Origin of the sequence: Pseudoalteromonas sp. bablab_jr011, from assembly GCF_016464045.1 — a bacterium.
In the GTDB taxonomy this organism is placed as follows: domain Bacteria; phylum Pseudomonadota; class Gammaproteobacteria; order Enterobacterales; family Alteromonadaceae; genus Pseudoalteromonas; species Pseudoalteromonas lipolytica.
The window spans coordinates 1-41,949 of the sequence record NZ_JACDWU010000290.1 but is presented as its reverse complement, the minus strand read 5'-3'; the positions used below and the strand labels follow the sequence as shown (position 1 = coordinate 41,949).

Here is a 41,949-nt window from a genome sequence, read left to right as displayed (position 1 = left end):
ACATCCTTAATTTTTCGAGTCAACACTTAATTTTAAACTTTCTTTCGAAGACTTAAAACCGAAGTTTTACTTAACTCTCTGCTACGTTGTTCAGCGTCTTTCGTTGCTGCCCGCCGTGTCAGTGGATGCGCATTATAGGGAGATGGATTTTTTACGCAAGCACTTTTTTGCAGAAAACTACTAAAAACTTACCTTTCGCGCAAAAAACAAGCTAAAGGCAGTAAAAAACACAGTTTGCTGTACAAAATACAGCCAACTTTTCTCGAGAGGATCTTAAGTATTATCGAAATTAGGTAATAAGCAAGTTTTAAAAATAAAAAAAGCGCCCTTATTTAAATGACGCTTTCTTTCATTTTCTAAATATTAATACAAGATACTGTAGAGTTTACGACGATACTTTGAAGCTAACGCATCACCATCTGGTAATGAAGCAATAATTTCTAGGTATGTTGGTTTTGCATCTGCAAAGTTTAGATCTTTCTTAAGTACATTAAACAATAACTCTAATGCTTCTTCTTTGCGCCCTGCTCCATTAAATGCATTACTTAATTCCAGCTTTATTTCTAAATCGTTTGGGTACTTTTCTACTTTTACTTGTAACGCTTTTATCTCTGGTGAGTCTGTTGCTGCCAATGCCTGCTCACATTTAGCTTTAATGTTTGTAAAATAAGCATCGCGCTCGCTTTCATCAACTGAATCTAATAAAGCTTGCGCATCATCTAATTTATGAATTTGAATACAAATATCCGCGAGCACTAATTTTACGCGCGTATGACTTGGGTCTAGCTCATACGCTTTCTTGGCATAATTAAAAGCATTGTTTAGATCTTGATTAATTAAGGCTTGTTTAGCTTGCTCAAGTAATAACTCATGTTGTGCAGGTAAATGCTTTGCAAGTGCATCACGAATTTGCTGCTCAGACTGTGCGCCTGGCAACATATCAACAGGAGCAGCATCTTTTAGCAATACTAATGTAGGCAAAGCTTGCAAGCCAATTTGTTGTGCCAATTGCGACGCCAGCGCTTGTTCTACATCACAGTCTAGTGTTGCTACTAATAAATGCTCACCATATTCACTGGCTATTTTCTCTAAAATTGCAGCTTGCTGATGACATTCTGGGTTTTGTGCAGAATAAAAACTAAGTAGCACTATTTTTTCTGAAGATGTTTCACCCAATGCTTGCTGCAGATTCTGCGGTGTAAGATTTATCATATTGTTCATGTGATCGATTGCACTATATATTCATTTAGGTTTTTATATGGTGACGAACATAACAATTACAAGCCCACTCAGTCGAGGTCATTATGAAATTATCGCGCATATGTGCTGCATTAGTACTCCTTAGTCCACTTGCTCACGCCGCATCATTGGATTTAAATCTAACTCAATCAATGCCAAATATCGAAAAGCTTTATTTAGATTTACATCAAACACCCGAATTGTCTTATCACGAAAAGCAAACAGGTCAAAAACTAGCAAAAGAACTTAAAAAGCTTGGTTTTACTGTGACTGATAATGTGGGTGGTTACGGGGTTGTTGGCCTTTATAAAAATGGTGAAGGCCCAACTATCATGATCCGCACAGATACTGACGGATTACCTATTGTTGAACAAACGGGAAAGCCTTACGCCTCTAAAGTCACTGTGAAAAATGACAGCGGTGCGACTGTTGGTGTGATGCATGGTTGTGGCCATGATATCCATATGAGCTCTTTTATTGGGACCGCAGAGCAATTAATATCTCACAAAGATCAATGGCAAGGCACGCTAATGATGGTAGCACAGCCCGCTGAAGAAGTTGGTGGCGGTGCAAAAGCCATGCTAAAAGAAGGACTTTTCTCTCAATATCCGACCCCAGATCATGTCATTGCGCTGCATGTTAGTGCGAGCGTCCCTGCGGGGAAAGTGAGTATGAAAAATGAATATACCATGGCCAGTGTTGACTCTGTAGATATCACTGTAAAAGGCAAAGGGGGCCATGGTGCTTACCCACATACAACAATTGACCCCGTTGTTATCGCTTCGCGCATTGTTTTAGCATTACAAACAATAACCAGTCGCGAGCTTTCTCCATTAGAACCCTCGGTCATTACTGTTGGCTCTATTCATGGTGGTTCTAAACATAATGTCATTTCTGATGAAGTGAAACTGCAATTAACACTTCGCAGCTATAATCCCGAAGTACGTTTGCAGCAAATTGCGGCGATTAAACGAATTAGTAAAGGTATTGCACTGAGTGCTGGTTTGGATGAAAGCTTAATCCCAGAGGTATACGTTCATGAAGATGAGTCTATTCCATCAACTTATAATAATCCCGCACAAACAAATGTTGTACGTAATGCGATTTCCAGTGCACTTGGTGAAGAAAATGTACTTGATGCAGATGCAGTAATGGCAGGTGAAGATTTTGGTTTGTATGGTCGTACAGAGCACCATGTCCCTATCACGCTATTTTGGTTAGGGGGTGTCGAACCTAACCAGTACAATGATGCAATAAAATCGGGTAGCACTTTACCTTCACTGCACTCCAGTAAATTTGCGCCAGATTATAAAAAAGCCCTACCTACAGGAATAACTGCGATGAGCAACGCCGCTGTCGCATTATTCAATCAATAACCGTTTTAAGGCTAAGCTGGCTTAGCCTTAGATTTTGCTTTTCTTTTAAAACGCCGCTTAGGTGGCGTTTTTGGTAGTTGCGCGAATACCTGGCTATCGCAGTGTTTGGCTTGTTCAACAAGTTGCTGCAATTCATCAAGTAGCGGTGTTAAAAATTGCTGATAACTCATTTGCTGTTCAGCAATGTTACTCAAAGAAGCTTCCCACTTCGCTGTTAAATCAGGACTCGCTAACGCAAGAGGTAAGGCACTTATAAGCGCTTGCCCTGTTTCTGTAGCAATAATACTTTTACCTTGGCGTTTTAGAAAACGTCGTTTAAAGAGTAACTCAATAATGCCCGCTCGCGTGGCCTCTGTTCCAAGTCCATCAGTTTCTTTCAGTATTTTTTTGATTTCTGAATCTTTTACATAACGACTAATGCCCGTCATAGCACTTAATAGAGTGGCGTCTGTGAAATGCGCGGGCGGTGACGTCATTTTGTCAACGAGCTGAGCTTCGTAACAATGCAGTTGCTGGCCTTTTTCCAATGGAGGAAGTGTTTGTTCGTCCTTTAATTCTGTTTTACCCATTAATGCTTTAAAGCCCAGACTAACATCTTGCTTAGCTGTTGTTTTAAAAAGCCCGCCCGCAATCATCACACTCACTTTGGTTTCATTAAAAATATAATCTGGATAAAACTGAGCTAAATATTGGCGACAAATAAGTCTATAAACCTTTTGCTCATCGGCATTTAAGGCTGCAGTACGTAATTGTTTAACTGTTGGCACTATCGCATGATGCGCAGCGACCTTGCTATCATTAAAACATTTACTTCGCTTACTGCTATCGGCTTTATTGCATGCTTCATTAGGTTGTCCATCATTATGCGCAATTGCAGCAATAATGCCCGCAGCCTCACGGTGATGATCTTTTGGTAAGTAACGATTATCTGAACGAGGATAAGTAATTAATTTATGGCGCTCGTATAAATTTTGGCAGATATCGAGCACACTTTGTGCTGGCATCGAAAACGCTTTTGCTGCATCTATTTGTAAAGCGGATAAGTTATAGGGCAAAGGTGCTTGTTGTTTTTTTTGCTTTTGCTCAAGTTCTGATACCGTTGCAGGCTGGTCAGTTATTCGCGATACAACATTTTCTGCAAGTCCTCGGTGCAACACGCGACCTTCGTCATCTTGATACGGCTCACACGCTTTACTCGGTTGCCACTTAGCTGTAAATGTTTGCTGGTTTTGGGTTTTTAGATGGGCCAATACTTCATAAAAAGGCTTGGCTGTAAAATTAGCAATTTCATTATCACGGTTGACGACTAAACCTAAAATAGGCGTTTGCACACGGCCAACAGATAACACATTACCAAATCCAGCTTTTTGACCGGCTAATGTATAAGCACGAGTCAAATTCATGCCAAATAACCAATCAGCGCGTGAACGAGCCAAAGCAGAGACACTTAAAGGAATAAACTCGCGATTAGACCGCAAATTATTGAGTGCTTTTTTTACTGCATTTAAGTTTAAATCGCTGATTAGTAAACGTTGTATTTGCTGTTTTTTTGCTTGGCTAAGTTTAACTTGATCGATCACTTGATCGACAAGTAATTGCCCTTCGCGGTCAGGATCGCCTGCGTGTACAATCTGAGTAGCCTGTTTGATTAACTTTTTTAAAACGGTAAGTTGTTTGCGCGTTTTTGGTTTTGGCTTTAGTTGCCATTGCTCTGGCACGATAGGTAAATGTTCGAAACGCCATTTTTTAAAGCGTTCATCGTACTCATCAGGTTCAGCTTGCTCAAGTAAATGACCTATACACCATGAAACACAATCACCATTGGCAAGTTCAATAAAACCATCCTGCTTTTTTTGAGGTTTTGGCAGCGCATCTGCTATAGCGCGTGCTAAAGAAGGTTTTTCGGCAATGTAAAGTTTCATAAAGCAACACTAGATACTGTTTATATGAACAGTAGTCTAGCATAGGGTTTTTAACTTAGGAATAAGTTAAGCGTGCTTTGCTCGCCGTGTTAGTAAGTAAATCAGTGGTAAATAACACACAATAACAGTAGCAATATTAATGAGAGGCAGCAGCGTCTTATACATATATGTGCTGTACGATAAGTCCCAAAGGTGACGATCGACTAAACGAAAGAGTTGTAAAATAGGGGCCATAATAACAACAAGTTGACCCAACACACTCTGCCACAAATAAACTTTATCTTTGATCCCTAAATACGCAATTACAGCCATCCAAGCAATATCATTGAAAGCCCACACTACATAGCGCCAGACATAAATATCATCAAAACCACGTAAATGGTCATGAATCAACGTGCCGTATAAAAAGAAGCAGGCTGTGATTAGTGCAAACCGAAAGGCAAACCAGTCTTTTTGTAGATAGAAAACGAAAATAGCTGGGCTCAACATGAATACCCAGCTATTATTTAATATTGATATGATGGAGCCAAACCAATCAGGCAAAATTACCTACCTTAATCAGTTTTATCATCATCATCACCACTACCATTACCTGGCATGTAGCAGTACTTATCTATTTTTTTCATTTGTATACTCCATTACATCTGTTAACGAAGTTTTACTGTAATGGATTTATGGTCTCACATCAATAGGGTCTGACTCGTGCGCTTTACCCTGCATTATAGAGATCTCGACACGTCGATTACGTCGGCGATCTTCATCGGTCACATTGGGAACAAGCGGCCGTGTTTCAGCATGCCCGACAACCACCATGCGCGACTTATCGAAACCTGAGGCTTTTTCCATTTCACTGGCAACCGCCACCGCTCTTTTCGAAGATAAATCCCAGTTATTGGTGTATAGCTCATTAGAAACCTGAAAATCATCGGTATGGCCAGACACCGTAATTTCACCAGGTACGTCTTTAAGTAAGGTCGCTATATCACGAATGATAGGTTTAAATTTAGGCTGTAAAAATGCGCTGCCCGATGGGAACGAGCCATTTTCACGAATACGGATAATAATTTGCTGACCAAGCGACTCAAGCTCAATCGCCCCATCCATAATCTGTTGCTCTAATTGCTGAGCAATTTTTTTCACAAGCTCATTAGTTTGCTCTTGATCAGCCGCTGAAATTGACTGCTCCATCGCTTGCTCTTGCGCAGTACTTTGCGATTCACCACCGCGCTTGTTACCTCGTTGCTCTTGGCGACCACCAGCAGAGCTTTCATCACCCGCTTGAAACTCTAACATTTGCTGAGTCATTTCGACGGTTTGTTGTTGAATCGTTTCAATCGGCGTGGGCTCAGGTTTACCTGGCGTGAACTCCATTGCAATCACCGAGGTTCCTTTGGGAATATCTTTTACTTCAATCTTATTTTGCACACCAAAAGCAAACTTCATCGAGCCTGCTATTTGCTTAAACTTAAGTACATCCATTTCTGAGAAAGCAAGTAAGAGTACAAAGAAGCACATTAATAACGACATTAAGTCAGCAAACGTGCCCATCCAAGCTGGCAGGCCAGGGGGCGGACATTTGCACTCTTGATCAGACATGCCTACTCCTCAGTATCTACTTTACGTTTAGATTCGGCTAAATAGTTTTTCAAAATCCCTTCAATTACTTTCGGGTTTTGACCATCTTGTATGCCTAAAACCGCATCCAAAATGAGGCGCTGGTTTAGTGCTTCTTCGTCTTTACGAAGCTCAAGCTTTACCTGAATAGGAATAGCAATAACATTCGCTAAAAATGCACCGTATAAGGTGGTAAGTAAGGCCACCGCCATAGCAGGACCAATCGCTTTAGGGTCATCCATGTTTGATAACATCGCAACCAACCCTATCAGCGTACCAATCATACCCATTGCCGGGGCGATATCAGCAAGCGATTTAAATAAAGTGGCACCATGTTCATGACGTGCAGATGTCAAAGAAATATCTTTTTGTAGCGTAGCCCTCACAACATCGGCATCATGACCATCAACCAGCATATCAACCCCTTTTCGCATGAACGCATTGGGGATATCAGCCTCTTCCAGCGCGAGAAAGCCACCTTTACGTGCAGAGTCAGCTAGTTCAACTGCTTTTTCAATTAACTCTTCTGGAGATTCAATTTTGAACATGAAGGCTTTAGCTGCAACCTTCCCTATCCCCAAAAACTGTCCCATGGTGAAGTTTGATAACACAATAAAAATCGAGCCACCGAATACAATGACCACCGAAGGTGTGTTGTAAAACATTGCAACTTGGCCGTCACTACTTAACACCATCGACATAGCAATTAAGCCTATGGCACCAAGAATACCTATTATGGTTGCTAAATCCACATACCCCTCCAGAGGAAAATAACACGACACCCTCAGGCATCAAATTTTTATTATTAACTGCTTATCGGCAAGCAATTGAATTACTTAAATCATTAAATGAATTAATTTTATTTTAATGTAAGATTTTTAAGCTACAAGTTTAAGCTGTATCTAAAAGCGTAAAAATAGCATATCGAAATCGCTTTATGCGTAAAAAAACACATCATTCTTTGACCTAGTTTAGCATTCCCCCTAAAATTGGCCTCACTTTCTAATAGCTATCGAGGCCACAATGGCGGCAAAGAAACCAGAAAACTTAAGCTTTGAAGAAGCGCTGGATGAATTATCTCAAATAGTTGTGCAAATGGAGCAAGGTGAACTGTCTTTAGAACAGTCACTTAAACAGTTTGAACGTGGTATTGTACTGGCAAATGCCTCATCAGGTAAATTACAGCAAGCAGAACAAAAAGTGGCCATTTTAATGGGCAACGATAGCCAAGCTCCTCTGAGCAACTTTGATTCAAACCTGGACTAATTCAGTGCAATTAAAAGAACAACTACAACGTGCTCAACACGATGTTGAAGCCATGTTAAATCGCTATTTTGATCAGCCACTTAATACCGAACAAACAATTAAAGACGCAACCCATTATGGTGTTTTAAATGGGGGGAAGCGTTTACGGCCGTACCTTGTTTACGCAACCGGTCGTATGATGGGAGCAAACAAAGCCGATTTAGATGTACTTGCAGCAGCCATTGAGTGTATCCATAGTTACTCACTTGTACACGATGATTTGCCAGCAATGGACGATGATGATTTACGCCGAGGCCGACCAACTTGCCACATTGTTTATGGCGAAGCACAGGCTATTTTAGCCGGCGATGCACTGCAAACGCTTGCATTTGATTTAATTGCTAATCATCAATTTACGGTGCCAGCGACACAACAGGTTAAAATGATAGCCTCATTAAGCAAAGCCTCAGGTATTGAAGGTATGGTTGGGGGACAAGCACTGGATATTGTCTCTACCGATCAAGTGATCAGTGTTGAGCAATTGGAACGTATCCACCAACTGAAAACCGGGGCGCTTTTAAATTGTGCAATTACACTGGGAGCTTTGTGCGCGACTCACTGTGATCAGCATACATTGCAGCAACTAAATCTATTTGGTCAAGCGATAGGTCTGGCTTTTCAGGTACAAGACGATATCCTAGACGTTGAAGCTGATACTGAAACATTAGGAAAGCCTCAAGGGTCAGATATTGCGGCTAATAAAGCAACCTACCCTGCTTTATTAGGCATGGCAGGTGCTAAACAAAAAGCGCAAGATTTACTTGCCCAAGCTCATCAGGCTCTAGAGGCAATAGATTACGACACAAATGAGTTGGCAAGCCTTGCCAGCTATATAGTTGAACGTAAATATTAGTGCCTACAAAAGAAAGACAAAATAACTAAAAAATCAGAGCCGCTATGGGCTATAATGCACTCTGGTTAGCGAAGGATGTATAAAAAACATGACACTTGATAGTAGCAAGTATCCATTATTAAGTTTGGTTGACGAACCAGCACAACTGCGTGATTTAGCGCAAGACAAATTACCTGCGTTTAGTAAAGAGTTACGTGAATACCTTTTGAACTCAGTTTCGCAAAGTAGTGGTCATTTAGCATCAGGATTAGGCACTGTTGAGTTAACTGTTGCGCTGCATTATGTCTATAACACCCCTGAAGATCGTTTAGTATGGGATGTGGGTCACCAAGCATACCCACACAAAATCTTAACGGGTCGTCGTGACCAAATGCATACGATTCGTCAAAAGGATGGCTTACACCCTTTCCCATTCCGTGAAGAAAGTAAATACGATACATTCAGTGTAGGTCACTCTAGCACCTCTATTTCTGCAGCCCTAGGCATGGCAATTGCGGCAGAAAAAGAAGGTAAAGATCGAAAAACAGTTGCCGTAATTGGTGATGGTGCCATTACTGCGGGTATGGCATTTGAAGCGATGAACCACATGGGTGATGTAAACCCAAATGTGCTGATTATCTTAAATGATAACGAAATGTCGATTTCAGAAAACGTGGGCGCATTAAACAACCACTTCGCTCGCATTTTATCAGGTAGTTTCTATACCAATATCCGAGAAGGCAGTAAAAAGCTACTTTCGGGTTTACCGCCCGTAAAAGAACTTGCCAGCCGAATGGAAGAGCACTTGAAAGGCATGGTCATTCCAGGCACTTTCTTTGAAGAGTTAGGTTTAAACTATATCGGCCCAATAGATGGCCACGACGTGAATATGTTGGTCGATACCCTGCGTAATATGCGTAACCTTAAAGGGCCGCAATTACTGCATATAAAAACGCAAAAAGGTAAAGGTTATAAACCTGCTGAAGCGGATCCTATTGGCTACCATGGCGTACCTAAATTTGACCCTAGCATGTCAAAATTGCCTAAATCAAAACCGGGCGCAGCCACATTCTCGAATGTGTTTGGTGATTGGCTTTGTGACATGGCAAAACAAGACGACAAACTCATGGCAATTACCCCTGCAATGCGAGAAGGCTCGGGCATGGTACGCTTTTCAAAAGAGTTTCCTAACCAGTACTTCGATGTTGCCATTGCAGAACAACACGCCGTGACACTCGCTGCAGGTTTTGCGTGCGAAGGCTTAAAGCCTGTCGTTGCTATTTACTCTAGTTTCTTACAACGTGCCTATGACCAACTAATTCATGATGTTGCACTGCAAAACCTCCCTGTTTTATTTGCCATTGACCGTGCAGGTATTGTTGGCGCCGACGGTGAAACACACCAAGGAGCTTACGATTTAAGCTTTATGCGCTGTATACCAAACATGATCATCATGGCACCGAGTGACACCAATGAATGCCGCCAAATGCTTTATACTGGCTATCAATGTAATCAACCAGTTGCGGTACGTTATCCGCGCGGTAGCGCTGGCCATTGTGAAGTGCAAGCACAGATGCATGCAATTGAACTTGGTAAAGCCCGTACAATAAAACAAGGAAACAAGGTGGCCATATTATCATTTGGAACCTTGTTAGATAATGCACAGCTTGCCGCAGAAGCATTAAATGCAACTCTGCTTGATATGCGCTTTATTAAGCCACTCGATACACAGGCAATTAGCGACTTACTAAGCGAGCACGATGTGATTGTAACTCTCGAGGACAACGCGATTGCTGGCGGTGCAGGTTCTGCAGTTAATGAATACCTTGCTACCATTAAAGCCAATGCATCTATCTTGAATTTGGGTATCCCTGATGAGTTTATAAAGCACGGTACGCAGGAAGAAATGCATGCCGAAATGGGCCTAGATGCAAACGGTATTTTAGCCAGCATTAAAGCCTTTATTGCTTAACTTACACAATCAGTTCAAATAAAAAGGAGCATAATGCTCCTTTTTTTAATTTTAAAATCAATAACATAAAAACAAACACTAAAAAAGTTATTTTTTCCTGCATCCAATCTCCCTCCTTCCCCGTTTACTCAATGAGGTTAACTCGTGAGCAAGGGTTATGCTTTTGAAAGCGGTTCTGAGCACTACACGTTGTCTGTTCACTTTTTGATGGATTATTAAATAAGGTATGAACAAATGAAAGCGTTTAAAAATGATGAAATAGCACTACATACTCACACAGATTCAACACTAACAAAATTTACTCTTTGTGCATTAACACTAGCCGTGTTACTCGGCGTAAGTGGATGTAGTGGTGACGACGGTAAAGACGGTGCGATGGGTGCTCAGGGTGTTGCAGGTCAAGATGGTGCTGACGGAGCCAATGGTGTTAACGGTCAAGATGGTACAAATGGCACTGATGGTTCAGACGGTATGGATGGTAACGATGGTGCACCCGGTTTTGCAGCTGCCACCTTTATTCTCGCTAATAATGGCCAAGAAAATGCGGGAACAATCAATGTTATCAATCAAAATGCCGCTAAGCTTTCAAGTTTTAACACTGGGGCAAATGAAGGTGTCGTATTCGACAGTTTAGGTAACCTTGTACAAGCAGCCGATTCGGGCAATGGGGCAATCAGCACAGTGTGTCAGATTCTCAGCCGAGGTGATGGCGGGATGTATAACAGTGACGTTGATAGAATGATATCAGGTACAAACAGCACCTTAGTCAACCCCAAAGGCATCACTATTTCAAACAAGCACGGGCTAATTTTTGCTGCTGACTTTAATGGTATGCAAGTAACGGTGTTCGGTAAAGAAGCCGCAGGAGATGTTGCACCACTGGCCAGCACAGTGACAGACGCAAAACCGTGGGATTTAACCTACGATGAAATTAACGACCGATTATACGTTGCACTAACTAATGGTGATGTGGCCGTATATGATAACTATGTAATGGGCGGCTTTGCAGCTACACCCGCGCGGACAATTACCCCTAGCGATGAAACCGGCGCCAAAATATCAGTGAACCTTCATGGCATCTCGCTTGAATCACATACTAATAAATTAGTACTCTCTGATGTAGGAAGTGCATCTGATGCAACCGACGGTGCACTCTTTGTTATTTCAAATGCATCACAGGCTGATGGCATGGTCACAGTTGACCGCCATATCGCAGGCCCAATGTCTATGCTTGGCAATCCGGTTGATATTAGTCTGACAGGCAGTGATTTACGTGTTGCCGAAAAATCAAATGATGCCGTACTCGTGTTTAGCAATATTTTCGCTGGTGACAGCGGTGATATTGCTCCTGACTTAGTGACAGCAACCACAAAGCCTGAATCAATCACACCTACAGTCATGCACAATGGTATGCAAGATAGCTCTGACAGCGTCATGATTAACATGCCATTATTGGGCGTTGCTGTCAGTAGTAACCCAGCTGTACTAGGCGCTACAACCGGTCAAATTAGTCGTATTAATGCCCCCTTGACTGCAGAGCTTGCCAGCTATAATGCAAGTCAAACCATTGAAAGTGTCGCCTTCGACAAATCAGGGACAAGCTATGCCACGTACGATAATGCAACGACATCAATAGGCGGTCTCGTTGTCTCGAACAAAGTAGCAACACATCGTGATGGCGACACATTTACAACCAGCCAAGACAGACTAATCACTGGAGCAAATACAGGTATCATTTCACCTAAAGGTATCGATGTGGCCTCTGATAATGGCATGGTATTTGTGGCTGAATTTAATGCCACAACCCCTGGTATTTTAATCTTTTCGAGCTGTGCAACGGGCAATGTTAGCCCACTCATGACTTTAACAGCCAACGGCGGTGCTCGCCCATGGGATGTTGATTATGACCCTGCAACAGACAAAGCATTTGTTGCCCTGACTAATGGCACAGTTGCAGTATTTGACGAAGTGAAAAGCAAATTAATGGCAGGCATGACAACCATCACTGGAGAAGACCGTTTGATCACACCAGCATCCGGCGGTACGGCGTTTGCAGCGCCAACTAACCTTCATGGTATTGATTATGATCCTCTAAGTGATTCATTGATAGTGTCTGATGTAGGCAGTGCAGCCGATGCTACCGACGGTAAAATTTACGTGTTAAATAACGCATCAAAAGCAAGCGGCTTAACCAATGTAAGCGTCAACATTGCAGGGCCAGCTAGTCAGCTTGGTAACCCCGTTGATATTATGTATACAGGCAACCATTTATATGTCGCTGAAAAGTCGAATGGTTTGGTAATGCGCTTCGATAATATTTTAAATAGCCCAAGTGGTGATATTGCCGCGACTGTGAGTTACTCATTCACGGCACCAGAGTCAGTGGCTATTTTACCGGCTTGGCTTAACCATTAAAACTAAAAAGGGGGCTTAGGTAACAAGCGCCCTGGTTAGCCTCACAATGCCTTCTCTAGTAATAGACAAGGCATTTTTAATTACACATTGACCTAGGAACACGGAATACTATAGTGTCACCAGTTCCATATTGCTGAAAAAAGATTGTGCATGTTCTACCGCTTCCAGCACCGTTAATTACAGTATTTGTAGCCCCATCTGAACCATTAAAACCTAAAACATCTCCATTTGAATTAGTGAACATGCCTGTTTCATTCAATTCTGCTAACTTATCTAGAGTACATTCATTGTCAATTACTGAAGGTCCTGCATCATGCCCTTTTAGAGCTGAAAGAGTCATGCCTGCAACTCTCGATGCTTCATCAATAATAGTGTAACGGGCACGTGGCGCGCCATTAGAATCATGAAGGTAGATTTCATAATCAAAAACTAAACCATCTTTGAACGAACTTTCTTTTTCGCTTTGTTCAAACTCCCAAATTAGGGTAGGCTTTTTCGTTTCATCAGTGTATTGTACGGTGAAATTTACACCCATTAGGTTAACTCCAACACTAGTGGAGCTGACTCGCCCTGAATTGTTAATACGATCTAAGACGTCTGCGCTTGGAGAACTTTCTAAGTTAAACATTAGAGATAAATTCATCAACTCTTTGAGCTGATTTATTTTATTCGGCTCGACTATGATGGATAAAGCTGAATTATCTGGGCAAGATGCCGATGAAGATGTACGCGTAGCCTTTGCATTAAAAGTCATTAAATACTGAGAGTTAATTGCTTTATAATTTTGAATATTGCTTACTGCATAATTAAGCGCAGCATTGTAATCAACAACAGCTTGGTAGCCTTCAATTTGATTCTGGCTCAGTGTCATGTCTAATGCTAGGGTAGGAAAAATTGGAGCAACGTTACTGTGCCCTAATAAAAAACTATAAACAGCTTTCGTGTCAGGGTTAACTAAAACCACATTTTTCTGAACAGAGCTACAAATCATATTAGCATCGTTCATTGGACGGTTAGGGTCTTCTGGGTAACACTTCTTAGGGTTTACGTACTCATTTTTTGCTATTGTTCTAGCAATGTCTTTACTTGTACATTGCTTGCAAAAAAAAGCCTCAGATTGAATATCTGCTACACCACTAAACGAATAAAGACACAAAAGGGAAATTAAAATTACTTTCATTGTTTTCATATTTCATTCCTTTTAAATACAACTCCAACAAAATGTTATCACCACTATATATTAGTAAATCAAAAAATCATATCTAGCGCATCCAAATCTTGATGTCTGCTAGGCCATTCTCTTGTAAAACACTGAGTTGCTGATCAACATTATTGGTTTGTTCAAACTCAAATGCATCTAGCTGCTCATCAAAGGTAATATTAGCCACACCATCACCCCCGCGCTTTTTAACTTGATGCAGTGCAATATCAGCTAAATTGACAGACGTTTCCCAGCCAATTACTTGGCCGCCTAATAAAGGCAATGGATAAAACGACCAACCGATTGATGCGGTGATTGTTGTCGACTCACCATTTGGTAACCTAAATGAGTTACTCGCCACTGCTTCACATAATTCTGCAACATAATCATCTATCGCGGTGCGTTTAAAATCGCGCAGTAAGAGTAAAAACTCATCGCCGCTCCATCGAGCCACGTAGTCGGAACCTTGAGTACGGCTATTAAGCAACGTAGCCATTTGTTGTAAACAGCTGTCGCCTGCAAGCGGACCATACGCGTCATTAATACGGCTAAAATTATCAAAATTAATAATTAACAGTACCAACGATTTACCTTGTGCCTGCAATGACTGTGAATTTCGCTGAAAGTGTTCAATGTCTTTCGGTAATTGATCAAATAAGAAGCGACGACTACGAAGCCCCGTTAGCTCATCAGAGTGGCTGACTAACTTAAGCTGCGAGTTCACTTGGTTAAGTTTATCGTTAGCCTCACGAAGCTCTACGGTACGCTCAGTAACTAAACTTTCCAGCGCCAATTGCTTACGCTTCTCTTGCGCTCTAAACACCCAGAATACAAGATAAAACAATAGAATAAAGCTGCTGGTGATCAGCAACCTAAAGTAAATAGTCTCATCAAAGCGGCGCGGTACAATAAATGAATACTCTGTTCGGCGTGCTTTTTTCCAATCTTCACCCCGGCGTTTTGCTTCAAGTTGAAATAAGAAAGAACCTGGGGGTAAGTTAGTATAAATAGCTTCACGTCGCGTATTCGCGTATCGCCAATCATTGTCTAATCCGCTTAATCGATAACGAAATTCAATACTCGAAGGCGCATAGTAATCAATCGCTGTGTACTTAATCGTTATGTCACGCTCATCTATTTGCAGCTCAGGTTTGTTACCTAATGTTGCGGTGCTCAAATGGCGCAATGGAGTAACAATATTTTCAATGCGTGGCTTTAATGCTTTCACTCCAAAAAGCTCTACACTTTTCGGAATCTCAACAACACCTTGCAAGCTTGGATACCAAATTGAATTTCCTGTATCTGCAACCGCATCATGGCCAAGCCCCGCACAACATTGACTCGCTTTACCATCGAGTTGACGATCAAACGATGAGATAACCTGCTCCACTTTCAAGCTTTCAATATCAGTACCAAACTGTTCAACCGGCATACGGTATACGCCTTTCATGGTACTAACCCAAATACGCTTCAACTGCTTGTCATACACTAGACTAAAAATAGAGCCATAAGGTAAACCATCGGTGGCATCAAGCTGCCGCCACTGCCCTTTTGTACTGCGATAAAATAAGCCGTCATTTAATGAGCCTATTAAAATGCCAACCCCTTCAATGTTTAAAATACTGGTGACGTAGGCACTTTCTAAGCTTGTTTGGTCGCCTATTTTTTCAATACCGCGGTCGGTAAAGTAGTAAGCTCCTTTACTGGTTCCGATAAGACCAAAGTTCTGTTCATCAAGTACATAAGTAATAAATTTACTACCAAGGAACGCGTTATAGGCAAATGGAGTAAGCCCCCCGTAACTTAAACGATACATACCGCGCCCAGTCCCTAACCAAAATCCTCCTTTATTGGAGCGACTAATAGCAAACACTGGGTTGTCTCGTAATGCACGGCCGGGCACCGTATATAAACTTTGGTTCTCGTAATAAAAAACGCCACGACCTGTTGCGATATAAAGGCGATCACCATCAAACTGCAAATCGTGCACGGCGGCACGACCAAATTGATTACTAGGGATTTTGTTAACAAAGTTTTTATTGTAATCGAAATAGCCAACACCACTTCGGTTAGCAACCCACAGCTTGCCGTCGGGGGCTTGGCTTATCGCCATTACCGCCTCGGTCATGTTAGAAATTGCTGAGTGGCGCTCAATACGCCCTTCATGTGCAAGCCATAAACCTTCACTAAAGCTTGCTAACCAAATATTATTTTGGTTATCGCGGAAGATATCTGCAAACCAAATACTTTGATCAAGTTGGCTCGGCTCTACCCATTGCCAGTCACCCGAGTTATCACGGAACAAGAGTCGCCCATAAGTTGAGATCCACAATGCCCCATCGGAGTCACTCATGAATTTATACACCGCCGAGTTACTCGCATTAGGCAAAGGAAATGGGCGTAGTTCATCGTCTAAATCAAGAAAGTAAGCACCCAGCTCAGAAGCAAGATACAAGTTACCTTCAAGCCAAGCCATATCATGGATAATCGTTTGTGCTAAACGCTCGGGAAGTGAGACTTTTGCGGTTAACTCTAAGCGCAGTTTCGCAAAATCAGATGAGGTATTGGTTAAGCGCAGTAAGTGACGTTCATTTACCAGCCAAATTCCTTCAGGAGAGAGCGCCATTTGACTGACAGAACCCACAATTTGCGTGATTGCGGTCGCGTTAGACACCGGAACACTTAACGCTGAGTTCTGTTGCAGTGCTACCTGATTACGAGCGACATAATAAAGACCATTCGCAGCAATCCAAATACTGCCCTTTGAGTCTTCTAAAATATCCCGCACGGGGCCTTTCACATTGAAAGTTTGCGACATCATGGTTTCGGGGTCGAGTGTGACTAACCCATTTTTGGTGCCAACCCACAGCAAACCATCACTATCAACTAATAACTTGTTGATACCATTGCTTGGTAAAAAATCGCTATTTTGTGTATTAAAGTTAGTAAATGTATTACCGTCAAAACGACTAAGACCAAACTGGGTGCCTAGCCACATATAACCCTGTTCGTCTTGCGCAATGCTTTTTAATGATTGTGATGGCAAGCCATTTTGGATATTCCATTGTTTGACAACGTACTCGGTGATAGATGCAAACACCGACGTGCTACAAAACATCAACAAACAAACCACTAGAAATCGCATCATACCTTTGCCACCAAGAAAACCTTAATTCATTGCTTAAAAAGGTAAAAGGCCACTTTTAAACAAAGCTTGAACACAAATCAATGAAAATACACCTGCTAGAATATCATCAGCCATGATGCCCAGACCACCATGTAAACGTCTATCAAGAATACGTATTGGGCCTGGTTTAGCGATATCAAAAAAACGGAACAATAAAAAACCAACTAACAGTGACTGCCAACTGAGAGCAGCACCAATCATGGTGATATAATAACCAGCTACTTCGTCCCATACAATGGCAGGATGATCATGTACCCCTAAGTCATCAGCTGTTTTACCGCATGCCCAAATACCAAACACACTAATCACCACAGCAAACACAATTTGCAACCACAGTGGAAAGTACATTGTAGTAAAAATTAGTGGCAACGCAGCAAAAGTACCAAATGTACCCGGCGCTTTAGGCGCTAAACCTAAACCGAAACCCAAACCAAAAAATTGATGTGGACGTTTTAAATTGAATAAACGGTTACTGCTCAAACCGGCTCCTTCGTAAAATGCTGAAATCCTTTACCTTGATAGTTAAATTTTTCACCATCAAGTAAAAGTTCAATTTCGCCTACGCCATTTTTGATTTGTCCAATACAACTGGCTTCAACGCCATACTGACGAAGCTTCATATCCACCATGCTTTTGTTACTTTCTGGCACAGTGAAAAGTAGTTCGTAATCGTCACCATAATTTAAAATATAATCAAACTGCTCAGCACGCGGAATTGACGCATTCACGGCGTCAGACACCGGAACTTTATCAACATGTATAACCGCGCTTACTTGAGAAAGCGCTAAAATATGCCCTAAGTCAGCCAACAAGCCATCGGAGATATCGATTGCTGCAGATGCTGCACCACGCAATACTTGTCCTGCGGCAACACGAGGAGCGGGGTAATCAAAGCGATTATTTAAATACGATAAATGCTCTGGTGCGATATTGAAACCTTGCTTGCGCGCTTCAATCGCCACACCTGCATCACCTAAGGGGCCTGTCACGTAAATCCAATCACCCACTTTTGCACCACTGCGACGCAGAGCTTTGCCTTGCGGTACGATACCTTTTGCACAAATAGTAATGGTGAGAGGCCCTTGCGTGGTGTCTCCCCCTATAATTTGCACATTAAAGTATTCGGCAATTTCATGCATCCCTTCAGTGAACTCTTCAAGCCATTCAACGTTTGCTTCTGGCAAAGTTAAACCAACCGAAATCCACGTAGGCTCTGCACCCATCGCCGCTAAATCACTTAAGTTGACGGCCAGTGCTCGATGTCCAAGTGCACGAGGAGAGATATCATCAAAAAAGTGAACTCCTGCAACGAGGGTATCAGTTGTCACGGCTAACTGACAGTTTTCAGGCACGGTGACCAACGCGCAATCGTCACCTATTCCAAGGTTTACATCACGGCGGATAATACCGCGACCTTTAAAGTAACGATTGATTAATTCAAATTCCTTCATACACAAAAAAGCCGGCCCAAGCCGGCTCTCCTCTACGGGGTTACTTACTTACGCAGTTCTTTAACTGCTTTATCAAGTACACCGTTGACAAATTTATGACTGTCTTCAGCACCAAACATTTTCGCAAGCTCAATACCTTCATTGATTGCTACTTTATAGGGTACGTCTTCACGGAACTTAAGCTCATAGGCAGACAGACGTAAAATTGCTTTTTCGACCATATCTAACTCATCAGCAGGGCGTGCTAAATGTGGTGCAACAATCTCATCAAGTTGCTTACAGTTAACAACAACACCACGTGCTAGGTCTTTGAAATATTCGACGTCGATTTTAGTCACATCATTTTCAATTAACATTTGCTGTTCGATATCAGCAATTGGGTTGGCACTTAACTGCCAAGAATATACGGCCTGAAGTGCTAAGATGCGTGCTTTACGTCTTGCTGCTGGTTTCACAGAGATTCCTTAAACTTAAATTTTGTCTAACACATTAACCATTTCGAGCGCGCCTAAAGCAGCTTCGCCGCCTTTATTGCCCATTTTGGTGCCTGCGCGTTCGATTGCTTGTTCAATGCTTTCAGTGGTTAATACGCCAAATGCAACCGGGATATCGTACTCAAGTGATACTTGTGCAAGACCTTTGTTTGATTCGCCAGCGACTAAATCAAAGTGTGGTGTACCACCTCTGATCACGACACCGAGGGCGATGATTGCATCATGTTCTTTCTTTGCTGCAACGCGTTTCGCTGCTAAAGGTAATTCAACGGCACCTGGTACGTAAACAACAGTAATGTCGTCGTCAGATACACCACCTGTGCGCTTAAGCTCATCAACAGCACCTGCTAAAAGGCTGCTACCAATAAAGTCATTAAAGCGTGAAATGACAATGGCAAATTTTTTGCCCGGTGCGTATTTGTTACCTTCAATAATTTTCATTTAATAACCCTAAAAAATAAGTTTAAGCGGTTGCGATTGCGCAAAAATTACGGCGCATAATACCACAAAAATATAAAAGTCGCCTAGTTAACCTGAACTCTGGATAATAAATCTATCTCCAGCGGTTACTTTCAACGCTTACTGCCTTGTATTTACATGCAATAGGCCAAGAATACCTTGGCCTTAAAATTAGCTTGCTAGTAAAATTTGTTAACTAAGCTGTGCGTTAATTAAGACTGCGGCTCAACGTAATCAACCACTTCTAAGTGGAAACCAGACAATGCATGATACTTCTTCGGACGACTCATCAAGCGCATTTTCTCAATGCCAAGGTCTGCTAAAATTTGTGACCCCACACCCACAGTGCGTGACGTGCCTTGGAATTTACGATGACTGACATTTTCACCCGCATCTTCTGCTGCAAATGCTTTGACCGTTGCTTCAAGATCTTCGGTTGATTCTTGTTTACCTAAGATAACCAATACGCCGTTATGCTCAGCAATATAGGCCATTGCATCTGATAAACTCCAGCTACGATCTGCGCTGCGGTCTGACAGTAAAATATCGTTAAACGTACTTTGTAAGTGAACACGTACTAACGTAGCGTCATCTTTCGATACGTCGCCTTTTTGCAATGCATAGTGGAGCTGGCCATCAATGGTGTCTTTATACGTTACTAAATCGAATTCACCGTGATCGGTTGGCAACTTACATTTTGCAACACGTTCAATGGTGGTTTCGTTTAGGTTTCTGTACTCGATTAAATCGGCAATAGTACCAATCTTCAGACCATGCTCTTTAGCAAACACTTCAAGGTCAGGACGACGGGCCATGGTGCCATCGGCATTGAGAATTTCAACAATAACAGAAGAAGGCTCAAGACCAGCCAAGCGCGCTAAATCACAGCCTGCTTCAGTGTGACCCGCACGGGTAAGAACGCCGCCAGGTTGTGCCATAATTGGGAAAATATGACCCGGCTGTACGATATCGCTTGGCACAGCTCCTTTCGCAATGGCCGCTTGCACTGTGCGTGCACGGTCAGCAGCTGAAATACCGGTTGTTACGCCTTTTGCAGCTTCAATCGACATTGTGAAGTTTGTTGAGAAAGCCGCTCCGTTATTTTTAACCATTAACGGTAATTCTAACTGCTGACAACGCTCTTGAGTCATGGTTAAACAAATTAAACCACGACCATGCGTTGCCATAAAATTAATAGCATCTGCACTTATGTGCTCTGCTGCGATAATTAAATCGCCTTCATTTTCTCTATCTTCATCGTCCATTAAAATAACCATTTTACCGGCTTTAATGTCATCGATAATTTCTTGCGCGCTGTGTAAATTCATAATGTGCCCATGAGAGTATGATTAATAATGACGTATCTTCGCTTATTTAATAAAACCAGCTTGCGCTAACAAGCTCATAGATATGTCTGAACGGGAAGGTTGTTCAGCCCCTTTGATCAGGCGCTCTAAGTAGCGAGCAATTTGATCAACTTCTAAGTTAACCTGCGTGCCCACTTGAAATTCTGCAATCGTCGTTTGCTCAGCGGTGTGTGGAACAATGGTCAGCTTGAAGCGATTTTGCTCGACCTCATTCACCGTTAAACTAATTCCATCAATACATACCGACCCTTTATACGGAATGTATTTCATTAAATTATGGTCGGTACTTAGCCAGTACTCTGTTGCTCTGGCATTGGCGGTAATGCTTTCAACTGTCGCTATGCCATCAACATGGCCTGACACTAAATGCCCACCAAGGCGAGAAATTGGCTGCATGGCCTTTTCTAGATTCACGGTTTGGCCTTTTTTATAGTGCGCAAACCCTGTCAGGCTAATGGTTTCATTTGATAAATCAGCACTGAAGCCATCGCTATGTTTAGTAACCACTGTTAAGCACACACCATTTGTTGCAATACTGTCGCCTAGTTTTACGTCTTTCATATCCAAATCATTACTTTGAATACGAATAGCGAGATCACCTTGTTTTTGTGTTAATTCAACAATTTTACCTGTTGCTTCAATTATTCCAGTAAACATAATGCTACTCTTTATCTTCAGTGTGTGTGGCTTGCTTTGCTTTGTACGCAGTTAAGCGGATATCGTCGCCAATTATCTGTGTATCGGTAAACGTTAATTGAGTGACATCACCCATGGCTGTTACTTCTGCAAAGTTTAGTAAGCTTTTGCCCATATCACCTATTAACTTTGGGGCAATATAAACAATGTATTCGTCAATTAGGTCTTGCTGTGCAAAAGCACCCGCTAGGGTTGCTCCTGCTTCAAGCCAAATATGATTAAATTGTAATTCGGCTAACCGTGCTAAAACGGCCGATAAATCAACTTTATTTTTGTTAGCTGCCACCACTTCGTGTTTTACAAAATGTGGCCATTGCTGCTGATTATCAAGCTGTGTTGTGAAAATAATCACCGGACTCTCAATACTAAATAAAGCGAGATCTGGGGTGAGTCTGTTTTGCGAATCGATAATCACACGTGTTGGCTGACGTATCGGCAATGATGTTGGCATTGCAAATGGCAGCTCTTCAGTACGCACATTTAATTTGGCGTTATCACTGATAACGGTATCTGCACCACTCAAAATTGCGCAGCTTTGTGCGCGAAATGCTTGAACGTCTTGGCGTGCTTGTGGACCCGTGATCCATTTACTTTGGCCGTTATTAAGTGCCGTTTTTCCATCTAAACTACAGGCCATTTTACAGGTAACGAAAGGCAACCCTGTTTCCATTCGCTTCAAAAAGCCTTTGTTTAAATCGCGCGCCTGTTGCTCAAGTAACCCAGAGGCAACGTCAATACCTGCATCAGCCAATATTTGTAAGCCACGGCCACTGACTGCTGGATTTGGGTCTACCATTGCAGCAATCACTTTACTTACACCAGCCGCTTTTAGGCCTTCAGCACAGGGCGGAGTACGACCATAATGACTGCAAGGTTCAAGCGTCACATAGGCTGTTGCCCCTTTGGCATTATCGCCAGCAACGGCCAGTGCATTCACCTCGGCATGACCCTGCCCGGCAAGTTGATGAAAACCCTCACCAACTATATGGCCGTCTTTAACAAGTACACAACCCACATTAGGGTTTGGCGTCGTGGTAAAACGGCCCTGTTTGGCAAGCTCAATAGCGCGTGCCATATAAATGCTATCAAGTTCAGTGAACGACATGCTTAATCACCTAAACGGGCAATTTCTTCGCCAAACTCACGAATATCTTCAAATGAGCGATATACTGAGGCAAACCTAACATAAGCTACTTTATCAAGCTTCTTGAGCGATTCCATAATACACTCGCCGATTAAATGGCTTGAGATTTCACGCTCTCCGGTGGCACGTAGCTGTGATTTAATCACGTTAACGACTTCTTCGATTTGCTCTGTACTCACTGGACGTTTTTCTAATGCGCGGTGCAGGCCATTTAATAATTTGTCTTCGTTAAAAGGTTCTCGACTACCGTCTTGCTTTATCACCCTTGGCATAACAAGTTCAGCACCTTCAAAGGTGGTAAAACGCTCGTGACATTCGTTGCATTCGCGACGGCGTCTAACTTGGTGACCACCGCCAACAAGTCGTGAATCGATTACTTTAGTATCTTTTGCTGTGCAAAAAGGGCAATGCATAAGGTTAAACTTCCGTTTATAAAAAACAAAAAAAGACCGCTTAATAAGCGGCCTTTATAATAGCAAAAAACAACACTATTGTTATCTTAATTACGGTTTAACCAGCAATTAAGCGTAAACAGGTAGTTTTTTACAGATTGCTTTAACTTTCTCTTTTACTTCTGCTTGTACTGATGCATCGTTGATGTTGTCTAGTACGTCACAGATCCAGCCAGCAAGTTCTTTAGACTCAGCTTCTTTGAAACCACGGCGCGTAATTGCCGGAGAACCAATACGAAGACCCGACGTTACAAACGGTGAACGAGGGTCATTTGGTACTGAGTTTTTGTTTACTGTGATGTTTGCATTACCAAGGGCAGCGTCAGCATCTTTACCTGTGATATCTTTATCAATAAGGTCTAGAAGGAATAAGTGGTTGTCTGTTTTACCAGAAACAACTTTATAGCCACGCTCTTGTAACACTTCAACCATTGCTTGTGCGTTTTTAACCACTTGCGCTTGGTACGTTTTGAATTCAGGCTGTAATGCTTCTTTAAACGCAACCGCTTTAGCAGCGATGATGTGACATAAAGGACCACCTTGGCCACCCGGGAATACGGCGCTGTTAAGCTTTTTATAGATCTCTTCATCACCACACGCAGAAACAATTAGACCGCCACGAGGACCCGCTAATGTTTTATGAGTTGTTGTTGTAACAACATGCGCGTGAGGGATTGGGCTTGGGTATACGCCAGCCGCAATAAGACCTGCAACGTGTGCCATATCTACGAATAAGTACGCATCCACTTTATCAGCGATTTCACGGAACTTAGCCCAATCAACGATACCTGAGTATGCAGAGAAACCCGCAATGATCATTTTTGGTTTGTGCTCTAGTGCTAGCGCTTCAACTTGAGCGTAATCAATTTCGCCCGTTTCTTCATTTAGGCCATATTGAATTGCGTTGTACGTTTTACCAGAAAAGTTAACGTGTGAACCATGCGTTAAGTGGCCACCATGAGCTAAGCTCATACCTAGTACGGTGTCATGTGGCTGAAGAAGCGCTTGGAAAACAGCCGCATTAGCTTGTGAACCAGCGTGCGGTTGTACGTTTGCGTAGTCTGTGCCGAATAACTCGTTTGCACGATCAATTGCTAATTGTTCAACAACGTCAACGTGCTCACAACCGCCATAGTAACGTTTGCCTGGATAACCTTCAGCATATTTGTTTGTAAGCTGAGAACCCTGTGCTTCTAGCACGCGTGGGCTACAGTAGTTTTCAGACGCGATCAGTTCGATGTGCTCTTCTTGACGAGCCGTCTCTTTAGTGATGGCTGCAAATAACTCTGGATCGAAATCCGAAATATTCATGCTACGTTCTAACATGGGGTCTCCTAAGGCAACGTGTATGGTGTTTTTTTGAAGGCTATATTGTACGCTGAAAACGCACATTTGCCTATCGTGTAAAGATGAACATATTTAAACAGGGATTGAATTTATTTCACAGTGTTTTAATAATGATATTTTTTTATTGATACATAACGAAAATTTATGAATTTAAAATATTACATAGGTTTTTAAAATGTCATTTGCATAAAAAATAGCACACAGGCATTGCTTTTTACTATTTTCAAACTACCCTAATAGTCTTAATAAATATCAAGGATGGTATAAAATCTCATGTTAGCAAAACCTCTTTACGAAGCCGCCCCCTATGGCTACTTTATCCTCGGCATTAGTTGCATCACATTAGCGAATAATGTGGTGCCTACAGTCATCGGTATCGTACTCTTTTTACTGGGTGCAAATATTTGGCGAATGCGCTCAAATGCAAGACGCACAGATCATTCAAGTCAACGAGTAAATCAAAGAAAGCTCTATTATTACTATGAATTTAAACCATTTATTGTTTTTATTGCGGCATATACCTTGATCCAATGGACACAAAATGAACTTGTTTCAGTGATTGGCGTGTTACTGTGTATTACCGCTGTGGTGATTCTTGTGATGCGAATTTTAAACCGGCATAGTCATTCAATATTGCACTAAAAAAGAGCGGCTCAGCCGCTCTTTTTTATGGTTTTTTACGCCAGTTTTTTTAACAGCTCAGTACGCAAAAGCTGGTAATCACACACAATATCTTCTGCAAGACATTGCTTTGCTAACGCATCTGCTAAAGGCTTTGGCATCGGTAACTCAATCTCGAGTATTTCTTCCACGCTTTCTTTAAATTTAGCGGGGTGTGCCGTCGCTAAAAAGATACCCGCACTGCCCGGTGCAATGTTTTCTTTTAAGCCTTGGTATGCAATCGCAGTATGAGGCTCTGCAACATACCCTGTTTGATGAATTTTTTTCATCACCTCTTTGGTTGTCTCTTCATCGACACAGCTTGAATAAAAGTCATCATAACTAAACCATGCATTATCTAACATGTGCTGAACACGCGGCCAATTGTTTGGTTTACTCACATCCATCGCGTTCGATAACGATTCAATCGTTGCGTTAGGAGCCCACTCTTTATTTTGCAAGAAACGAGGCACCGTATCGTTTTGGTTGGTTGTTGCACTGAGTTTTGCCACTGGCATCCCTAGTACAGCGCCAATCATCGCAGCACACACGTTACCAAAGTTTCCACTTGGTACAGAGATATGCGCTTTAGCACGTTGCGCTTTTGGTAATTGTGCTATCGCTTCAAAGTAGTAACACACCTGTGCAACTAAACGACTGATGTTGATTGAATTCGCTGAGTTTAACCCTAGCTTTTCTTTTACTTCATCATCGAGAAACGCTTGTTTTACCATGCTTTGGCAATCATCAAAGCTGCCATCAACCGCATAGCAATGAATGTTGTTGCCTAACGTAGTGAATAGTTTTTGCTGTGCTAGCGAAATTTTGCCTTTCGGATATAGAATAACCACATCAATATTCGGTTTGTTGTAAAAGGCATGCGCAACCGCAGCACCTGTGTCACCCGACGTTGCGGTTAGAATAGTAACTTTTTCTCCTTGGCTAAATTGTGCAAGACACTCTGCCATGAAACGCCCACCAAAATCTTTAAACGCTAATGTTGGCCCGTGAAAAAGCTCTAAACAGTAAATATCCTTTTCGACTTCAACAAGTTTTACATCAAAGTTAAACGCATTTTGTACCATCTCAGCAACGGTGTCTGCGGGTAATTCATCCCCAATCAAATGGGATAAGATTTTGCTACTGCGAGTAACAAAGTCCAAATCTAATAAAGCATCAATATCAGCAATAGGCACCAAGCTATCTGGAAAGAAAACGCCTTGGTTACGACCCAAACCCGTTTTTACAGCTTCAATAAACGACACCTGTTGTGTTGCATCTTTTAAATTATGTAATTGCATTGTAGTTCCTTAAATTCTTTATAGCTGTCGTGTGCCAAGCTGATCAAGCTGGCAAATATGGCAAAAACCATGTTCATTAATGTAATTATCATTAAGCCACGCTGCGCATTGCTTAGCGGCTTCTAGACTTTTACACACTGTAAAAAGAGTCGGTCCAGCACCCGAAATACTCACAATTTCAGCGCCAAGTTCTGGTAAAGCATGCTTCGCCTCGCTATACCCGTTTATAAGTGGCGCTCGGTGTGGCTCAGCAATTTCATCACGCATAATTGATAAGGCATCATCAAAACGCCCTGTCAGTAACAAGCAGCTGAATGCAGACAATCTTTGTGCGAACTCAACACTGTCATGCATTGATAGTTGCGTGGGTAAAACCGAGCGAGCTTTTGCCGTATTAAGAGAAAAGCCAGGAAAAGCTGCCACGTAATACCAGCGCTCATCAACCGGTAACGCAATGGATTTATTGGGAATAAGATCGCCTGTTAACTGTAAACCACCTAGGTAACATGGCGTGATGTTATCGTAATGACGACCACCACTCACAATCGCCTCAAAATCAGCCATAAGTTCAATCAACTGCTCTTGCGATAAGTCAGTTTTAGCAAACTGATCAAGCGCAGCAAATGTGGCAACCACCGAGCATGCACTTGACCCAAGCCCAGAACCGATTGGTAAGTTCTTTTTAAGCTCTAGTTTCACTGTGGGCATGGCCGGTGCAACATGCGCTTTAAAATGAATAAGGCACTGATAGGCAAGATTTTCTTCTGCGTTAGCTGGTAACTTACTGGCATACTCTCCTGAGCACACAAATGTGTCTTGCTCAGCTGCAGATACCTCAACCACATCACCAAGTAGGCTGCCATCAATAGGTGCCAATGCGGCACCTAAAGCATCAAATCCAACCGCAAAGTTACCGATAGAAGCCGGTGCGTAAATACGGATCATAACCTTCTCCTAGCGTGATAATGTTTTTAAGATATCAGCAAATACACCTGCGGCAGTCACTTCTGCACCCGCACCATAGCCACGGATAACAAACGGACGAGGCTGATAATATTGGCTAAGAATCGCCAGTGCATTTTCACCATCACGAATATCATAAAGTGCATGCTTACTATCAACCGCTTCAATACCTACTTTGCAGTGACCATTTTCAATAGTGCCAACATAACGCAGCACTTTACCTTCGCTTGCTGCACTTTGGATACGGTCATTAAATGCAGCATCAAGACTGGGTAGTTTTTCCATAAACTCAGCAACCGAATCTCCCTCTGCAAACCCTGTTGGTAATACAGATTCAACTTCAATATCGCTTAACTCAAGTTCAAGTCCAGACTCACGCGCAATGATCAGCAGCTTTCTAGCAACATCGGTCCCCGATAAGTCATCACGTGGGTCTGGCTCAGTGAAGCCACTTTCTTTTGCCTTTACAGTTGCTTCGCTCAACGAGAGGCCATCTTGCAAAGCACCAAACATGTACGACAACGAGCCTGATAATATGCCGCTGAACTTAATAAGTTCATCACCCGCGCCAAATAATGACTTTAAATTATCAAGGACTGGTAAACCTGCCCCTACGTTGGTTTCGTATAAAAACTTACGGTTATTCTTTTGTGTCGCAGAAATCAAATCTTGATAGTACGCAAATGAGCTGGTATTTGCTTTTTTATTCGCAGCCACAACATGGAAACCAGCATTTAAGAAATCAACATACTGCGCGGCGAGTTTATCGGCTGAGCTACAATCAACAATAACAGGGTTGATTAAATGGTTTTGTTTCACAAATTGCTCAACGAGTTTTAAGTCAAAACCTTGCTCCGATATCGCTAATTTTTCTTGCCAATCACTAAAGGCAATACCGTCACTGTCGAGGTAGAGTTGTTTTGAGTTAGCAACACCGTACAAATTAAGCTTAATATTGCGCTTTTCAAGCCATGCTTGCTGGCGCTCAAGTTGCTGGATAAGCTCTTGGCCAACTAAACCACAGCCTAATAAGAACATATCGATTGATGGAATATGTGTAAAAAAGTTCTCGTGGCACACTTTCACAGCATCATTGCACAGCTCACCATCAATAACCGCAGAAATAGCACTCTCTGTTGAATCTTGGGCAATCGCCACAATGTTGACTTGCGCTTGTGCTAATGAAGCAAAGAATTTTGCTGCAAGACCCTTGTGCGCTCGCATATTGTCGCCCACTAGAGTAACAATCGCTAAATTACGTTGTACTTGAACGGGTTCAATAAGCCCAGCTTGCGACTCAAGTTCGAAAGCCGTTTGCAACGCTTCTAGAGCCAGCACTAAATCACTTTCGTGAACACAAAAACTGATACTAAATTCACACGACGATTGTGTAATTAACACAATCGATACATTGTCATGAGCAAGGGCATTAAACACCTTAGATGCCATACCCACTTTACCTTTCATGCCGGGTCCTGAGACCGTTAACATTGCAAGGTTTTGTAAGCTTGATAACGCTTTAACCGGTTCTGACGATACGCTATCGTTACTGATCACAGAGCCTTCAGCGCGAGGGTTATGAGTATTTTTGATCTCGCAAGGTACGCCAGCTTTAGCACATGGCAAAATTGTTTTTGGGTGTAACACCTTGGCACCAAAGTAAGAAAGTTCCATCGCTTCTTTATAAGACAGCGAATCTACTTTAGAGGCTTTTTTGATATAACGCGGGTCCGCATTGTAAACACCGTCAACATCGGTCCAAATTTGACAAACATCGGCTTCTAAGCAGGCTGCAGCAATTGCTGCTGAATAATCAGAGCCATTACGGCCAAGTGTTGTAAGCTCGCCTTGCTCATTAGCCGCAGTAAAACCAGGCATGATGTAAATAGTACTTGGTGCTGCTTCTAATGCTTCACGAAAACGCAACTTACTCGCGGCTAAGTCTGCTTCTGCATCAATATATCCACCAACAGAAGCAATACAATCGGTTGCCTCAAGGTAGTGCGCATTACTCTCTTTTAACATACGCTGCATGAGCGCTACACTCACTCGCTCACCAAAGCTAATAACATAAGCTTTAACTTGGTCTGGGCAGCACGTTAATAATGCAACACCATCCAATTTATTTTTTAGGTCATTTAAATTAGGCCAATTATCAACTGCGCCAAACTCTGCTTCTACATCCGCCTTTAACTGCTCACAACGATTAACCAGTGCATGCCATAACTCACTATAATCACGCCCCTGCTCTGCTGCACTCGCTAGCGCAACGAGTGAATCAGTCATGCCGCCCGGTGCAGAAAGCACTAATAGCATTTCATCTTTAAGTTCTTGTTTGACTAACTGAGCTACCTGTTGCAAACATGCGAAGTCAGCCAAGGACGACCCGCCAAATTTTAATACTCGCATTATTTATGTTTCCTCATCCCATAAACGAAAAAAGGCCTGTGTTCTAGTGAACACAGGCCTTTAATTTTGTTGCACCGACCTATGCCACTATCCCGTAAGGATGATGGTTGTAATAATAATGGTCGTTGCGTGATTAAATGTTTTCATAGCCCCTAGACTGCCTTAAAAACAGCCAGTCTGTCAACCCTTAATAAAAAGATAAATTATGCAATTAGGTTATATAAAGACTTAATGAATACCAAATTTATGCAAAGTTGTTTTTAAGCGGACAAGTTCTATCGGCTTATCAATAAAATCAATGGCACCAAGTTTTGCGACTCGTTGCTTCATTTCTGTTTGAATATCCGCCGAAATAACCAACACAAAACACTCTATTTTTTCGGCTTTAATCGTTTCAAGTACAGCAACACCATCAACTTCTGGCATGGTTAAGTCGAGGCAAAGCAAATCAAAGTTTTGCTGCCGCAATAAAGCAAGTGCCTCACGGCCGTTACTGGCTTGTTTAATGTCGGCACTGATGCAGTCACCTAAACAGCGTACGACCTGTTTTCGGGCAACGTTTGAATCATCACAGACAAGCACTGAAAAATTAGAATTACTCATGAAATATACATCTTCGCTGTTGCAAACACAGCGTTAATAGAGGATAAATTAAAGATGACTAATTTTATATCACACTTTTTAAAAGGCAGTAAGGTCAAGTTTTTTCATGATTTAGTTACAATCTGTAAATGATCCCGTAAAAAAGGATATATTTATTTATTTTTAATCATTTATTAGCTAACTTTAGATTTAGCTGAATGTATTACAAATCTCACCAAGGAGCTATGGATAATCCATGCTACAAAAAAGCCTGTCAAAAAAATTATTAACCAGTGTGCTCTCGGTTTATTTTTTATTAACGTTTGTCGTTACGTGTGGGCAGGTTATTGCTGAGTACGTTAATACCAAGGATTACATTCGCGATGAATTAACCACGTTGCAAAAAACATTCAGTCGCAGCCTCACACGCGCCATTTGGGAGCTGAACACTAAGCAAACGATCACCACAGCTGAGGGGTTACTTGCGATCCCTATGATTGAAGGCATTATTGTGCGAGATGACAGTGGTGAAGTGTTATCACAATTAGGGCGCTCTTTAGACATACATGAGTTATACAGTCAGCAGCTAGTGCAAGAAGAGGCGATTATTGAAGACACCCCGTCAGGTTTATTTGGTTACACTTTCCCGCTGATTTTTGAGTTTTCAGGCAGAGCCACCCAAGTGGGTGATGTCACCCTATTTTCAAGCCGAGACGTCGTATTTAGCCGTATTATGATCTCGATTTATTTCTTAATCGGTAATGCGATGATCAAAACAACATTTTTGATCATCCTATTCTTAATTGCCTTTAGAAAACAGTTAACAGAACCCTTAGCCCAGCTCACAGAACAAATAGAAGATCTTGAACTCAATGATTTAGAAGGTCGCCATATCGACATTCAAACCAGTGAGCATAACGAATTAAAAGTGATGGAAGAGTCATTTAATCGCCTGATTGATAAAGTGGTACTGTACCGAGAAGAGCTTGAACATACACAAAAAGAATTACTGATAAGCAACGAAAAACTGGATCAACAAAACCTGCAACTAGAGCAGGAAGTCGCTCGTAAGACATCAAACTTGAGCCAAGCAATGATGGACTTACAGCAACAAAAATACGAGCTAGAAAAGCAAAAGTTCACCTTAACTGAAGAAATCGATTTACGTAAACAAACCGAACAAGAGCTCATAACAAAGCAAACTGAACTACAGCGTTACCTTGATGAACTGAACATGGCCCAAGAGCGGTTAGTAGGCTCAGAGAAAATGGCCGCATTAGGCGGGCTTGTTGCCGGTATTACTCATGATGTAAACACCCCGATTGGTATTGGTGTTACAGCGACCTCTTTTTTACAAGAGCGCCTGAATCAAATTGAAGCAGCCTATAAAGACAAAACCCTTTCGCCGAAAGCATTAGAAGAGTTTATAAACGACGCAAAACAAAGCACCAGCTTATTAACCAGTAATTTAGACCGTGCTTCTGAGCTGGTCGCCAGCTTCAAACAAATCGCGGTAGACCAAGCCAGTGAAGCGGTGCGTACAATTAATTTTAAAGAGTATTTAGGCGAGGTGATCCGCTCGTTACACCCTAAACTTAAAAAAACATCGCACCATATAAACCTAGATTGTCCTGAAGACTTAACACTCAATTTACCTGCGGGGGCAATTAGTCAAATTTTCACTAACTTAATCATGAATTCACTCATTCACGGTTTCGAAGGCATAGAAAGCGGCATCATAGAGATTGTTATAAAAGAAGAAGACGATGAGGTTATCATCGACTTTAAAGATAACGGTAATGGTGTAACTCAAGAGCAGTTAGAAAAGCTATTTGACCCATTTTTTACTACCAAGCGCGACCAAGGCGGCAGCGGTTTAGGCACACACATTACTTTTAACTTAGTAAAACAAACGCTCAGTGGCGATATAGAAGTAACAAGCGAGCCTGGACAAGGCTTGCATTACCACATTAGTTTCCCTAAAAACATGCCAAAGCCACTTTCAATGTTTAATACATAAACAAAACCCCCTGATGCCGAAATCATTCATTTCGGCATCACTTTTTTATTGCTATGATTGGGCAAATTTAATGAAAGGATTAGCCTAATTATGTGGTTTAGTAACCTTATCTGTTACCGTTTTAAACAAGACGTATCATACAACCAAGAAGACTTCGATAAAGCCCTAGAACAAGACCTGTTTCGCTCATGTGGTGGTCAAGAGTTATCAACGTTTGGTTGGACCAAAGCCTTTGGTAAACATGGTCAAACCCTATCGCACTTTTCTCAAGATAGCATTTTAGTGTGCGCAAAACGTGAAGAAAAAGTATTACCCGCTGCGGTTATTAACGAACTGGTTGCTGAAAAAGTAGAGCAGATTGAAGCGGAAGAAAACCGCCCAGTTAAGAAAAAAGAAAAAGACGAACTAAAAGAAAATATTCTGCATACCCTACTTCCTCAAGCATTCAAAAAGTCGAGCTTACAGTTTGCATTTATTGACCAAAAAAATGGCTGGGTGGTTGTTAACAGTGGTAGTTTTAACAAAGCCGAAGAACTTCTTGCCTTGTTACGTAAATCGTTAGGGTCGTTACCTGTAGTGCCCGCATTTGCAAACTATGATCTGGATGTGTTTCTAACCGATTGGCTAACACAATTTAATGCGCCTGAGGGGTTCGCTATTGGCAACGATGCAGAACTTGAAGAAGCAGACGATAGTGGCGCACAGGTTAAACTTAAAGGCCATGATTTATCGTGTGATGAAGTGAAATCGCATCTAGAAAATGGCAAGCGCGTGACTAAGCTTGCACTTGATTGGCAAGAGCGAGTTAAGTTCATGCTGCAAAACGATGGGTCAATAAAACGACTAAGCTACTCAGAAACACTTAAAGAAGAAAACGCCGATATCCCTAAAGAAGATATGGCCGTAAAATTAGATGCAGACTTCATTTTAGCATCTGAAGAAATTAAGCAATTACTTGAAGAACTAACTCAAGGATTAGGAGATGCAAGCGATTTATAATCAGCTTGTTGACACTAAAAGCGCAGATTAGTCGTAATCTGCGCTTTTTAATGCGTTATTCAGTAAACACCGCTTTTACATCATTTAACATGTCGTGATATTCATCTGAATTAAACATATCAAGTGACGAAATAACACCTTTATCTAAATAGGTCTGTAATGCTGAAGACTTATCTGATACTTGCAGGATCCCCTCTAAGATCGCGCCTATGCGAATAAAGTCAACATAGCAAATATGCTCAGGACGATAGTTAGGGTTTGCCCAGCTCTCAGCAACTTCAACAAATTCATCAGTGAAGCCCCACGCTCGCATAATCGCTCCCCCTACTTTGCCTCCCAATTTTTGAATTGCATGCGCAAGAAAGCTGGGGTTCGCAAATACTTCGGGGTGTTTTTCGGCTTCCGTTAATATGGGTAACACGCCAATGTTATACACTAAAGCCGCTAGCGTAATGGTGTCGCGATTTAATGACGTCTTCTTATTATCACGTAGGAAAAAATCCATTAAGGTAATTGAGTGACAAGCCACCTTCAGCGTTTTTTGCCACGCTTTGTCCATGTAGCCTTTAATTAACTCATTGTGCGATACAAACAGTTGCTCCATTGCCATGGCCGTTGCAATGTTTTTAATTTGCCGTAAACCTATCCGCGTTACAGCTTGGTGTAGGTTTGTCACCTTAACCGAGCGCCCCATAAAGGCACTGTTCGCCACCTTAATCATGCGGGCAGAAAGCGCGGGGTCGTGTGAAATCACATCGGCCATTTGCATCAAATTGACATTAGGATTGTCTGCAGCTTGTCTGACTTTTACAGCCACTTCAGGTAAAGTAGGCAACACTAGGGTGTCATTATTAATTCGGTCGACCAAAATGGTCAGTAGTGCATTTTCTGTTGACATATCTTTGCCATCCTCTTGAATTAGCTTGCTTTTATAAAACCAAACTAATGACTGACATTGTTAGATTAATTATTGTTTTAGTATTGTCTAAGTTAGCGCTAAAGTTAAGAAATTCACAGTAATAATCTACTTTTATATTTTAAGACACCGATTTAATTGCTTAAAATCACATACTGCGCAGTAAACTTGCCATTTATATGTTAGGTTTGCTTTAATGCTTACACATTTATTTTCAAAGCAACGACTCTCTCTTTTTAACGGGCAAAAAAATGACATTAAATAAAATTAGCCACGCACTTATCTTATCTGGTGCAGTTTTTCTAGGTGCATGTTCTGACCAACAAGCGACCCCTTCTCAAACAAAGCCTGCTGCAGAGCAAACGACTCAAAATACTGAAGAAAATAATCCGCAACTAATCAATGCAGACAGAAACCGCTTAGATATCTATACAGACTTTACATTAACCTCAGACTTGAGCCACTTAAGCGATAACCAAAAGCAAATGGTTGGCAAACTTATTGACGCATCAAAAATCATGGATGCATTATTTTGGCGTCAAGCATTTGGTGAAAACAAAGAAGCATTTTTGGCAAAAATTAATGACGAAAAAGTGCAAAAATTTGCAGATATCAACTACGGCCCATGGGACCGTTTAAACGGCGATCAGGTGTTCTTATCTGGCTATGAAGAAAAACCACTTGGCGCAGAGTTTTACCCAAGCGATATCACTAAAGAAGAGTTAAACAACGCAACAGTTGAAGATAAAACAGGCCTTTATTCAGTTATTAAACGTGATGAAAATGGCAAACTATACAGCGTGGCTTACTCAGTAGAATACGCACAGGAACTAGAAAAAGCGGCAAACTTACTCCGTGAAGCAAGTAAACTCGCCGATGACAAAGAATTTGCAAACTACTTAAGCATGCGTGCTGATGCACTTGTTAGTGATAACTTCCAACCCTCTGACTTCGCATGGATGGACATGAAAAACAACCCAATTGATGTTGTTATTGGTCCAATCGAAACCTACGAAGATCAACTCTTTGGTTACCGTGCCGCTTATGAGTCTTACGTATTAATTAAAGACCTTGCGTGGAGTGAGCGTTTAGCTAAGTTTGCAGCTTTCTTACCAGAGCTACAAAAAGGCTTACCCGTAGACGATAAGTACAAGCAAGAAGTACCGGGTTCAGACGCTGACCTTAATGCATATGATGTTGTTTACTATGCGGGCCACTCAAATGCCGGCAGCAAAACAATTGCTATTAACTTGCCTAATGATGAGCAAGTACAGCTTGAAAAAGGCACCCGCCGTTTACAGCTTAAAAACGCGATGCGCGCTAAATTCGACAAAATCTTAGTGCCAATTTCAGAGCAATTAATTGTGCCTGAGCAGCGTAAACACATCACCTTTGATGCGTTTTTTGCAAACACCATGTTCCACGAAGTCGCACATGGCTTAGGAATTAAAAACACCATCACCAACAAAGGGACTGTGCGTCAATCACTGCAAGAGCATGCCAGCGCGCTTGAAGAAGGTAAAGCAGATATCCTTGGTCTTTACATGGTTGAGCAGTTACTTAAAAAAGGTGAAATCACTGACGGTACGCTAGAAGATTACTACATCACCTTTATGGCTGGTATATTCCGCTCAGTGCGTTTTGGTGCATCAAGTGCACATGGTAAAGCAAACATGATCCGTTTTAACTTTTTTGCCGAAGAAGGTGCATTTTCTAAAAATGCAGATGGCTTATACAGCGTAAATATGGAAAAAATGAGCTTAGCGATGGCAAAACTATCGCGCCTTATCTTAACGATTCAAGGTGACGGCGATTATCAAAAAGTCGACCAATTAATCGCGACTCATGGTGAAATTAAAGCCGAGCTTGCTAAAGATTTAGAAAAGCTAAGCCAAGCAAACATCCCTGTTGATGTGACCTTTAAACAAGGTAAAGAGGTATTAGGTTTAAACTAAACGCACTCTCATCTGAGTAATAACGAGTTTAAACAAAAAACGCTGCTTTCGAGCAGCGTTTTTTTATGCTTAAACAACAGTCATTAATGCGCCACAAAGCTCAGCCCATATTTATTGTTTAGTTTTACGATTTCCCCATTTAGCAACATTTTTTGAAACTCAGCATTAAACTCATCAATAAATTGCGCTAAATCTCGCTGCTTAGTAAAACCAAAATAACCTTGATTAACCGTTAAAATAGGAGAAAGTATGATCACCTTATCGGCAATACCCAAACTTTCTATCACCGGCCTTGCTGCGCGGGGGTGAGTTAGAATTAAATCAACCCTGTCATACATTAATTGTAAAAAACTTGCCCGCACATTGGCGACTTCTGATAACAGTAAACTCGATTCATGGCGCTTAAATTCAACCCCATAATCCCAGCCACGAATAACCCCTATTGCATCTTTTTTTAAACTGGCGAAGTTTCCTCGCCAAGTAACTTCATTATTCGGTTTGGTATAAAAAACAATAGGGTCTTCATAAAAGGGTAATGCACTAAAGAGCATGTATTGGTTACGCTGAAACGATTTATAAGGGCCAATAATGGCATCGGCATCACCTTGCTCAACCATTTTTAAAGCCCGTTTAAGCGGCATAATATCAATCACAATAGTATGCCCCAATCGCTTGCCTATTTCATAAACGATGTCAGCTCCGAGTCCTGTAGGAGAACCGTGCTGATCCTGTTCTAAAATGGCAGGAAAATGACTTCCTACAAAATAATAACTTTTTGCCACACTCTCAAAGGCACTCAAAGATAACATCGTCACAAAAAAACAACGTGTTATTATTGCCGCGCTAACGTGCCACTTTTTCATATTTGCTGGACTATATTTTCGATATTCACCGTTTAAAAATACGCTTTAAGCGAAGTAATCTGCTCATCAGAATACGGAACCGCCGGTAACTTACCCCACACAGGTGCAGGCCAAGCAGCATCTGTTTTAAAGCGTGCGATATGATGAATATGCAGTTGTGGCACCATATTTCCCAAAGCAGCCACATTGAGCTTGTCTGGATTAAAAACCTGCTGTAATAATTTACTTAGTTTGGCCGACTCGCGTAAAAGTGTCACTTGCTGCGCTTCACAAAGGTCGATAATTTCTTTTAAACCCGCTTCTCTCGGGACTAAAATAAACCACGGATATTGGCTGTCATTCATTAGCAATACTTTACACAGTGGCCAATCTGCTAATTCAATACAATCACGCTGTAATTCAGGTGCCAAGGAAAATGGCATATCAGCATTTTTCATCAATAAGTCCTTAAATCTAAGTTGTACCCTTGCTACTTTATAGCATTTAGTTGCAGTTGCCTAAGCTTACCATTAACATCGTGGCAGTTTTTATTCGAGCGAAGGTACCCCTGTGCTAAAAAAAATTAAATCTCTCTCACTTGCCTTACCAATAGTGGCAACAGCACTGAGTGTGAATGCTGAACCACTATCACTAGAGCGTATTTTTGACGATCCTAGTTTAGCAGGTAAAGCACCTGTACAACTTAAATTCTCACCCGATGGTAGCCGCGTTACCTACTTACAAGGTAAAACCGACGACTACAACCGTTATGACTTGTGGGAATACAATTTAAAAGATAACAAAAACCGCTTATTAGTTGACTCTGCGGCACTATTCTCAGGCCCAGAAAACCTATCAGATGAAGAAAAAGCACGACGTGAGCGTCAGCGTATCTTTGGTAAAGGGATTTTAGAGTATAAATGGTCAAAAGATGGTAAAGCACTGCTTTTCCCACTGAATGGCGACCTTTATTACTACGAACTTGCCTCAGCTAAAAGCCGCAAACTGACCGATACCGAAGCATTCGAAACCGATGCACGTTTTTCACCGAAAGGTCATTTTGTATCGTTTATTCGCGAGCAAAACCTTTACGCACTGAACTTAAAAACGGGTCAAGAAATCCAGTTAAGTAAAGACGGCGGTGGCGTTATTAAAAACGGCATGGCTGAATTCGTGGCTCAAGAAGAAATGGGCCGCATGACGGGCTACTGGTGGTCAGGTGATGAAACAAAAATTGCCTATACGCGTGTCGATGAAAGCCCTGTAAAAGAAGCGATTCGAAACGAAATTTACGCTGATGAAGTAAAGCTTTTCAACCAGCGTTACCCGTTCACGGGTACAGACAACGTTAAAATTAAACTCGGTGTTGTTAGCATTAACAACCAACAAACTGATTGGGTTGATTTAGGCGAAGACGAAGATATCTACATTGCTCGCGCCAACTGGTTAAAAGATAACAAAACGCTATCTTATCAATGGCAAGACCGCTCACAGCAAACGTTAGAGCTGCGTTTTTACAACAGTGAAACGAAAAAGCAAAAGGTCTCCCTAACAGAAACAAGCGATACATGGATTAACTTACACTTTGATCTACAGTTCCTAAACGATAAAAAACACTTCGTGTGGGCCTCTGAACGTGACGGCTTTAAACACCTTTATTTGTACCGCACAAATGGCGAAATGATCCGCCAAATCACGCAAGGTGACTGGGTGGTTGATAGCTTAAAAGGAATCGATGAGAAAAAAGGCATTGTGTATTTTGCAGCGCGTAAAGACACCGATCTTGAAAGCCATTTATACAGTGCACCGTTATTCAAAAAAGGGGATATTAAGCGCATAACAGAGCTCGGTGCTTATCATAATGTGGTTATCGCCAAAGATAATAAAACCTTTATCGACAACAGCTCATCGGTTAATAAACCAGGTTCAGCCGCACTTCGTAAAATTAACGGCGAGTTTATTACCTGGCTTGAAGAAAACAAACTCGATAAGTCGCATCCACTTACACCGTACTTAGACGATTTAATCACTCCTGAATACGGTACATTAACAGCTGAAGACGGCCAAATAATGCATTACCGTTTATTCAAGCCGACTAACTATCAAGATGGTAAAAAGCACCCTGTTATTGTAAACGTATACGGCGGCCCACATGCCCAACGAGTGACAAATAGCTGGCGCAGCAAAAACTTGTATTTCCAATACATGGCACAGCAAGGCTACGTTATTTTTCAACTCGATAACCGTGGTTCTTACAACCGTGGTAAAAAGTTTGAAGACGTTATCTATAAACACTTAGGGGTTGCTGAAGTCGCTGACCAAATTAAAGGGGTTGAGTTCTTACGCACTCTTGATTACGTTGATCCTGAGCGCATAGGTATTTACGGTCACAGTTACGGTGGCTATATGGCACTGATGACCATGTTTAAAGCCGGTGATTATTTCAAAGCGGGTGTATCGGGCGCGCCAGTGACCGACTGGGCACTTTACGACACACACTACACAGAACGCTACGTAGGCCACCCTGCAACAAATGCAAAAGGCTACGAAGCAAGTGCCGTTTTTCCTTATGCTGAAGGCTTAAAAGGACCGCTAATGATTTACCACGGCATGGCTGATGACAACGTGTTATTTACTCACGCCACGAAGTTATTTAAACAACTGCAAGATCAAGAAAAGCAGTTTGAGATGATGACGTACCCAGGTTCTAAGCACAGTTTACGTGGTAAGAGTGTGCAAACACACTTGCACCAAACTATCACAAGCTTTTTCAACCGTCACTTTAACGTACAATAGTTAAATTTAAATTCGGTAACTTAGACTAAAGGCTGATTGTCTAATCAGCCTTTTTTTTGTCTCAATGTATTCCATCCACAACTAGATTTAATACCTGTTTTAACTACACTTAACATATTGCTTTTAGACAAGCATGACCAAGGAATACACATGAACTACTTACGCCGTTTTACAATCTTACAACGCCTTGCCATGTTGGTTAGTGTAGTGGTGGTTGGATTGATCTTTTTAAGTATCTCAAGCTTAATGAAGCAATATGATTCTTTAGAACAAGAACAATACACCAAAACTCAAAACCTAGTGGAGTCAGCCCACAGCATTATTGAACACAATTATGCTTTATTCCAACAAGGTAAACTCAGTGAACAACAAGCAAAACAAGCTGCGCTGGATACTATCGCTGCACTTCGCTATGACAAAAGCAATTACTTTTGGATAAACGACTATCAACCTGCGATGGTTATGCACCCATTCAAACCAGAGCTTGAAGGTAAATCACTTGCCAACAATAAAGACCCCGACGGGGTACACCTGTTTGTTGACATGGTGAACGTGGTTAAACGACAAGGCGAAGGGTTTGTTCCATACAAATGGCCTAAGCCTGGAAAGGATCAACCCGTTGATAAAATTGCCTATGTTAAGGGTTTCACACCATGGCAATGGATTATTGGTTCGGGTGTCTACATTGACACCATTGAAGATGCATTTGCTTCACTACGAAATCACGTCATTATCACTGCGGTGGTTATTATTGGTCTGTTAATTGCGCTCAGTTATTTAATTGCAAATAGTATATTACGACCAACTCAATTGGCTGCTGATATGATGAAAGACATTTCGCAAGGTGAAGGTGATTTAACCCAACAACTTGATGAAAACGGCAATGATGAGGTCTCTCGGCTATCGCGTTACTTCAACCTATACACTGCAAAAATGCGAGAGTCACTCAAGCAAGTCGCGCAAAATGCTCAACAGGTCAATCAGTACGCCCACAATGTGGATGATGCCACTAAAACCAATCATTCTTTTATTGAACTGCAAAATGACAGCTCAACACAAGTTGCCACCGCAATGGAAGAAATGACTCATCAAATTCATGATGTTAGCCAAAATGCAGATCAAGCTGAGCATGCAGCAAACGACGCGGCGCAAAATGCTTCAACCGGTAAACAGGTGCTCAACAAAACCATTACCGCTATTGAAACTCTGTCGCATAATATTGAGCAGGTTAGTAAGGTAACCACTGACCTTGCAGCAGAGAGTAACAATATAGGCTCTGTACTGGATGTTATTCGCAGCATAGCAGAGCAAACAAACTTACTTGCGCTTAATGCCGCGATTGAAGCGGCTCGCGCGGGAGAGCAAGGGCGCGGCTTTGCTGTCGTAGCCGATGAAGTGCGTACACTGGCTAGCCGTACCGGTAAAAGTACTGATGAAATTCAGGCCATGATCAGTAAGTTACAAGCAGGCGCTAAAGCTGCGGTTGATGCGGTATCTGCCAGTCAACAACTGTCGAGCGAAACCGTCTTACAAGCAGGTGAAGCAAGCAGCTCACTCAGTGAAATTGAGCGTTTGGTCACAATTATTAAAGATATGAATAGCCAAATAGCCCGCGCCACAGAACAACAAACGAGTGCGGCAGATGAAGTTAACTTACGTATCAATGAGCTGTCACAATCAACCGAACAGTCACTATCAAATACCCAAGGGCTATCAGATGCCAGTGAAAGCTTAAAACAAAGCTCACAAGCACTAAGCGATGTGGTAAATCGCTTTAGACTTGATTAATACCATTCCGCTTAATTAAGTGGTCTATTTTGAGGCAATAAAACCGCGTTGATAACAAGGCAAAAATTTAGTTATTTAGTTGTGCTCGGCAATTGCTCCTGCATTGCTCTACCTCCTGCATCCATGCAGTCGTAAATCAGAAATTTTTAACGCAGGTAGCGACTGGTTTGATCACTCAAAATGATTAAGTATTTTTGCGGATTGGTATAAGCTAAATTTTAACGAAAAAAAGCCCCGCTTCATTT

34 protein-coding genes are annotated in these 41,949 nt (G+C 41.8%); 11 read left to right on the top strand and 23 right to left on the bottom strand.

Features of this window, described 5'->3' with window-relative positions:
* Positions 1 to 363: 363 nt before the first annotated feature.
* Complete coding sequence (locus JIG41_RS17935; protein WP_074988897.1) at positions 364 to 1,221, bottom strand: tetratricopeptide repeat protein; 858 nt, start codon at positions 1,219 to 1,221, stop codon at positions 364 to 366.
* A gap of 83 nt (positions 1,222 to 1,304) precedes the next feature.
* On the opposite strand from JIG41_RS17935, the gene JIG41_RS17930 reads away from it, so the two are divergent.
* Entirely contained in the window at positions 1,305 to 2,615 is a 1,311-nt protein-coding gene (locus JIG41_RS17930; RefSeq protein WP_074988898.1) for a M20 family metallopeptidase, read from the top strand.
* 11 nt (positions 2,616 to 2,626) lie between these two features.
* Here the strand turns inward: JIG41_RS17930 and JIG41_RS17925 are convergent, their stop codons facing one another.
* The 4 genes from JIG41_RS17925 to pomA all read right to left on the bottom strand — a co-directional run bounded on the left by JIG41_RS17925 (position 2,627) and on the right by pomA (position 6,903).
* Positions 2,627 to 4,537: a DNA topoisomerase III gene (locus JIG41_RS17925; protein WP_065979737.1), complete on the bottom strand. Its 1,911-nt coding sequence runs from the start codon at positions 4,535 to 4,537 to the stop codon at positions 2,627 to 2,629.
* A gap of 66 nt (positions 4,538 to 4,603) precedes the next feature.
* Positions 4,604 to 5,080, bottom strand: a complete 477-nt coding sequence (locus JIG41_RS17920) for a hypothetical protein (RefSeq protein WP_036966353.1) — start codon at positions 5,078 to 5,080, stop codon at positions 4,604 to 4,606.
* A 129-nt stretch (positions 5,081 to 5,209) separates the two neighbouring features.
* The gene (locus tag JIG41_RS17915) at positions 5,210 to 6,133 is read right to left on the bottom strand and encodes a flagellar motor protein MotB (protein ID WP_036966350.1); all 924 of its coding nucleotides are present in this window, start codon (positions 6,131 to 6,133) and stop codon (positions 5,210 to 5,212) included.
* Between the two features lie 2 nt (positions 6,134 to 6,135).
* Positions 6,136 to 6,903, bottom strand: a complete 768-nt coding sequence (gene pomA, locus JIG41_RS17910; protein WP_036966347.1) for a flagellar motor protein PomA — start codon at positions 6,901 to 6,903, stop codon at positions 6,136 to 6,138.
* Positions 6,904 to 7,174: 271 nt separating this feature from the next.
* Between pomA and JIG41_RS17905 the strand changes: the two genes are divergently transcribed.
* From JIG41_RS17905 to JIG41_RS17890, 4 genes are all read left to right on the top strand, one after another.
* Positions 7,175 to 7,417, top strand: a complete 243-nt coding sequence (locus JIG41_RS17905) for an exodeoxyribonuclease VII small subunit (RefSeq protein ID WP_199525197.1) — start codon at positions 7,175 to 7,177, stop codon at positions 7,415 to 7,417.
* A 4-nt stretch (positions 7,418 to 7,421) separates the two neighbouring features.
* A complete protein-coding gene (ispA, locus tag JIG41_RS17900) occupies positions 7,422 to 8,309 on the top strand; it encodes a (2E,6E)-farnesyl diphosphate synthase (RefSeq protein WP_036966342.1) in 888 nt (295 codons plus the stop codon).
* A gap of 88 nt (positions 8,310 to 8,397) precedes the next feature.
* A complete protein-coding gene (gene dxs / locus JIG41_RS17895) occupies positions 8,398 to 10,260 on the top strand; it encodes a 1-deoxy-D-xylulose-5-phosphate synthase (RefSeq protein WP_065979736.1) in 1,863 nt (620 codons plus the stop codon).
* A 234-nt stretch (positions 10,261 to 10,494) separates the two neighbouring features.
* Positions 10,495 to 12,675 (top strand): hypothetical protein, encoded by a 2,181-nt coding sequence (locus tag JIG41_RS17890; protein WP_199525196.1) that lies wholly within the window; start codon positions 10,495 to 10,497, stop codon positions 12,673 to 12,675.
* Between the two features lie 76 nt (positions 12,676 to 12,751).
* Here JIG41_RS17890 and JIG41_RS17885 read toward each other — a convergent pair whose 3' ends face one another.
* The 11 genes from JIG41_RS17885 to glyA all read right to left on the bottom strand — a co-directional run bounded on the left by JIG41_RS17885 (position 12,752) and on the right by glyA (position 24,452).
* Positions 12,752 to 13,864 (bottom strand): hypothetical protein, encoded by a 1,113-nt coding sequence (locus JIG41_RS17885; RefSeq protein ID WP_036966338.1) that lies wholly within the window; start codon positions 13,862 to 13,864, stop codon positions 12,752 to 12,754.
* Positions 13,865 to 13,937: 73 nt separating this feature from the next.
* Positions 13,938 to 17,024 carry a ligand-binding sensor domain-containing diguanylate cyclase gene (locus JIG41_RS17880; RefSeq protein WP_065979734.1) on the bottom strand — a complete coding sequence of 1,029 codons (3,087 nt, stop codon included), beginning with the start codon at positions 17,022 to 17,024 and terminating at the stop codon, positions 13,938 to 13,940.
* Positions 17,025 to 17,057: 33 nt separating this feature from the next.
* Complete coding sequence (locus tag JIG41_RS17875; RefSeq protein ID WP_036966334.1) at positions 17,058 to 17,543, bottom strand: phosphatidylglycerophosphatase A; 486 nt, start codon at positions 17,541 to 17,543, stop codon at positions 17,058 to 17,060.
* Complete coding sequence (gene thiL / locus JIG41_RS17870; protein WP_182395371.1) at positions 17,540 to 18,514, bottom strand: thiamine-phosphate kinase; 975 nt, start codon at positions 18,512 to 18,514, stop codon at positions 17,540 to 17,542. The genes JIG41_RS17875 and thiL overlap by 4 nt, the downstream gene beginning before the upstream one ends.
* Before the next feature lie 44 nt (positions 18,515 to 18,558).
* The gene (gene nusB, locus JIG41_RS17865; RefSeq protein WP_036966330.1) at positions 18,559 to 18,969 is read right to left on the bottom strand and encodes a transcription antitermination factor NusB; all 411 of its coding nucleotides are present in this window, start codon (positions 18,967 to 18,969) and stop codon (positions 18,559 to 18,561) included.
* A 15-nt stretch (positions 18,970 to 18,984) separates the two neighbouring features.
* Positions 18,985 to 19,449, bottom strand: coding sequence for a 6,7-dimethyl-8-ribityllumazine synthase (gene ribE / locus JIG41_RS17860; protein WP_036966328.1), 465 nt, complete (start codon positions 19,447 to 19,449; stop codon positions 18,985 to 18,987).
* Between the two features lie 230 nt (positions 19,450 to 19,679).
* The gene (gene ribBA, locus JIG41_RS17855; RefSeq protein ID WP_065979732.1) at positions 19,680 to 20,795 is read right to left on the bottom strand and encodes a bifunctional 3,4-dihydroxy-2-butanone-4-phosphate synthase/GTP cyclohydrolase II; all 1,116 of its coding nucleotides are present in this window, start codon (positions 20,793 to 20,795) and stop codon (positions 19,680 to 19,682) included.
* Between the two features lie 42 nt (positions 20,796 to 20,837).
* Positions 20,838 to 21,491, bottom strand: a complete 654-nt coding sequence (locus JIG41_RS17850) for a riboflavin synthase (RefSeq protein WP_036966322.1) — start codon at positions 21,489 to 21,491, stop codon at positions 20,838 to 20,840.
* A gap of 4 nt (positions 21,492 to 21,495) precedes the next feature.
* Positions 21,496 to 22,635: a bifunctional diaminohydroxyphosphoribosylaminopyrimidine deaminase/5-amino-6-(5-phosphoribosylamino)uracil reductase RibD gene (gene ribD, locus JIG41_RS17845; RefSeq protein WP_036966319.1), complete on the bottom strand. Its 1,140-nt coding sequence runs from the start codon at positions 22,633 to 22,635 to the stop codon at positions 21,496 to 21,498.
* Positions 22,636 to 22,637: 2 nt separating this feature from the next.
* The gene (nrdR, locus tag JIG41_RS17840) at positions 22,638 to 23,087 is read right to left on the bottom strand and encodes a transcriptional regulator NrdR (RefSeq protein WP_036966316.1); all 450 of its coding nucleotides are present in this window, start codon (positions 23,085 to 23,087) and stop codon (positions 22,638 to 22,640) included.
* Between the two features lie 108 nt (positions 23,088 to 23,195).
* Positions 23,196 to 24,452: a serine hydroxymethyltransferase gene (gene glyA / locus JIG41_RS17835; protein WP_036966312.1), complete on the bottom strand. Its 1,257-nt coding sequence runs from the start codon at positions 24,450 to 24,452 to the stop codon at positions 23,196 to 23,198.
* Between the two features lie 294 nt (positions 24,453 to 24,746).
* Between glyA and JIG41_RS17830 the strand changes: the two genes are divergently transcribed.
* Positions 24,747 to 25,115, top strand: a complete 369-nt coding sequence (locus tag JIG41_RS17830) for a hypothetical protein (RefSeq protein WP_036966310.1) — start codon at positions 24,747 to 24,749, stop codon at positions 25,113 to 25,115.
* A 35-nt stretch (positions 25,116 to 25,150) separates the two neighbouring features.
* Here the strand turns inward: JIG41_RS17830 and thrC are convergent, their stop codons facing one another.
* The 4 genes from thrC to JIG41_RS17810 form a co-directional block, all read right to left on the bottom strand.
* The gene (gene thrC / locus JIG41_RS17825) at positions 25,151 to 26,434 is read right to left on the bottom strand and encodes a threonine synthase (RefSeq protein WP_199525195.1); all 1,284 of its coding nucleotides are present in this window, start codon (positions 26,432 to 26,434) and stop codon (positions 25,151 to 25,153) included.
* Positions 26,435 to 26,452: 18 nt separating this feature from the next.
* The gene (thrB, locus tag JIG41_RS17820; protein WP_199525194.1) at positions 26,453 to 27,379 is read right to left on the bottom strand and encodes a homoserine kinase; all 927 of its coding nucleotides are present in this window, start codon (positions 27,377 to 27,379) and stop codon (positions 26,453 to 26,455) included.
* A 9-nt stretch (positions 27,380 to 27,388) separates the two neighbouring features.
* Positions 27,389 to 29,806 carry a bifunctional aspartate kinase/homoserine dehydrogenase I gene (gene thrA, locus JIG41_RS17815; RefSeq protein ID WP_199525193.1) on the bottom strand — a complete coding sequence of 806 codons (2,418 nt, stop codon included), beginning with the start codon at positions 29,804 to 29,806 and terminating at the stop codon, positions 27,389 to 27,391.
* 228 nt (positions 29,807 to 30,034) lie between these two features.
* Positions 30,035 to 30,409, bottom strand: a complete 375-nt coding sequence (locus tag JIG41_RS17810) for a response regulator (protein ID WP_036966301.1) — start codon at positions 30,407 to 30,409, stop codon at positions 30,035 to 30,037.
* A 235-nt stretch (positions 30,410 to 30,644) separates the two neighbouring features.
* Between JIG41_RS17810 and JIG41_RS17805 the strand changes: the two genes are divergently transcribed.
* Together JIG41_RS17805 and rdgC are read left to right on the top strand one after the other, a co-directional pair.
* The gene (locus JIG41_RS17805) at positions 30,645 to 32,408 is read left to right on the top strand and encodes a sensor histidine kinase (protein WP_036966299.1); all 1,764 of its coding nucleotides are present in this window, start codon (positions 30,645 to 30,647) and stop codon (positions 32,406 to 32,408) included.
* Positions 32,409 to 32,498: 90 nt separating this feature from the next.
* Positions 32,499 to 33,407, top strand: a complete 909-nt coding sequence (rdgC, locus tag JIG41_RS17800) for a recombination-associated protein RdgC (protein ID WP_036966297.1) — start codon at positions 32,499 to 32,501, stop codon at positions 33,405 to 33,407.
* Positions 33,408 to 33,462: 55 nt separating this feature from the next.
* On the opposite strand, the gene JIG41_RS17795 is transcribed toward rdgC, so the two are convergent.
* Complete coding sequence (locus JIG41_RS17795) at positions 33,463 to 34,305, bottom strand: HDOD domain-containing protein (protein ID WP_036966295.1); 843 nt, start codon at positions 34,303 to 34,305, stop codon at positions 33,463 to 33,465.
* A gap of 269 nt (positions 34,306 to 34,574) precedes the next feature.
* Here JIG41_RS17795 and JIG41_RS17790 point away from each other — a divergent pair, with 269 nt between their 5' ends.
* Entirely contained in the window at positions 34,575 to 36,278 is a 1,704-nt protein-coding gene (locus tag JIG41_RS17790; protein WP_065979727.1) for a dipeptidyl-peptidase 3 family protein, read from the top strand.
* An 83-nt stretch (positions 36,279 to 36,361) separates the two neighbouring features.
* Here JIG41_RS17790 and JIG41_RS17785 read toward each other — a convergent pair whose 3' ends face one another.
* The gene (locus JIG41_RS17785; RefSeq protein WP_227006813.1) at positions 36,362 to 37,087 is read right to left on the bottom strand and encodes an ABC transporter substrate-binding protein; all 726 of its coding nucleotides are present in this window, start codon (positions 37,085 to 37,087) and stop codon (positions 36,362 to 36,364) included.
* 86 nt (positions 37,088 to 37,173) lie between these two features.
* A complete protein-coding gene (locus JIG41_RS17780; RefSeq protein WP_036966288.1) occupies positions 37,174 to 37,578 on the bottom strand; it encodes an HIT domain-containing protein in 405 nt (134 codons plus the stop codon).
* A 112-nt stretch (positions 37,579 to 37,690) separates the two neighbouring features.
* On the opposite strand from JIG41_RS17780, the gene JIG41_RS17775 reads away from it, so the two are divergent.
* Together JIG41_RS17775 and JIG41_RS17770 are read left to right on the top strand one after the other, a co-directional pair.
* Positions 37,691 to 39,916 carry a S9 family peptidase gene (locus JIG41_RS17775; RefSeq protein ID WP_075594056.1) on the top strand — a complete coding sequence of 742 codons (2,226 nt, stop codon included), beginning with the start codon at positions 37,691 to 37,693 and terminating at the stop codon, positions 39,914 to 39,916.
* 150 nt (positions 39,917 to 40,066) lie between these two features.
* Positions 40,067 to 41,704 carry a methyl-accepting chemotaxis protein gene (locus tag JIG41_RS17770; RefSeq protein ID WP_036966284.1) on the top strand — a complete coding sequence of 546 codons (1,638 nt, stop codon included), beginning with the start codon at positions 40,067 to 40,069 and terminating at the stop codon, positions 41,702 to 41,704.
* Positions 41,705 to 41,949: the final 245 nt, after the last annotated feature.

Excerpts from the sequence above, each read along its gene's own strand:
- JIG41_RS17930 (WP_074988898.1), top strand. The coding sequence starts at position 1,305 with ATGAAATTATCGCGCATATGTGCTGCATTAGTACTCCTTAGTCCACTT.
- JIG41_RS17885 (WP_036966338.1), bottom strand. The coding sequence starts at position 13,864 with ATGAAAACAATGAAAGTAATTTTAATTTCCCTTTTGTGTCTTTATTCG.
- thiL (WP_182395371.1), bottom strand. The coding sequence starts at position 18,514 with ATGAAGGAATTTGAATTAATCAATCGTTACTTTAAAGGTCGCGGTATT.
- nrdR (WP_036966316.1), bottom strand. The coding sequence starts at position 23,087 with ATGCATTGCCCTTTTTGCACAGCAAAAGATACTAAAGTAATCGATTCA.
- JIG41_RS17780 (WP_036966288.1), bottom strand. The coding sequence starts at position 37,578 with ATGAAAAATGCTGATATGCCATTTTCCTTGGCACCTGAATTACAGCGT.
- thrC (WP_199525195.1), bottom strand. The coding sequence starts at position 26,434 with ATGCAATTACATAATTTAAAAGATGCAACACAACAGGTGTCGTTTATT.
- thrA (WP_199525193.1), bottom strand. The coding sequence starts at position 29,806 with ATGCGAGTATTAAAATTTGGCGGGTCGTCCTTGGCTGACTTCGCATGT.
- JIG41_RS17830 (WP_036966310.1), top strand. The coding sequence starts at position 24,747 with ATGTTAGCAAAACCTCTTTACGAAGCCGCCCCCTATGGCTACTTTATC.
- rdgC (WP_036966297.1), top strand. The coding sequence starts at position 32,499 with ATGTGGTTTAGTAACCTTATCTGTTACCGTTTTAAACAAGACGTATCA.
- JIG41_RS17915 (WP_036966350.1), bottom strand. The coding sequence starts at position 6,133 with ATGTCTGATCAAGAGTGCAAATGTCCGCCCCCTGGCCTGCCAGCTTGG.
- ribE (WP_036966328.1), bottom strand. The coding sequence starts at position 19,449 with ATGAAAATTATTGAAGGTAACAAATACGCACCGGGCAAAAAATTTGCC.
- ribBA (WP_065979732.1), bottom strand. The coding sequence starts at position 20,795 with ATGAATTTACACAGCGCGCAAGAAATTATCGATGACATTAAAGCCGGT.
- dxs (WP_065979736.1), top strand. The coding sequence starts at position 8,398 with ATGACACTTGATAGTAGCAAGTATCCATTATTAAGTTTGGTTGACGAA.
- JIG41_RS17770 (WP_036966284.1), top strand. The coding sequence starts at position 40,067 with ATGAACTACTTACGCCGTTTTACAATCTTACAACGCCTTGCCATGTTG.
- JIG41_RS17810 (WP_036966301.1), bottom strand. The coding sequence starts at position 30,409 with ATGAGTAATTCTAATTTTTCAGTGCTTGTCTGTGATGATTCAAACGTT.
- glyA (WP_036966312.1), bottom strand. The coding sequence starts at position 24,452 with ATGTTAGAACGTAGCATGAATATTTCGGATTTCGATCCAGAGTTATTT.
- JIG41_RS17890 (WP_199525196.1), top strand. The coding sequence starts at position 10,495 with ATGAAAGCGTTTAAAAATGATGAAATAGCACTACATACTCACACAGAT.
- JIG41_RS17850 (WP_036966322.1), bottom strand. The coding sequence starts at position 21,491 with ATGTTTACTGGAATAATTGAAGCAACAGGTAAAATTGTTGAATTAACA.
- JIG41_RS17790 (WP_065979727.1), top strand. The coding sequence starts at position 34,575 with ATGACATTAAATAAAATTAGCCACGCACTTATCTTATCTGGTGCAGTT.
- thrB (WP_199525194.1), bottom strand. The coding sequence starts at position 27,379 with ATGATCCGTATTTACGCACCGGCTTCTATCGGTAACTTTGCGGTTGGA.
- JIG41_RS17785 (WP_227006813.1), bottom strand. The coding sequence starts at position 37,087 with ATGTTATCTTTGAGTGCCTTTGAGAGTGTGGCAAAAAGTTATTATTTT.
- ribD (WP_036966319.1), bottom strand. The coding sequence starts at position 22,635 with ATGTCGTTCACTGAACTTGATAGCATTTATATGGCACGCGCTATTGAG.
- JIG41_RS17880 (WP_065979734.1), bottom strand. The coding sequence starts at position 17,024 with ATGATGCGATTTCTAGTGGTTTGTTTGTTGATGTTTTGTAGCACGTCG.
- JIG41_RS17795 (WP_036966295.1), bottom strand. The coding sequence starts at position 34,305 with ATGTCAACAGAAAATGCACTACTGACCATTTTGGTCGACCGAATTAAT.
- JIG41_RS17805 (WP_036966299.1), top strand. The coding sequence starts at position 30,645 with ATGCTACAAAAAAGCCTGTCAAAAAAATTATTAACCAGTGTGCTCTCG.
- JIG41_RS17905 (WP_199525197.1), top strand. The coding sequence starts at position 7,175 with ATGGCGGCAAAGAAACCAGAAAACTTAAGCTTTGAAGAAGCGCTGGAT.
- JIG41_RS17935 (WP_074988897.1), bottom strand. The coding sequence starts at position 1,221 with ATGAACAATATGATAAATCTTACACCGCAGAATCTGCAGCAAGCATTG.
- JIG41_RS17925 (WP_065979737.1), bottom strand. The coding sequence starts at position 4,537 with ATGAAACTTTACATTGCCGAAAAACCTTCTTTAGCACGCGCTATAGCA.